The organism is Streptomyces pyxinicus (genome assembly GCF_024753135.1).
Classification (GTDB): Bacteria; Actinomycetota; Actinomycetes; order Streptomycetales; family Streptomycetaceae; genus Streptomyces; species Streptomyces pyxinicus.
Genome location: NZ_JANUGP010000014.1, coordinates 57106 through 114776 on the forward strand (window position 1 = coordinate 57106; position 57671 = coordinate 114776).

At 73.7% G+C, this 57671-nt stretch carries 41 protein-coding genes and 1 riboswitch (2 of these 42 only partly in view); of the genes, 26 read left to right on the top strand and 15 right to left on the bottom strand.

Translation table 11 applies throughout. The features are described 5' to 3' along the window. Positions 1–397, top strand: partial view of a precorrin-6y C5,15-methyltransferase (decarboxylating) subunit CbiE gene (gene cbiE / locus NX794_RS19550; protein WP_258779869.1) — the 3' end only. The gene continues 866 nt to the left of window position 1, outside the view; the window shows 397 of its 1263 coding nt (coding positions 867–1263); its start codon lies off the left edge, out of view; its stop codon occupies positions 395–397. Then, positions 394–1143, top strand: a complete 750-nt coding sequence (gene cobM, locus NX794_RS19555; RefSeq protein WP_258779870.1) for a precorrin-4 C(11)-methyltransferase — start codon at positions 394–396, stop codon at positions 1141–1143. The genes cbiE and cobM overlap by 4 nt, the downstream gene beginning before the upstream one ends. A 52-nt stretch (positions 1144–1195) precedes the next feature. On the opposite strand, the gene NX794_RS19560 is transcribed toward cobM, so the two are convergent. Further along, positions 1196–2371 (bottom strand): cobalt-precorrin-5B (C(1))-methyltransferase, encoded by a 1176-nt coding sequence (locus NX794_RS19560; RefSeq protein WP_258779871.1) that lies wholly within the window; start codon positions 2369–2371, stop codon positions 1196–1198. A 39-nt stretch (positions 2372–2410) separates the two neighbouring features. Here NX794_RS19560 and NX794_RS19565 point away from each other — a divergent pair, with 39 nt between their 5' ends. Further along, positions 2411–3172: a cobalt-precorrin-6A reductase gene (locus NX794_RS19565; protein ID WP_258779872.1), complete on the top strand. Its 762-nt coding sequence runs from the start codon at positions 2411–2413 to the stop codon at positions 3170–3172. A gap of 58 nt (positions 3173–3230) precedes the next feature. Here the strand turns inward: NX794_RS19565 and NX794_RS19570 are convergent, their stop codons facing one another. The 3 genes from NX794_RS19570 to NX794_RS19580 are packed head-to-tail and all read right to left on the bottom strand — an operon-like array spanning position 3231 to position 6657. Then, positions 3231–4721 carry a precorrin-2 C(20)-methyltransferase gene (locus NX794_RS19570; protein ID WP_258779873.1) on the bottom strand — a complete coding sequence of 497 codons (1491 nt, stop codon included), beginning with the start codon at positions 4719–4721 and terminating at the stop codon, positions 3231–3233. Beyond that, positions 4718–5389 (bottom strand): precorrin-8X methylmutase, encoded by a 672-nt coding sequence (locus NX794_RS19575; RefSeq protein ID WP_258779874.1) that lies wholly within the window; start codon positions 5387–5389, stop codon positions 4718–4720. The genes NX794_RS19570 and NX794_RS19575 overlap by 4 nt, the downstream gene beginning before the upstream one ends. Further along, the gene (locus NX794_RS19580) at positions 5386–6657 is read right to left on the bottom strand and encodes a cobalamin biosynthesis protein CobG (RefSeq protein WP_428985932.1); all 1272 of its coding nucleotides are present in this window, start codon (positions 6655–6657) and stop codon (positions 5386–5388) included. The genes NX794_RS19575 and NX794_RS19580 overlap by 4 nt, the downstream gene beginning before the upstream one ends. A gap of 106 nt (positions 6658–6763) precedes the next feature. Next, positions 6764–6839, top strand: a riboswitch (cobalamin riboswitch). Between the two features lie 85 nt (positions 6840–6924). On the opposite strand from NX794_RS19580, the gene cobN reads away from it, so the two are divergent. Then, a complete protein-coding gene (cobN, locus tag NX794_RS19585) occupies positions 6925–10551 on the top strand; it encodes a cobaltochelatase subunit CobN (RefSeq protein WP_258779876.1) in 3627 nt (1208 codons plus the stop codon). A 68-nt stretch (positions 10552–10619) separates the two neighbouring features. Here cobN and NX794_RS19590 read toward each other — a convergent pair whose 3' ends face one another. After that, a complete protein-coding gene (locus NX794_RS19590) occupies positions 10620–11027 on the bottom strand; it encodes a thiol-disulfide oxidoreductase DCC family protein (protein WP_428985933.1) in 408 nt (135 codons plus the stop codon). A 163-nt stretch (positions 11028–11190) separates the two neighbouring features. On the opposite strand from NX794_RS19590, the gene NX794_RS19595 reads away from it, so the two are divergent. After that, complete coding sequence (locus tag NX794_RS19595) at positions 11191–11613, top strand: glycosyl hydrolase (protein WP_258779878.1); 423 nt, start codon at positions 11191–11193, stop codon at positions 11611–11613. Positions 11614–11777: 164 nt separating this feature from the next. Here the strand turns inward: NX794_RS19595 and NX794_RS19600 are convergent, their stop codons facing one another. Next, the gene (locus tag NX794_RS19600; RefSeq protein ID WP_258779879.1) at positions 11778–12515 is read right to left on the bottom strand and encodes an SDR family oxidoreductase; all 738 of its coding nucleotides are present in this window, start codon (positions 12513–12515) and stop codon (positions 11778–11780) included. Positions 12516–12647: 132 nt separating this feature from the next. Here NX794_RS19600 and NX794_RS19605 point away from each other — a divergent pair, with 132 nt between their 5' ends. From NX794_RS19605 to NX794_RS19640, 8 genes are all read left to right on the top strand, one after another. Then, on the top strand, positions 12648–12836 hold the full coding sequence (locus NX794_RS19605) for a hypothetical protein (RefSeq protein ID WP_258779880.1): 189 nt from the start codon (positions 12648–12650) through the stop codon (positions 12834–12836). A gap of 233 nt (positions 12837–13069) precedes the next feature. After that, positions 13070–14227 (top strand): FAD-dependent oxidoreductase, encoded by a 1158-nt coding sequence (locus NX794_RS19610; RefSeq protein ID WP_258779881.1) that lies wholly within the window; start codon positions 13070–13072, stop codon positions 14225–14227. 429 nt (positions 14228–14656) lie between these two features. Next, positions 14657–18619, top strand: coding sequence for a non-ribosomal peptide synthetase (locus tag NX794_RS19615; RefSeq protein ID WP_258779882.1), 3963 nt, complete (start codon positions 14657–14659; stop codon positions 18617–18619). Beyond that, positions 18619–27678, top strand: a complete 9060-nt coding sequence (locus NX794_RS19620; protein WP_258779883.1) for a non-ribosomal peptide synthetase — start codon at positions 18619–18621, stop codon at positions 27676–27678. The genes NX794_RS19615 and NX794_RS19620 overlap by 1 nt, the downstream gene beginning before the upstream one ends. A 17-nt stretch (positions 27679–27695) precedes the next feature. After that, on the top strand, positions 27696–28574 hold the full coding sequence (locus NX794_RS19625; protein ID WP_258779884.1) for a TauD/TfdA dioxygenase family protein: 879 nt from the start codon (positions 27696–27698) through the stop codon (positions 28572–28574). 104 nt (positions 28575–28678) lie between these two features. Further along, on the top strand, positions 28679–29218 hold the full coding sequence (locus NX794_RS19630; protein WP_258779885.1) for an ArsR/SmtB family transcription factor: 540 nt from the start codon (positions 28679–28681) through the stop codon (positions 29216–29218). Further along, entirely contained in the window at positions 29215–30468 is a 1254-nt protein-coding gene (locus tag NX794_RS19635; RefSeq protein WP_258779886.1) for an MFS transporter, read from the top strand. Before NX794_RS19630 ends, NX794_RS19635 begins: the two co-directional genes overlap by 4 nt. A 191-nt stretch (positions 30469–30659) precedes the next feature. Then, positions 30660–31946, top strand: coding sequence for a phosphatase PAP2 family protein (locus NX794_RS19640; RefSeq protein WP_258779968.1), 1287 nt, complete (start codon positions 30660–30662; stop codon positions 31944–31946). Positions 31947–31973: 27 nt separating this feature from the next. Here the strand turns inward: NX794_RS19640 and NX794_RS19645 are convergent, their stop codons facing one another. The 3 genes from NX794_RS19645 to NX794_RS19655 all read right to left on the bottom strand — a co-directional run bounded on the left by NX794_RS19645 (position 31974) and on the right by NX794_RS19655 (position 35436). Continuing rightward, positions 31974–32816, bottom strand: coding sequence for an oxygenase MpaB family protein (locus tag NX794_RS19645; protein ID WP_258779887.1), 843 nt, complete (start codon positions 32814–32816; stop codon positions 31974–31976). 198 nt (positions 32817–33014) lie between these two features. After that, positions 33015–34055, bottom strand: a complete 1041-nt coding sequence (locus tag NX794_RS19650) for an AraC family transcriptional regulator (RefSeq protein ID WP_258779888.1) — start codon at positions 34053–34055, stop codon at positions 33015–33017. 118 nt (positions 34056–34173) lie between these two features. After that, positions 34174–35436 (bottom strand): PAS and helix-turn-helix domain-containing protein, encoded by a 1263-nt coding sequence (locus NX794_RS19655; RefSeq protein WP_258779889.1) that lies wholly within the window; start codon positions 35434–35436, stop codon positions 34174–34176. Between the two features lie 251 nt (positions 35437–35687). Here NX794_RS19655 and NX794_RS19660 point away from each other — a divergent pair, with 251 nt between their 5' ends. Genes NX794_RS19660 through NX794_RS19670 form a run of 3 tightly spaced genes read left to right on the top strand, consistent with a single transcriptional unit; the run spans position 35688 to position 40383 of the window. Next, positions 35688–37061: an ATP-grasp domain-containing protein gene (locus NX794_RS19660; RefSeq protein ID WP_258779890.1), complete on the top strand. Its 1374-nt coding sequence runs from the start codon at positions 35688–35690 to the stop codon at positions 37059–37061. Further along, positions 37058–39067 (top strand): PEP/pyruvate-binding domain-containing protein, encoded by a 2010-nt coding sequence (locus NX794_RS19665; RefSeq protein ID WP_258779891.1) that lies wholly within the window; start codon positions 37058–37060, stop codon positions 39065–39067. Before NX794_RS19660 ends, NX794_RS19665 begins: the two co-directional genes overlap by 4 nt. Beyond that, on the top strand, positions 39064–40383 hold the full coding sequence (locus NX794_RS19670; RefSeq protein WP_258779892.1) for an MFS transporter: 1320 nt from the start codon (positions 39064–39066) through the stop codon (positions 40381–40383). Before NX794_RS19665 ends, NX794_RS19670 begins: the two co-directional genes overlap by 4 nt. A 457-nt stretch (positions 40384–40840) precedes the next feature. On the opposite strand, the gene NX794_RS19675 is transcribed toward NX794_RS19670, so the two are convergent. Beyond that, entirely contained in the window at positions 40841–41479 is a 639-nt protein-coding gene (locus NX794_RS19675; protein WP_258779893.1) for a TetR/AcrR family transcriptional regulator, read from the bottom strand. 263 nt (positions 41480–41742) lie between these two features. Here NX794_RS19675 and NX794_RS19680 point away from each other — a divergent pair, with 263 nt between their 5' ends. Together NX794_RS19680 and NX794_RS19685 are read left to right on the top strand one after the other, a co-directional pair. Next, on the top strand, positions 41743–43290 hold the full coding sequence (locus NX794_RS19680; RefSeq protein WP_258779894.1) for an MFS transporter: 1548 nt from the start codon (positions 41743–41745) through the stop codon (positions 43288–43290). Between the two features lie 366 nt (positions 43291–43656). Beyond that, the gene (locus tag NX794_RS19685) at positions 43657–44193 is read left to right on the top strand and encodes a hypothetical protein (RefSeq protein WP_258779895.1); all 537 of its coding nucleotides are present in this window, start codon (positions 43657–43659) and stop codon (positions 44191–44193) included. A 57-nt stretch (positions 44194–44250) separates the two neighbouring features. Here the strand turns inward: NX794_RS19685 and NX794_RS19690 are convergent, their stop codons facing one another. Continuing rightward, positions 44251–45198, bottom strand: coding sequence for an alpha/beta fold hydrolase (locus NX794_RS19690; RefSeq protein ID WP_258779896.1), 948 nt, complete (start codon positions 45196–45198; stop codon positions 44251–44253). Positions 45199–45313: 115 nt separating this feature from the next. On the opposite strand from NX794_RS19690, the gene NX794_RS19695 reads away from it, so the two are divergent. Together NX794_RS19695 and NX794_RS19700 are read left to right on the top strand one after the other, a co-directional pair. Then, positions 45314–45880 (top strand): CGNR zinc finger domain-containing protein, encoded by a 567-nt coding sequence (locus NX794_RS19695; protein WP_258779897.1) that lies wholly within the window; start codon positions 45314–45316, stop codon positions 45878–45880. Positions 45881–45910: 30 nt separating this feature from the next. Then, positions 45911–46558, top strand: coding sequence for a hypothetical protein (locus NX794_RS19700; RefSeq protein WP_258779898.1), 648 nt, complete (start codon positions 45911–45913; stop codon positions 46556–46558). A 128-nt stretch (positions 46559–46686) separates the two neighbouring features. Here the strand turns inward: NX794_RS19700 and NX794_RS19705 are convergent, their stop codons facing one another. Continuing rightward, a complete protein-coding gene (locus NX794_RS19705) occupies positions 46687–48402 on the bottom strand; it encodes an MFS transporter (protein WP_258779899.1) in 1716 nt (571 codons plus the stop codon). 215 nt (positions 48403–48617) lie between these two features. On the opposite strand from NX794_RS19705, the gene NX794_RS19710 reads away from it, so the two are divergent. The 3 genes from NX794_RS19710 to NX794_RS19720 all read left to right on the top strand — a co-directional run bounded on the left by NX794_RS19710 (position 48618) and on the right by NX794_RS19720 (position 50526). Further along, on the top strand, positions 48618–49403 hold the full coding sequence (locus NX794_RS19710) for a TetR/AcrR family transcriptional regulator (protein ID WP_258779900.1): 786 nt from the start codon (positions 48618–48620) through the stop codon (positions 49401–49403). A gap of 114 nt (positions 49404–49517) precedes the next feature. Next, positions 49518–49946: a hypothetical protein gene (locus NX794_RS19715; RefSeq protein WP_258779901.1), complete on the top strand. Its 429-nt coding sequence runs from the start codon at positions 49518–49520 to the stop codon at positions 49944–49946. Positions 49947–50157: 211 nt separating this feature from the next. Beyond that, complete coding sequence (locus NX794_RS19720; RefSeq protein ID WP_258779902.1) at positions 50158–50526, top strand: hypothetical protein; 369 nt, start codon at positions 50158–50160, stop codon at positions 50524–50526. Positions 50527–50633: 107 nt separating this feature from the next. Here the strand turns inward: NX794_RS19720 and NX794_RS19725 are convergent, their stop codons facing one another. Continuing rightward, on the bottom strand, positions 50634–53663 hold the full coding sequence (locus tag NX794_RS19725) for an AfsR/SARP family transcriptional regulator (protein ID WP_258779903.1): 3030 nt from the start codon (positions 53661–53663) through the stop codon (positions 50634–50636). Positions 53664–53844: 181 nt separating this feature from the next. Here NX794_RS19725 and NX794_RS19730 point away from each other — a divergent pair, with 181 nt between their 5' ends. Both NX794_RS19730 and NX794_RS19735 read left to right on the top strand, forming a co-directional pair. Continuing rightward, on the top strand, positions 53845–55209 hold the full coding sequence (locus tag NX794_RS19730) for a helix-turn-helix domain-containing protein (protein ID WP_258779904.1): 1365 nt from the start codon (positions 53845–53847) through the stop codon (positions 55207–55209). A gap of 82 nt (positions 55210–55291) precedes the next feature. Then, positions 55292–56218: an ornithine carbamoyltransferase gene (locus NX794_RS19735; RefSeq protein WP_258779905.1), complete on the top strand. Its 927-nt coding sequence runs from the start codon at positions 55292–55294 to the stop codon at positions 56216–56218. A gap of 105 nt (positions 56219–56323) precedes the next feature. Here NX794_RS19735 and NX794_RS19740 read toward each other — a convergent pair whose 3' ends face one another. Both NX794_RS19740 and NX794_RS19745 read right to left on the bottom strand, forming a co-directional pair. Beyond that, the gene (locus NX794_RS19740; protein ID WP_258779906.1) at positions 56324–56536 is read right to left on the bottom strand and encodes an MbtH family protein; all 213 of its coding nucleotides are present in this window, start codon (positions 56534–56536) and stop codon (positions 56324–56326) included. A 168-nt stretch (positions 56537–56704) separates the two neighbouring features. After that, positions 56705–56986: a hypothetical protein gene (locus NX794_RS19745; protein ID WP_258779907.1), complete on the bottom strand. Its 282-nt coding sequence runs from the start codon at positions 56984–56986 to the stop codon at positions 56705–56707. Positions 56987–57250: 264 nt separating this feature from the next. Here NX794_RS19745 and NX794_RS19750 point away from each other — a divergent pair, with 264 nt between their 5' ends. Further along, positions 57251–57671 carry the 5' portion of a cobalamin B12-binding domain-containing protein gene (locus NX794_RS19750; protein WP_258779908.1) on the top strand. It continues 77 nt past the right edge of the window, so the window shows 421 of its 498 coding nt (coding positions 1–421); the start codon lies at positions 57251–57253; its stop codon lies beyond the right edge, outside the window.

The following is a 57671-nucleotide window of genomic DNA, read 5'->3' on the forward strand; positions in this document are numbered from 1 at the left end:
CGAACGCGACCCGGTGCGCGCCGAACGCATCACCCGCAACGCCGACCGGCTCGGCGTGCCCGCCCTCCGCGTCGTCACCGGTGCCGCACCCGCCGCTCTCACCGAACTCCCCACCCCCGACGCCGTGTTCGTCGGCGGCGGGCTCACCGCGCCGGGCCTCCTCGACGCCTGCTGGGCGGCGCTCGGCATCGGCGGCCGGCTGGTCGCGAACACCGTCACGCTGGAATCCGAGGCGGTGCTCGCCACCGCCCACCGCCGGTACGGCGGCGAGCTGGTGCGGCTCGCGGTGGCGCACGCCGTACCCGTGGGCGGCTTCACCGGCTGGCGCCAGGCCATGCCGGTCACCCAGTGGGCCGTACAGAAGACCGACATCCCCCTCGCAGGAGCAGACAGATGACCGTGTACTTCATCGGTGCCGGCCCCGGCGCCGCCGACCTGATCACGGTGCGCGGCGCCCGGACCCTCGCCGCGTGCCGGGTCTGCCTGTACGCGGGCAGCCTGGTCCCGCGCGACCTGCTCGCCGAATGCCCGCCGGACGCACGCCTGGTGGACACCGCCCAGCTCGATCTGGACCAGATCACCGCCGAGTTGGTCCGCGCCCACCAGGAGGGTCACGACGTGGCCCGGCTGCACTCCGGGGACCCGTCCGTGTTCAGCGCGGTCGCCGAGCAGATGCGGCGCCTCGACGCGGCCGGGATCCCCTACGAAGTGGTGCCCGGCGTACCGGCGTTCGCCGCCGCGGCCGCCGCCCTCAAGCGGGAGCTGACCGTGCCGACCGTCGGCCAGACCGTCATCCTCACCCGCGTCGCCCAGCGCGCCACCGCCATGCCCGAGGGCGAGGACCTGGCCACCCTCGGCCGCAGCGGCGCCCTGCTCGTGCTGCACCTGGCCGCCGGCTACGTGGACCGGGTGGTGGCGGAACTCCTGCCGCACTACGGCGCCGACTGTCCCGCCGCCGTCGTCGCCTACGCCTCCCGCCCGGACGAGCTGGTCATCCGGGGCACCCTGGACGAGATCGCCCCGAAGGTGCGGGAGGCCGGTGTGCTACGCACCGCCGTGATCATGGTGGGACGGACGCTGGGCGCGGAGCAGTTCCGCGACAGCCACCTGTACTCGCCCGAGCGCGAGCGGCACGTCTGCTGACGGCGAGCGGACCGCCGCCCGGAGCCGGCGCCACGGACACCGGCAGACACGCCTACCGCGTGGAGCTGCGTCCGACGACCGTGCCGGCCCGGTCGACGCAGATGACGTCGACGGCCACCGGCGCACCCCGCAGCACGGCCAGCGCCTCGTCCCGGGCCCGCGCCGCCACCAGGTCGCCGAGCGGTGTCCCGGCGGCCTGGCAGAGCTGGAGCGCGGCCAGGCCCGTGTTGGCGTCGGCGACCGCAGCGGCCAGTGCCTCGTCCGCACCGCCGAGGCGGGCCAGCTCCGCGAGGAAGCCCTTGTCGACCTGCGAGCGTCCGGAGTGCAGGTCGAGGTGGCCGGCCGCGAGCTTGGAGAGCTTGGCGAAGCCCCCGCAGATCGTGAGGCGGTCCACCGGGTGCCGGCGGAGGTACTTCAGCACCGCGCCCGCGAAGTCGCCCATGTCGAGCAGCGCGTCCTCGGGCAGGCCGTACTCGGTGACGACCGTCTTCTCGGACGTCGAACCGGTGCACCCGGCGACATGCGTCCGCCCGGCCGCGCGGGCCACGTCCACACCGCGCCGGATGGAGTCGATCCAGGCCGAGCAGGAGTACGGCACGACGATGCCCGTGGTGCCGAGGATGGACAGCCCGCCGAGGATGCCGAGCCGCGGGTTCCAGGTGGAGCGGGCGATCTCCGCGCCGTGGTCGACGGAGAGGGTGATCTCCACGTCACCGGCGCCGCCGTGCCGCGCGGCGACCTCGGCGACGTGCTCGCGCATCATCCGGCGGGGGACCGGGTTCACGGCCGCCTCACCGACCGGCAGCGGCAGCCCCGGCCGGGTGACCGTCCCGACTCCCGGCCCGGCCGCGAACACCACACCGCTGCCCGCCGGCAGCCGTCGTACCGTGGCCCGGATCAGCGCGCCGTGCGTGACGTCCGGGTCGTCGCCCGCGTCCTTGACGACACCGGCCATGGCGCACTCGCCGGTCAGCTCCTCGGCGGCCAGCGCGAAGGACGGTGTCTGCCCCCGGGGCAGCGTGATCGTCACCGGGTCGGGGAACTCGCCGGTGAGCAGCGCGGTGTACGCGGCCGTCGTGGCCGCCGTCGCACAGGCGCCGGTGGTCCAGCCGTGCCGCAGCCCGGTGTGTTCGAGCTGCGCCCGGCGACCGCCCTTCGCCTGGCCGGAATCCCGCGTCCCGCCGGCATCGCTCGCCCCACCCACGTCCCGGTCCTCCCTGTTCCTCATCAGCGGAAGCCCCCGAATGAACGGAGACCCCCGACTCCCATGCACGTGCTGATCCTCGGCGGTACCACGGAGGCCCGCCGCCTCGCCGAACTCCTCGACGGCATCCCCGGGCTGACCCTGACCAGCTCCCTCGCCGGACGCGTCGCCAGCCCCCGGCTGCCTCCGGGCCGCACCCGCGTCGGCGGCTTCGGCGGACCGGAGGGGCTGGCCGCGTGGCTGCGGGAGCACGCGGTCGGCGCGCTCGTCGACGCCACCCACCCCTTCGCCGGGACGATCAGCTTCAACGCGGCGCGGGCCGCTGCCCTCGCCCATGTTCCCCTGCTCGCCCTGCGCCGCCCCGGCTGGGTCCCCGTCCCGGGCGACCGCTGGCACGAGGCACGCTCGCTGGCGGACGCGGCGCGCGCCCTGCCCGCGCTGGGCCGGCGGGTCTTCCTCACCACCGGCCGTATGGGCCTGGCCGCGTTCGCGGACCTGGACGACCTGTGGTTCCTGGTCCGTTCCGTGGACGCCCCCGAGCCCCCGCACCCCGCCCGTATGGAGGTGCTGCTGGACCGCGGCCCCTTCACCCTCGACGGGGAGCGCGAACTGCTGCGCCGCCACCGCGTCGACGTCGTCGTCACGAAGGACAGCGGGGGAGCGGCGACCGCGCCGAAGCTGACGGCCGCCCGGGAGGCCGGCCTTCCCGTGGTCGTGGTTCGCCGGCCACCGGCTCCCGAGGGCGTGCCCGTCGTCCCCGACCCCGACAGCGCGGCCGGGTGGGTGCGCGAGCACCTGGGACGGCCGCCTCTCGCGGGCCACTGACCGGGACCGGAGAGAAACGGGGCACTGACCAGAGCCGGAGAAGCAGCGGCGCGAACCCTCACGCCTCCGGATAGCGGCGCGGGGTCCAGACGATCTCCTCGCCGTCGCCACGCCGTACCACCCGGGTCTGCGAGGAGCCGACCAGCAGGATGGTGCGCATGTCGACCTCGGCCGGCTCCAGCTCGCCCAGCCGGACGATCCGGACGCTCTCCCCGGCACCGCCCACGTCCCGCGCGACCACCACCGGCGTCTGCGGCGACCGGAACTCCAGCAGCAGCTCCCGGGCCTTGCCCACCTGCCAGCCACGGCTGCGCGAACCGGGGTTGTACAGCGCCAGCACCAGGTCCGCCGAGGCCGCCGCGCGCAGCCGCCCGGCGATGACCTCCCACGGCTTGAGCCGGTCGGAGAGGGACACGGTGGCGTAGTCGTGACCGAGCGGGGCGCCGGCCCGGGCCGCGGCGGCGTTGGCCGCGGTCACCCCCGGCAGCACCCGCACCGGCACGTCCAGGTACTCCGGCTGGGAAGCCGCCTCCAGCACCGCCGTGGCCATCGCGAACACGCCCGGATCACCACCCGAGACGACGGCCACCCGCCGCCCCCGCCGGGCCAGTTCGAGCGCGAACTCGGCGCGCTCCGCCTCCACCCGGTTGTCCGAGCCGTGCCGGACCTGGCCCGGCCGCTCGGGCACCCGGTCCAGGTAGGTCGTGTAGCCGACCAGGTCGTCGGCGGCGGCCAGCACGCCCCGGGTCTCGGGCGTCAGCCACAGCGCACCGGCGGGACCCGTGCCGACCACGACCACCTCGCCCCGGCCCGGCACGGCGGGCCGTTCGGCGTCCACCCGGCTCGGCAGCACGGCCACCGAGAAGTACGGCACCGACTCCGGGTCCACGTCCGCGAGGTCGGCGACCCGCTCCTTGTCCATCGTGGCGCGCTCCACGTACCGCGCCTCCTCAAGCCGGCCGGCACGCGCCAGCGCCCGGCGGACGCTGGGGAAGGTGCGGCCGAGCTTCATCACGACCGCGGAGTCCGTCGCGGCGAGCCGTGCGGTCAGCTCGTCCTCGGGCAGGGTGCCCGGCAGGACGGTCAGCACCTCCTCGCCCTCGACGAGCGGCGCCCCCAGCCGGGCCGCAGCGGCCGACACGGAGGTGACACCGGGGATCACCTCGGTGTCGTAGCGGTCGGCGAGCCGCTTGTGCATGTGCATGTAGGAGCCGTAGAAGAGCGGATCGCCCTCGGCGAGCACCGCCACCGTCCGGCCGGCGTCGAGATGCGCCGCCAGCCGGGCCGCCGCCTCGGTGTAGAACTCCTCCATGGCGCCCCGGTAGCCGCCGGGATGGTCGGTGGTCTCGGTCGTCACCGGGTAGACCAGCGGTTCCTCGACATGGTCGGCGCGCAGGTGCCGGGCCGCGATCGAGCGGGCGATGGACCGCCCGTGCCGGGCGCTGTGGTACGCGATCACGTCCGCCTCGGCGATGGCCTCGACGGCGCGTACGGTCATCAGGGACGGGTCTCCGGGGCCGAGGCCCACCCCGTACAGCTTGCCGCTCACTCTTCCTCGCTCGCGATGGCGTTGAGCGCGGCGGCGGCGATGGCGCTGCCACCGCGACGGCCGCGCACGACCAGGTGCTCCAGGCCGGACGGATGGGCGGCCAGCGCGTCCTTGGACTCGGCGGCGCCGATGAAGCCCACCGGGACACCGATGACGGCGGCGGGCCGGGGCGCGCCCTCCTCGATCATCTCCAGCAGCCGGAACAGCGCGGTGGGCGCGTTGCCGACGGCCACGACCGCGCCGTCCAGCCGGTCGCGCCACAGCTCCAGCGCGGCGGCGCTGCGCGTGGTGCCCAGCCGCGCGGCGAGTCCGGCGACGGCCGGGTCGGAGAGGGTGCACAGCACGTCGTTGCCGGCGGGCAGCCGCTTGCGGGTGACACCGCTGGCCACCATCTGCACGTCGCAGAGGATCGGGGCGCCGGCCCGCAGCGCTTCGCGGGCCCGGGCCACCACCGCGGGCGTGTACGCGAGGTCCCGCACGAGGTCGACCATCCCGCAGGCGTGGATCATGCGCACGGCGACCTGGCTGACGTCGGCGGGCAGGCCCGCGAGGTCCGCCTCGGCGCGGATGGTGGCGAAGGACTGGCGATAGATCGCCGCGCCGTCCTTCTCGTAGACATGGCTGGTCACGGTGGTCTTCTCGCTGCTTCCGGTCGTCGTACGGCTCATGAGGTGATCGCCGCCAGCGCGGCGGGTATCCGGGTCGGGTCGGTGTGCGTCTCCCGGCCGGACGCGGGGTCCGACAGACGGTACCCACCCGCCGGTTCCGCGACCACGTCGAGGTGGCTGCCCCGGGGGTGTCCGCAACGCCGGTCGCATCCGGACCAGTAGAGGGGCGGTCCGGCACTGCCGATCGCGACGAGCGCCCGGGCCGCGTCCGCGCGCACGTCGGTGTGCGCCCGCGCGCACCCGGGCCGGCCGATGCAGGCGCCGACCCGGAGCCAGGGCGAGGCGGGGTCGGTGACCAGGCCGGCGGCGCCGAGCCGGGCGAGCGCCTCGGCCGCGCCCGCCGCCGCCCCGCCCGGCAGGGGAACGACGACGCCCCGCCAGGGGGTCAGCCGCAGCTCGGTCACGACGGTGGCGGTCAGCTCCGCCCACTGACCGGCGGAGATCCGGCCCAGCGGCACGTGCACGGACAGGGCCTCGCCCACGATCCCGGGCGCCGGTCCGGCCGCCCGGACCGGCGGCTCCGGGCGCTCCTGGTGGCCGATCCCCTCGGCCGTCAGGCGGTCCCGGACCAGGTGGGCCATCTCCTCGGCGGGCAGGCCGAGTTCGGCGACCCGCCAGACCTTCGCCCCGCGTGCCAGCGCCGCCGCGAGGAACGTCTCGGCGGCCAGCACGGCCGCGCGCGGCGCGTCCGCGGCGGCCACCCGCACCGAGCCCGGACCGAGCCAGGCGCCCCCGCCCGCGAGCGCGCGCACGGTGACGTCCGCGCCGAGCCCGGCCATGTCACCGCGCCCGTCGTCCAGCGCGAACAGGAACCGCCCCGACAGGTCCCGGGCGGCCTCGCTCGCGCACAGCGCCGCGTCCAGGGCCGGCACCCAGGGACGGACGTCCCGCACCCCGCCGCCGTCCAGACCGGACAGCGGAGACGCGGCGATGTTGCGCACCCGCTCGTGGGTGCGCGAGGGCAGCAGACCGGCCGCGCCGAGCGCTTCGGCCAGCTCCGCGCCGCACCCGTCCCGCAGCCCGCGCACCTGGACGTTGCCGCGCGAGGTGAGATGCACGTCACCGTCGCCCAGCCGCCGTGCCGCGTCCCCGAGCGCCCGCGCCTGAGCGGCGCTCAGCACCCCGCCGGGGAGCCGGACGCGGGCCAGCGCCCCGTCGTCCGCCGCGTGCAGGCGCAGCGTCCCGGGGCAGGCGTCACCGCGATCCCGGGCGACGGGCGTGGCCTGGGAGGATGGCGGAGGAACGGCCGTGGACATGGCGGTGAGCATACCTACCATCACACCGGACGTATGCCGCACGCTCGTGCTCAGGCCGCCCTTACTATGCTTGCCCAGTGGATCATCCGGTCCACGAACCGCCACCACGGCGACAGGGGAGGAAGCCGGTAGGAATCCGGCGCGGTCCCGCCACTGTGAACCCGGCCCCCAGGGACCGGGTGAGCCAGGAACTCCCTTCCCCCGCGACCGGCTTCGGCCGCGAGGGAGACCCATCCCACACCGCCCGGGGCGCGGACCCCGAGGAAGGCAAGGCGACGCATGCCCACTCCGTCCGGGGAGCGAGCCCCGCACACCAGCGAGATCCTGCTCCTGTCGACCTCCGACACCGACCTGCTCAGCGCACGCGCGGCCGGCGGCCCGGTCTCCTGGCGCTTCGCCAACCCCGCCCGGCTCGCCCTGGACGAGCTGCCGGCCCTGCTCGACGGCGCCGGCCTGGTCGTCGTACGCCTCCTCGGCGGCCTGCGCGCCTGGCAGGACGGCATCGACCTGCTGCTCGCGGACGGGCGCCCGGTGATCGTCCTCACCGGTGAACAGGCCCCCGACGCCCAGCTGATGGCCGCCTCCACCGTCCCCGTCGGCATCGCCGCCGAGGCGCACGCCTACCTCGCCCACGGCGGCCCCGCCAACCTGGACCAGCTCGCCCGGTTCCTCTCCGACACCGTCCTGCTCACCGGGCACGGCTTCGACGCGCCCGCGCCCGCGCCCACCTGGGGACCGCTCGACCGCCCCGCCCCGCGGACCGACGGCCCGACCGTCGCCGTGCTCTACTACCGCGCCCACCACATGAGCGGCAACACGGGCTTCGTGGACGCCCTGTGCGACGCCGTCGAGGACGCGGGCAGCCGGCCGCTGCCCCTGTACGTCGCCTCCCTGCGCACCCCCGAACCCGAACTGGTCGAGGAACTGCGGGCCGCCGACGTGATCGTCACCACGGTGCTGGCCGCCGGCGGCACCAAGCCCGCCGAGGCCTCCGCCGGCGGCGACGACGAGTCCTGGGACGCGGGCGCCCTGACCGCCCTCGACGTGCCCATCCTCCAGGCCCTGTGCCTGACCGGGTCCCGCACCACCTGGGAGGAGAACGACGAGGGCGTCTCCCCGCTGGACGCGGCCACCCAGATCGCCGTCCCCGAGTTCGACGGCCGCCTGATCACCGTGCCGTTCTCCTTCAAGGAGATCGACGCCGACGGCCTGCCCGCCTACGTCGCCGACCCCGAGCGCGCCGCCCGCGTCGCCGGCATCGCCGTACGCCACGCCCGGCTCCGCCACATCCCGGCCGCCGACAAGCGCCTCGCGCTCGTGCTGTCCGCCTACCCGACCAAGCACTCCCGCATCGGCAACGCCGTCGGCCTGGACACCCCGGCCAGCGCCGTCGCCCTGCTGCGGCGCCTGACGGCCGAGGGCTACGACTTCGGCGACACCGAGATCCCGGGCCTGGTCTCCGGCGACGGCGACGAACTGATCCGCGCCCTCATCGAGGCCGGCGGGCACGACCAGAACTGGCTCACCGAGGAGCAGCTCGCCCGCAACCCGGTGCGCATCCCGGCCGCCGACTACCGCCGCTGGTTCGCCACCCTCCCCGAGACGCTGCGCGGCGCGGTGGAGGAGCACTGGGGCCCGGCGCCCGGCGAGATGTTCGTCGACCGCAGCCGCAACCCCGAGGGCGACATCGTCCTCGCGGCCCTGCGCTTCGGCAACCTGCTCGTCCTGATCCAGCCCCCGCGCGGTTTCGGCGAGAACCCCATCGCCATCTACCACGACCCCGACCTGCCGCCGTCCCACCACTACCTGGCCGCCTACCGCTGGATCGCCGCGCCCCGCTCCGAGGGCGGCTTCGGCGCGGACGCCATGGTCCACCTGGGCAAGCACGGCAACCTCGAATGGCTGCCCGGCAAGAACGCCGGCCTGTCCGCCGCCTGCGGCCCCGACGCCGCCCTCGGCGACCTGCCGCTCGTCTACCCCTTCCTCGTCAACGACCCCGGCGAGGGCACCCAGGCCAAGCGCCGCGTCCACGCCACCCTGGTCGACCACCTCGTGCCGCCCATGGCCCGCGCCGACTCCTACGGCGACATCGCGCGCCTGGAGCAACTCCTCGACGAATACGCCCAAATCTCCGCGATGGACCCGGCCAAGCTCCCGGCCATCCGCGCCCAGATCTGGACCCTCATCCAGGCCGCCCGCCTCGACCACGACCTCGGCCTGGAGGACCGGCCCGACGACGACGGCTTCGACGACTTCCTCCTCCACGTCGACGGCTGGCTGTGCGAGGTCAAGGACGCCCAGATCCGCGACGGCCTGCACGTCCTCGGCAACCCGCCCACCGGCGCGGACCGCGTCAACCTCGTCCTCGCCATCCTGCGCGCCCGCCAGATCTGGGGCGGCGCCACGGCCCTGCCCGGGCTGCGCGAGGCCCTCGGCCTGGACGAGTCCGCCGCCACCCGCACCACCGCCGACCAGGCGGAGGAACAGGCCCGCGCCCTGGTCCAGGCGATGGAGGACGCCGGCTGGGACCCGGCCGCCGTACCCACCGAGCACGGCGAACAGGTCGCCGCCGTCCTGGAGTTCGCCGCCCGCGAGGTCGTCCCCCGGCTCGCCGGCACCACCGCCGAACTCGACCACGCGGTCCACGCCCTGGCCGGCGGCTTCGTCCCCGCCGGACCCTCGGGCTCCCCGCTGCGGGGCCTGGTCAACGTGCTGCCGACCGGACGCAACTTCTACTCCGTCGACCCCAAGGCCGTCCCCTCCCGGCTCGCCTGGGAGACCGGCCAGGCCCTCGCCGACTCCCTGCTGGAGCGCTACCGCACCGACAACGGCGAGTGGCCCACCTCCGTCGGCCTCTCGCTGTGGGGCACCAGCGCCATGCGCACCGCCGGCGACGACGTGGCCGAGGCCTTCGCCCTGCTCGGCATCCGCCCCGTCTGGGACGACGCCTCCCGCCGCGTCACCGGCCTCGAAGCCATCCCCCAGGAGGAGTTGGGCCGCCCGCGCATCGACGTCACCCTGCGCATCTCCGGCTTCTTCCGCGACGCCTTCCCGCACACCATCGGCCTGCTGGACGACGCCGTACGCCTCGCCGCCTCCCTGGACGAACCGGACGAGGCCAACCACGTCCGCGCCCATGTGCGCGAGGAGTTGGCGGCGCACGGGGACGAACGCCGCGCCACCACCCGCATCTTCGGCTCCCGCCCCGGCACCTACGGCGCCGGCCTGCTCCAGCTCATCGACTCCCGGGACTGGCGCACCGACGCCGACCTCGCCGAGGTCTACACCGTCTGGGGCGGCTACGCCTACGGCCGCGAACTCGACGGCCGCCCGGCCCGCGAGGAGATGGAGACCGCGTACAAGCGGATCGCGGTCGCGGCCAAGAACACCGACACCCGCGAACACGACATCGCCGACTCCGACGACTACTTCCAGTACCACGGCGGCATGGTGGCCACCGTGCGCGCCCTGCGCGGCACCGCTCCCGAGGCGTACATCGGCGACTCGACCCGCCCCGAGACGGTCCGCACCCGCACCCTGGTCGAGGAGACCTCCCGCGTCTTCCGCGCCCGGGTCGTCAACCCCAAGTGGATCGAGGCGATGCGCCGCCACGGCTACAAGGGCGCCTTCGAACTGGCCGCGACGGTGGACTACCTGTTCGGCTACGACGCCACGACCGGCGTGGTCGCCGACTGGATGTACGACAAGCTCACCGAGACCTACGTCCTGGACCCGGCCAACCGCGAGTTCCTCCAGCAGGCCAACCCCTGGGCGCTGCACGGCATCGCCGAGCGGCTGCTGGAGGCGGAGTCCCGGGGCATGTGGGCCAAGCCGGACCCGGCGGTGCTGGAGGAACTGCGCCGCGTGTACCTGGAGACGGAGGGCGACCTCGAAGGCGAGGACTGAGCGGCGGGGCCTGCCTCCCCTGCCATGGGGGGCGCCGAGTTCCGGCGCCCCCCGGTTCGGCAGTACTTCTACGTCCTCGAAGGCGAGCGCCCTCCCGGTCCACGGCCGGCCGGAAGCGCACAGGCCGGCGTGCCCCCGGGCAGCCGGTGCCGGTTGCGGGCGACGAGCCGGTACACCCCGTGGGCGGCCCAGCGCACCGGCGGCAGCCGCAGCACGGCGCCCGCGACGGGCCAGACGCCGCGCGCGCTCGACAACAACCCGGCGACCGCCTGGGCGCCGCCGCACACCCTGCCGTCGGGCGTCACCCACAGCGCCTCGTACTCGGCCCGCTCCGGTGCGACACCCAGGTCTTCCAGGTCCGCCCACTGGCGGGCCGCGATGTCGCAGCGCGGTCTGATCCACCGCCGCGCGAGGGCCACCGAGGCCGTGCAGAAGCCGCAGTCACCGTCGTAGACCAGCACAGGTCGGGTGCGCACGCCCTCCATGATGCGCGCCGTCCGCGGCCCCCGCGAAACCGACCGCCGACCGCCGCTCTCCTTGTCAACCTATGTTGTCCGGGGTGGGCGCCGGCCCCCCGCTTCCGCAGACTTCGATCACCGACTACGACGGCCGCTGGCCGTGAACGAGGGGAAACGAACGATGCGTACGAGTACGAGTAAGAAGACGGCGGCCGCTCTGTCGGCCGCGGCGCTGCTGTCCGGCCTGCTGAGCCTGGTCGGCGCCCCGGCGGCCAGCGCCGCCGACGGCTGCAACAACGACAACGGCAGGACGGTGCGCACCGCGTTCGGCGGCAGGGGCCAGGGCATCGAACTGCGCGCGAACGGCTCGGGAAACAGCACCTGCGCCTGGGGCCGCATCGTCGGAGGCGCGCCCGGCATGCACGTCTGGGTGGACCGCAGCAGCGACGGCGGCCGGACCTGGGAGCCCCAGCTGGGCTGGCGGGAGATCAGCAGCGGGGGCAGCGTCTGGACCGAGGCGTGGCGGGACAGCAACGGCAAGCTGATGCGCGCCTGCGGTGACTCGGGCTACAACACCGCGATCACCTGCACCAGCTGGTACTGAGCGGGACCGGTCAGGACATGAGGACGGGGCCTTCCGGACGACAGCTCTCGGCATCACACCCGCGGAGCACCGGACGGCCCCGTCCGCCGTCGGTTCGGCGATCACCCCGAGCGCACTGCCCTGATGCCGGTGGCCGCGATGTCGAGTGACCTGGCTCGCCGCGATCAGGCCTGCACGGTCGGGCGGACGACGATCTCGCTGACATCGACGCCGTCGGGCTGCTCGATGGCGTAGCCGATGGCGGAGGCCACCGCCGAGGGCGGCATGGCGATCTCGTCACGCTGCCGGATCATCGCGGCCGCGACGTCGGGGCCGGCTCCCTTGCCGACGCCCTCGGTATGGGTGAAGCCGGGTGAGACGAGGGTGACGCGCAGGTCGGGCCCCGACTCCTGGCGCAGGCCCTCGGTAAGCACCTTCACCGCCGTCTTGGTGGCCGCGTAGACCGCCTGGGGGGACTTGACGACGTAGGCCGCGGTGGAGCCCACGTTGACGAACTGCCCGAAGCGCTGCCGACGGAAGACGGGCAGAGCCGCCCCGATGCCGTTGAGCAGGCCGGTGATGTGGGTGGCGACCATGGCGTCCCAGTCGTCCTGACGCAGGTCGTCGAACGGCGAGACGGCCATCGTGCCCGCGTTGGAGACGAGGACGTCGAGCCGGCCGTAGCGGTCGAGGGCCGTGTCCGTCAGCCGCCGGAGGTCTTCGCGGCGCGTGACGTCGACCACGACCCCGGTGGCGGTGCCGCCCTTCGCCGTGATGCCGTCCACCACGGCGTTCAGCCGCTCCTCGCGCCGGGCTCCGAGCACGAGCCGGGCGCCCTTCTCGGCGAGGTGGACTGCGGTCGCCTCCCCGATGCCGCTGCTGGCACCTGTGATCGCGATGACTTTGCCCTGGATACCCGACATGACCGGCTCCCTTCTCCGGGTGCGCGCGGGTGAGTGCGGTGACCCGTGCGTAGCGCTTCCCGTCGCGGCGACGGCGCCGCAGGGGATCGATCATGCCAGGGCCGGGACCGCGCCCCCGCGCTGACCGAAGCCATGGCCGCTCTGCTGGACGACCCGGACCGCGAGGTACGGGTGTCCGCCGTGCACGGACTCGCCCGGCACGACGACGTACGCTGCGTGGAAGCCGCCCGCCGCCTCGGCGGCCCGTGGCGCCCGCACTCGGCCGAGGAGTACTGCCTGGACGCGGTGGGGGAGTACGAACGGCGCCGCGACGGCCGCTGACGCCCCGGCCGGGCCGATGGCCGGGTGGCGGGGGACTGCCGAGGACCGCGGCGCCCGACGGCCACCGACACGCCACCGACACGCCTCCGACGCGCTTCCGACAGACCCCGGCACCGCGCGCATCCCGCATGTCGCCCCCCTGTCGGCCTCTGTCGGTGAACTGTCGGTGCGCACCGGGATCTTCGAGGGGTACCGCCCGGCACCAGCTCGGCGGCATACCGCGAGGAGGAACCATGCGCCCCACCCCCGTCACGATCATCGGTGCCGGACTCGGCGGCCTCACCCTGGCCCGTGTCCTGCACGTCCACGGCATCGCGTCCACCGTCTACGAGGCGGAGGCCTCCCCGATGGCACGCGCACAGGGCGGAATGCTCGACATCCACGACTACAACGGCCAACTCGCCCTGGAAGCAGCCGGATTGTTGGAGGAGTTCCGGAGCATCGTCCTGGCGGGACGGCAGGCGATGCGGATCCTCGACCGGAGCGCGTCCGTGGTGTTCGAGAAGGGCGACGACGGCACGGGAGGCCGCCCCGAGGCCCAGCGCGGCGAGCTGCGGCAGATGCTGCTCGACTCCCTGCCGGCCGGCACCGTCCGGTGGGGTCACAAGGTGCACGAGGTCCGGTCCCTCGGCGGGGGCCGTCACGAGGTCACGTTCGCCGACGGGGCCACGGTCGTCACGGACCTGCTGGTCGGGGCGGACGGCGCGTGGTCGCGGGTCCGGCCGCTGCTCACCGACGCGCACCCCGAGTACCTCGGCACGGCGTTCGTGGAGGTCTACCTGTTCGACGCCGACACCCGGCACGCCGCCGCCGCGAAGGCCGTCGGCGGCGGGTCCATGATCGCCCCCGCCCGGGACAACGCGATCCACGCCCATCGCGAGAGCGGCGACACCCTGCACACGTACGTGCAGCTGACCAAGCCGCTGGAGTGGTTCGCCGCCATCGACTTCACGGACGCCCCCGCGGCCGTCCAGCGGATAGCGGAGGAGTTCGACGGCTGGGCGCCGGAGCTGACCGCGCTGATCACCGACGCCGACACCGCGCCGGTGCTGCGCCCGCACTACGCCCTCCCGGACGGCCACCGCTGGGACCGGGTGCCGGGGATCACCCTGATCGGCGACGCCGCACACCTGAGTGCCCCGAACGGTGAGGGCGCCAACCTGGCCATGCTCGACGGCGCCGAACTGGCCGGCGCCATCGCCGCCCAGCCCGGCGATGCCGAGGCCGCGTTGAGCATCTACGAGCAGGCCATGTTCACGCGCATGAGAGAGGCCGCCGACGAAGACCTGGCCGTCCTCATGGAGCCGGTGTTCGGCGACAACCCGCCGCAAGCTCTGGTCGACATGATCGTTGAACACCGAAGGAGCACTCGGGGCGGCACGCCGCAGTGATCTGACGTAGGGCCCGTCAGCATCCCGGGTGGCGGAAGAATGGACATCGGCAAGCCATTTCAGCCTGAATAAGTCAATTCGGGCTGGTATGGCTGCCAGGCGGGGCCTTACCCGCGACGGAGACGGCAACCGCCAGTCCACATCGGCGGATACGTGAACTGGGCCGCGAAAGTCAAGTGTTGACTTGTCCTTCGCCGGTAATTGAGGATCACAGCGTGTCACGGAACCCCCCAATGATTCGCTGGACCCACACGACGTCGTGACCAGCTGACCGACGTCCCTTTCCCGGAAGACCTCTCGAAAATCCCCGGCTCCCGAGCATCCCGGCCGGGAATTCCCTCCCCCTTCACGGAGTCGCGCGAGGTGCCGTCCTTCAGTGCGCCCAGTTCCTCCCCGGTCCCACCCCGACAGGAAGGTCAGGCCTTGCCGGTGCAGCCCGTCCCTCGTCCCGTCCGGCCCGCGCCCACGGTCCGCCCCGCCTCCTTCGCCCAGCAGCGCCTGTGGTTCCTGGCCCAGCTCCCCGGAGCGAGCGTCGCCTACAACGAGACCATCGCCTTCACGCTCACCGGCCCACTCGACCGGCACGCCCTGCGAGCGGCCTTCGACAGACTGACGGAACGCCATGAAACGCTGCGTACCCGCCTGGTGGCCGAGGCCGGCGGAGTCGTCCAGCACATCGACCCGCCGGGCAGCGGATTCGCCCTCGCCTGCGAGGACCTGACCGGTGAGGCCGACCCGGACGCCACCGTGACGCGACGCCAACAGCAAGAGGCCGCCCGGCCGTTCGACCTGGAGCACGGCCCGCTCGGACGGGGCAGCCTGCTGATCCTCGGCGCCGAACGCCACGTACTCCTCCTGACGTTCCATCACAGCGTCTACGACGGCGCGTCGATGAACGTGATGATGCGGGAGGCCGGCGAGCTCTACGCCGCCTCGCTCACCGGCGCCCCCGACCCCCTGCCCGCGCTTCCCGCCCAGTACGCCGACCACGCACACGCCCAGCGTGAGGCGGTTCTCGGCGGCGGCCTCGCGGCCCAGGAGCAGTACTGGAAGCAGGCCCTGCGGGACGCGCCCGTCGCGCTCGAACTGCCCACGGACAGACCCCGCCCGGCCGAGCAGGACTACACGGGCGGGCGCGTCGAGTTCACCCTCGACGCCGACACCACCACCGCCCTGCGCGGTCTGGCGCGCCGGCACGGCGCCACCCTGTTCGTGGCCCTGCTGACCGGCTGGTCGGTGCTGCTGTCCCGGCTGTCGGGCCAGGAGGACATCGTTGTCGGCAGCCCGGTCGCCGGCCGTCGCGGACCCGGCGCCGCCGCGCTCATCGGCTTCCTCGTCAACTCCCTGCCGTTGCGCGTCGACCTGTCCGGCGCGCCCACCGCGTCCGAGGCACTGACCCGCACCCGCACCGCCGTACGCGACGCCCTCGCCCACCAGGACCTGCCCTTCGAGCGCGTCGTCGAACTGGTCAACCCGCCGCGCAGCGCCTCCCGCACCCCCGTGTTCCAGACCATGCTGGCCTGGGTGCCCGACCGGCACGACCTGCTGCGGCTGCCCGGCGTCGAGGCCGCACCGCTCCCCATCGCCGACGCCCCGGCCAAGTTCGACCTCGCCCTGGCGGCGACCGAGTCACAGGGCGGGATCACCGGGCACCTCGACTACGCCTCGGCGCTCCTCGACCACACCACCGCCCAGCGCTGGGCCTCCCACCTGTGCCATCTGCTCACCGACCTGACCCGGCACCCCGAACGCGACGTCAGGGACCTGGAGCTGATGGGCCCGGACGAGCGGCTCCGACTGATCCGCGAGGGCGACGCCACGGCCCTCGCCCCCACCGACCCCGCGTCGGCCGCCCTGCGCACCGCCGACGGGATCGCCTCCCTCTTCGAGTCCCAGGCCCGCCGGCACCCCGACCGGACCGCCGTGGTGGACCGGGACGGCACCCTGGGGTACGCCGTACTCGACCGGCGCGCCAACCGGCTCGCCCACGCCCTCGCCGCCCGGGCGGTGCGCCCCGGGGACGTCGTGGGCCTGCACGCCCGCCGCACCCGCGACCTGGCCGTCGGCATCCTCGGCATCCTCAAGGCGGGCGCCGCCTACCTCCCGCTCGACCCCCAGCAGCCCCGCGAACGGCTCACCGGCATGGTCGCCGACGCGGCCTGCCCCGTCGTACTCAGCGACCACGCGCCCGGGGACCGCCCCGACGAATGGCTGGACCTCGCCGCCGTGGAATCCGAGGGCGCGACCGCGGAGATCCCGCCCGCCGGCACCGGGCGCGCTCCGGACCGCCTGGCCTACGTCATCTTCACCTCCGGGTCCACGGGCCGGCCCAAGGGCGTCGCCGTGGAACACCGCAGCGTCCTCAACCTGTTCGCGACCTGGCAGGACCGGATGGGCGCCGCGCCCGGCGAGGCCGGTTCGGCCTGGTCGAGCATCGGCTTCGACGCCTCGGTCCACGAACTGCTGCTGCCCCTGACCACGGGCGGGGCCGTGCACATCGTCCCCGAGGACGTGCGCGCCGACCCGGACGCCCTGATGGCATGGCTGCGCGAGCACCGGATAGTCCAGGCGTTCTTGCCGCCCGCCTACGTCAAGTGGATCGACGAGGACCCCGCCGGACGCCTGCGCGGCCTGTCGCTGCGCAAGCTGCTGACCGGTGTCGAGTCCCTGACCGAGGCCGCCCTGCACCGGATGACGCGGCACCTGCCCGGCCTGCGGATCTGCTTCGGCTACGGCCCCACCGAGGCGACCCTCTACAGCACCGCCCACTACGACCCGCGCCCGCTGGAGCGGCCGTGCCCCATCGGCCGCCCGCTGCCCGGAACCCGCTTCCACCTGCTCGACGGCCGGATGCGCCCGGTACCGCCCGGCGTGGTGGGGGAGGTGTACCTCGGCGGAGCGTCCCTGGCCCGCGGCTACCTCGGCCGCCCCGACCTCACCGACGAACGCTTCGTCCCGGACCCCTTCACCCCCGGTGAACGCCTCTACCGCACCGGCGACCTCGCCCGCCGGGACCACGACGGCCACGCCCACTACGCGGGGCGCGCCGACGACCAGGTCAAGCTGCGCGGCTTCCGTATCGAACCGGCGGAGGTCGAGGCCGCCCTCATGGCGCTGCCCGGGGTCCGCGAGGCCGTGGTCCTCGCCGACCGGGACGCGGCCGGACAGCCCCGCCTGGTCGCCGGAGTCGGTCGGGCCGCCCCGCGGGAGCACGGCGCCGACGACCCGCGCACCGCGCTCGCCCGCCGGCTGCCGGACTACATGATCCCCGCCGTCGTCCTCGAACTGGACTCCCTCCCGCTGAACCGCAGCGGCAAGGCCGACCGTGCGGAGCTGCTGCGGCTCGTGCACGAGCGCACCTCGGACCAGGTCAACACCGCGGCCCCCCGCGACCACGTCGAACACGCCCTGTACCGCATATGGCAGGACATCCTGGTCCACCCCGGCATCGGCGTCGGCGACAACTTCTTCGACATCGGGGGCACCTCGCTGTCGGCCATCAAGATGGCTCACCGGGTCACCGAGACGTTCGGCCGCCCGCTGCCCGTCGCGGAGGTCATGCTGCGGCCCACCATCGAATCGCTCGGCGCGCTGCTGCGCGAGGACGGCGACGACCGTGCTCCCGGCAGCCTCATCGAGTTCCGCCGCGGCACCGGCGCCCGGGTGGTGTGCGTCCACCCCGCCGGCGGCACCGCCTTCTGCTACCTGCCCCTGGCCGCCTCCCTGCCCCCGCGGGCCGGGCTCTACGGCATCCAGTCACCCGGGGTGAACCCGGGAGAGGACGTCCTGCCGACCGTCGAGGCGATGGCCGAGGCCTACCTGCGGCTGCTCGAACCCCTCGGCGACGGCCCCCTCGTCCTCACCGGACTGTCCTACGGCGGCCTCGTCGCCCACGAGATGGGACGCCTCCTCGGCCGGGCCGGGCGCCGGGACGTGAGCGTCGTGCTGCTCGACACGCAGGCCACCGACGACGCCGCCGCCCGCGCGGAGATCACGGCCGTCGACCCCGCCGAGTTCCGCGACAAGCTCGTCCGGTTCAACGGGATGTACCCCGGCATCGACGACGCGCAGGTCGAGCGGTACTACCGGATCTACAACCACAACCGGCTGACCGCCCGCGACCACCTGCCGGCCGCATCCCCGGCCCGCCTGGTCCTCGCCCAGGCCGTACCCGACGGCGCCGACACCCCCTTCCACGCGGAGGTACGGGAGTTCTGGCGGCGGCGGGCCGAGGGCGAGTTCCGCGTCGAGACGCTGGAATGCGACCACTGGGAAGTCCTCGAAGGCGACCAGGCCATCCGCGTCGGCGCACTGCTCACCGCCGAACTGGTCCACCACGGCACCGGCCGCGCCGACGCGCGAGCCCTGGCCACGTCCGCGCGGGAGGCGTGATGAACCAGCACACTCACCCCGGCCCGCTCGCCGGCGCCGTCCTCGCCCAGGCCCGCCGCACACCCCGCGCCGTGGCCGTCGAGGACGGCACCCGGCTGCTCGACTACGCCGAACTCGACCTGCTCAGCGGCCGGGTGGCCGCACGGCTGCACGCGCTGGGCGTTCGTCCCGGACAGGCCGTCGCCGTCGCCCTGCCCCGCTCCTGGCACCTGGTCTGCGTCCTGCTCGGCATCCGCCGGGCCGGCGCCACCGTCGTACCGCTGGACCGGCTCAGCCCGGCCGACCGGCAGCGCCACATCCTCCGGGACAGCGCCGCCGTGACGGTGATCCGCGAGGAGACGAGCGCGTCCGACGAGGTGTCCGCCGAAGCGCTCCTCACCCCGCTCGAACCGGCCCCGGAAGCACACCCGTTGGCGGACGGCGCCGCACCCGACGCCGCCGCCTTCGTCTTCTACACCTCCGGCAGCACCGGCCGTCCCAAGGGTGTCGAGGTCACCGACGACGGCGTCCTGCGGCTGGCTCAGCCCGGCTACATCGACCTGCCGCCGGGCGCCCGGTACGCCTGCCTGTCCAACCCCGCCTTCGACGCGCTCAGTTTCGAGGTCTGGACCCCGCTGCTGACCGGTGGCACCTGCGTCGTCCTCGACGACACCGAGGTGCACAGCCCGCACCGGTTCGCCGACGCCCTGCGCGCCCGCCGCGTCGACACGCTGTTCATCACCGTCGCCCTGTTCAACGCGGTCGTGGAGAAGGTGCCCGGCTGCTTCGCCGACACCGCCCGGGTGCTCGTCGGCGGTGAACGCCTCAACGCCCCCCTGATCCGCCGCTGGTACGAGGCCAACCCGACTGCGCGCACCGTCCTGCACAACGCGTACGGGCCGACGGAGGCCACGACCTTCGCCCTGTGCCACCCCATCCCGCGCGACTTCACCGGCGACGACGTCCCCATCGGCACCGCGCTGCCCGGCACCGGCGTCCTGCCGCGCACCGGCGACGGACGCCCCGCCGAGCCCGGCGAGGTGGCCGAACTCTGGCTGTCCGGCCCCGCCCTGGCCCGCGGCTACCGCAACCTGCCCGACCAGACCGAGCGCGCCTTCGTCCGGCTGCCGGACGGTGACGGGACCCCGGTCCGCTGGTACCGCACCGGCGACCTGGTCCGCCGGGACGCCGAGGGCCGGCTGACCTACGTCGGCCGGGCCGACCGGCAGGTCAAGGTGCGCGGCTTCCGCATCGAGCCCGGCGAGGTCGAACGGCGGCTGCTGGCGCACCCCGCGATCCGGCGGGCCCATGTGTGCACCCGGCGCGACGCGGCGGACCTGAACGAACTGATCGCCTTCCTCGTCCTCGGCGACGACCTCACCTTCGCCGCCTACCAGGACCACCTCGCCGCCTCCCTGCCGCCCTACATGCGCCCGCACCGCACCCATCCCGTGAACGAACTCCCGCTGACCGCCAACGGCAAGGTCGACGAGGCCGCCCTGCTGCGGGACGCCGGCACCCCCTGGCGCGGCAGCGACCCGGGCGAGGCGGACATCACCGACGCGCAGCGGCCCGTACTGGAGATCGCCGAGGACATCCTCGCCGTCACCGGACTGCGCCCCGGCGACCGCTGGATACCGAGCGGCGGCGACTCCCTGAAAGCACTCCGGTTCCGCTTCGAGATCCTCGGCCGCTTCGGCGCCGACCTCCCCCAGGACCTCGTGCTGCGCGCCGACTTCGCCACCCTGGCCGACGCCGTCCACGACCCCGGCGCGGCGGCGGGAACCTACCCGCCCGTCCCGGCCGGCAGCGGCGAGCCGGACGCGCCGGCCACCAGCGAGCAGGAACGCCTCTGGCTGCTGCACCAGCGCGACCCCGCCGACCGCTCCTACGACGTACCGCTCGCCTTCCGCACCCAAGGCCCCGTGGACCCCGCCGCCCTGCGCCGCGCGGCCCGTGCCCTGGTCGCACGGCACCCGGCGCTGCGCACCCGGCTCGTCCCCACCCCCGAAGGCCTGCGCCAGCGCACCGAGGCGCCCTACGACCCCTGGCAGTCACCGGACACCGACCCGGACGCCACCTGGCAGGAGACCGCCGACCGCTTCTTCGCCCACCGCTTCGACCTCGCCGACCCGCGCATGCTGCGGGTGGGCTGGATACGACGCGGCGACGGCGGACTCCTGCTGCTCCACCTGCACCACGTGGCCGTGGACGGCTGGTCCCTCAACCTCCTCTTCCACGACCTCAGCGAGCTGTACCGAGGCACGAGCCCCGGACCCGAACCCACCACCACCCCCCTCGACTTCGCCCGCTGGCAGGGCACCTGGCGCACCGCCCCCGCCTACGCGCAGCGCCGCACGGAACTGCTCGCCCACTACACCCGCACACCGGAGCCCTCGCCCGCCCTGCCCGCGCCCGAAGGACCCGGCCGGCCAGGGGCCGGACTGCTGCGCACCTCCCTCGACCTCGGCCACCGCACCGCGCTGGACCGGCAGGCAGCTCGGCTCGGCCTCACCCGATTCCAGCTCCTGGTGTCCGCGTTCACCGCGAGCGTGTACGGCGTCACCGGTCAGGACCGCCCCCTCGTCGCCGCACCGGTGGCGAACCGGCCGCGCCCCGAATTCGCCGACACCGTCGGCATGTTCGCCAACACCGTGCTCCTCGACCTGGCCGCCACACCGGACGACACCCTCGCCGGGCACCTCTCCGCCCACGCCGACGCCGTACGCGCCGTCCTCGCCGCCGACGACATCGCGCTCGCCGACGTCCTCACCGGCCCCGCCCTGCGCGCCCGCACCCCGCTGTTCGACTACCTCTTCGTCCTGGAGAACACCAGCTTCACCGCGCTCCGCCTCGACGGCTGCGAGACCCGGCCGCTGTGGCCCGAACCCCTGGGCGCCAAGTGCGCGCTGACCCTCTCCGTGGTCGAGCACGAAGCCGGCTTCGACTGCCTGTGGGAGTACCGCGACGACCTCGGCGCCGAGCGCGCCGAGGCGGCGGCACGGCTCTTCCGGCACGCCCTCGACCAGCTGACCTCGGACGCCGGCACGGGCACCACCCTGCGCGAACTCGTCGCCCCCTACCGGAACTCCCTGCCCGACCACGGCCGAGGCAGCACTCCGGAACCCGACTTCACCACCGTCGCAGAGGGCTTCGCCCGGCAGGTGGCCCGCACCCCCGACGCACCGGCCGTCCACGCAGGGGAGGTGAGCCTCACCTACGCCGAACTCGACGCGCAGACGAACGAGTTGGCCGCCGCCCTGCGCGCCCGCGTCCCCTCCGACCCCGCCGCCCCGGCGAGCATCGCGCTCTACCTCCAGCCGTCCGCCGAACACGTCGTCGCCCTGCTGGCCGCCGCCCGGCTCAACGTCACCGTCGTCCCCCTGGACCCCGCCTACCCGCCGGCCCTGCTGCGGCACGTACTCGACCAGGCCGACCCCCTCTGCGTCCTGGCCGCCCCCGGCGACCTGGCGGCGCTCGACGCCCTCGCGCCACCGGACCTGCCCAGACACCCGCTCACCCTGGCCGCCGACCCGCAGTCCGCCCCGGTACCTCACCAACACCCCGCCCTGCGACCCCTGTACACCCTCTTCACCTCCGGGTCCACCGGCACCCCCAAGGGCGTCCAGGTCCCGGATTCGACCCTGTGCAACCTGCTCACCTGGCAGCGCACCGAGGGCGGACTCGAACGGCTCGCCGTCACCCAGCAGTTCTCCATGCTCTCCTTCGACGTCTCCTTCCAGGAGATCCTCACCACCCTCTGCTCCGGTGGCCTGCTGCGGCTCGTACGGCCCGCCTGGCGGCAGGACGTCCCGGCGCTGCTGGAGCAGTTGGAGAGCGGGGGAGCGGAGCGGATCTTCCTGCCGTACGTGGCCCTGCAACTGCTCGCCGAACACGGCGTGCGCACCGGCCGCTTCCCCTCCAGGCTCCGCGAAGTCATCACGGCGGGCGAGCAGTTGGTGTGCACCGACGCGATCCGCCGCTGGTTCGCCGGCCTGCCCGGAGCGCGTCTGTTCAACCACTACGGCCCGACCGAGACCCACGTCGTCACCGGTCTGTGCCTCGACGGCGACCCGGCCCACTGGCCGGCCCGGCCCGCCATCGGCCGGCCCGTGTCGCACGCGGTGCTCCGCGTGGTGGACGAGCACGGGCTGCCCGTGCCGCCCGGCGTCACCGGCGAACTGCTCGTCGGCGGCCCGATGGCCGGACGCTGCTACCTGGGCGACGCCGCCGCCCACGAGGGCCGGTTCCTCGACGACCCGGACCTCGGCACCTTCTACCGCACCGGCGACCAGGCCCGCTTCGACGCGGAGGGCCTGCTGCACTACGCCGGCCGCGACGACGGCCAGGTCAAGCTCGGCGGGCACCGGCTGGAGCTGGGACAGGTGGAGGCCGCCCTGCTGCGGTTCCCCGGTGTGACCAACGCCCTCGCGGTGGTGGCGGACGGGCGGCTGGTGGCGGCGCTCCAGTGCCGGAGCGAGGACCCCGACCCCGCGGAACTCGCCGGGCACCTGGCGCGTCTGCTGCCCGCCCACATCCGGGTCGCCCGCTTCCGCCGGCTGTCCGAGCTGCCACGCACCCCCAGCGGCAAGGCGGACCGCCGGGCCGCGCTGACCGCCCCCGGCCACGACCTGCGCGGACCGGCCGGTACGACGGCGGCCCTCAGCCCGCTGGAACGGCGGCTCACCGAGCTGTTCGAGAGCGTCACGGGCCGGACGGTCGCCCCGGACCAGCGGTTCTTCGACGCGGGCGCGACCAGCCTCGACCTGATGCGCTTCCAGTTGCGATGCGCGGGGGAGGGCGACCTGCCGTTCACCGTGCCCGACCTGTTCGAACACGTCACCCCGCGCGCCCTGGCCCGGCTCCTCGACGGCCCCGACCATGCCGGAGAGGCGGCGCCGCTCACGCCGTACCACCGCGCCGACGAACCCGTGGCCGTCGTCGGCATGGCCGTCCGGCTGCCCGGCGCCCCCGACCTCGCCGCCTTCTGGGATCTGGTCGTCTCCGGGCGGCGCGGCATCGAGCACTTCGCGGCGGAGGACGGACGCGTGGGCGCCCGCAGCCAGGTGGCGGGGCTGCTCGCCTTCGACCCCGGCCGTTTCACGATCAGCCCGCAAGAAGCCCGGCTGATGGATCCCCAGCAGCGGCACCTGCTGATGAACTGCGTGGAAGCCCTCGCGCACGCCGGGCTCGGCGACCCGGGGGCGCAGCGGATCGGACTGGTCGCCTCCTGCGGGGAGAACACCTACTTCCAGCGGATGCTGCGCGAGGGCGACCCCGACGCGCTGCCCGACGGCTTCCGGCTGGCCCTGCACCACGAGAAGGACTTCCTCGCCACCAAGGCCGCCTACCACCTCGGCCTCACCGGGCCCGCGCTCACGGTCCAGTCCGCCTGCTCCAGCTCGCTCGTCGGCGTGCACGTCGCCACGGGGATGCTGCGGCAGGGCGACGCCGACGTGATGCTCGTCGGCGGGGTGCTGATCGACACCGAACTCACCGACGGCTACACCTACCGGCCCCAGCACATCTTCTCGCCCGACGGACACTGCCGGCCCTTCGACGCGGATGCCCAGGGCACCGTCGGGGGAAGCGGCGCCGCCACCGTCGTCCTCAAGCCGCTCTCCGCCGCCCGCCGCGACGGCGACACCGTATACGCCGTCGTCACCGGCTCCGGCGTCAACAACGACGGTGGCGACAAGCTCGGTTACAGCGCCCCCGCCCTGGCCGGACAGCGCGAGGCGATCCGGGCGGCGCTCGCCCGCAGCGGACGCCGGGGCACCGACCTGGGATACGTCGAGGCCCATGGCACCGGCACCCGGCTCGGGGACCCGGTGGAGGCCACCGCGCTCCGCCAGGCGTACGGCCTCACGGACGACGCGCGGGTGGCCCTGTCCTCCGTGAAGAGCCAGATCGGCCACCTGGGCGCGGCGGCGGGAGTCGTCGGCCTGGTCCGCGCGGTGCTCGCCGTCCACCACGGGACCGTCCCGCCCACGGCCGACTTCGGCCGGCTCAACCCCGAGATCGCCGACGGCCCGTTCCGCATCCCCGTCACGGCCGAACCCTGGCCGCGGGACGTGCCCCGAGTGGCCGCGGTGAGCAGCTTCGGCATCGGCGGCACCAACGCCCATGTGCTCCTGGAACACCCGGGCGACGGCACGGACACCTCCCCGGGCGAGCCGCTGCCCTGCCTGGTGCTGTCCGGCAGTTCCACGGCGGCGGTCCGCGAGGACGCCCGACGCGTCGCCGCCTACCTCGAAGCGCACCCGGCGGCCTACCCGCGTGTCCTGCGCCATCTCCAGACGGGCCGACCGGCGTTGAGCCGGCGCGCGGCGGCGGTCTGCCCGGAAGCGGCCTCCGCCGTCGCCTGGCTGACCTCCGACTTCGACATCACGACACCGCGCGACCCGCTTCCCGCCCGGGAACAGGAGAGGGACCCGCACGCGCTCGCCCGCGCCTGGACCGACGGCCACCTCCTCCCCCCGCCGGACGGCGGTCCCGCCCCCGCGCCCTGGGACTTCCCGCCACCCGCCTTCGACACCGCCGAGTACGACTTCCCCCGCGCACCCCGCACACCCCGCCCCGAGCAGGCCGAGCGACCGGCCGACGACACCCCGCGCCCGCGCCGGCTGCCCGCCGACCAGTGGCTGCACCAGCCCGTGTGGACCCGGCTGCGCCGCGCCCGCACCGGTGCCGCCGCCTCCCCGCGCACCGCCGTCGTGGTCGTGGCGGCCGAGGACGACGCCACGTCCTGGCGGTTCCTGGAGCGGCACTACGCCCGCGTGGTGACCGTCCGCGCCGGACAGGCCCTCACCGCCCTCACCGGGGACCACTGCACGGCCGACCCGGCCGACCCCGGCCACCTGGCCGCCCTGCTGGACCGCCTCGCCCCGACGGCCGCCGCCGGCATCGACTGGCTGCACGCGCTGCCCCTGTCCCTCGGCACCGGCCTGGACGAGGGAGCCGTGGAGACCGCCCAGTGGGCCTGCCTCGACACCGTCGCGGTCCTCGCCCGCGTCCTCGCCGACCGCCCGGACGCGCACCGGCCGCGCGTCTGGCTGCTGACCCACGGGGCCCAGCCGGCCGGCGGCACCGTCGACACCCCCACGGCCGCCCTGCTCGCCGCGGCCCTCGACGTCCCGCGCCAGGAACTCGGGGTGGCACCCCGCTGGGCCGACCTGCCCGCGCCGGACCCGGCCCGCTGGGCGGCCCACCTGCCCGACCTGCTGCTCGGCGCGACGCCCGGCGCGACGGCCACCGCCCTGCGCGACGGCTTCTGGTGGCACCGCACCGACCAGCCCGTCACCGTCCCCCCACCGGACCCGGCCGCCCTCCGTGCCGTAGCCACCGGCACGCACCTCATCCTCGGCGGCACCGGCGGCATCGGCGGCACCCTGGCCGCGCGACTGCTGGAGGACCCGGGCAATCGGGTCGTCCTGGTCGCGCGCGGGACCGGCATCCCGTCGGCGCTCCTCACCCACCGGGACCGCGTCACGCACGTAGCGGCGGACCTCGCCAGCGAGGATCTGCCGTCCCTCGCCGACCGGCTCGCCCCGCACCTGCGGAACCTCACCGGCATCGTGCACGCGGTCGGCACGCCCGACGGCCGCCTCCTCGCCCGCCGCGACCCCGCGACCGCCCGCCGCGCCACCACCGCCAAACTGCGCGGCGCCCTGCTCACCGAGCGGCTCATCGCCGCACACCGCCCCGACTACGCCGCCTACTGCTCCTCGATGGCCGCCCGGTACGGGGGAGTCGGACAGTTCGACTACGCGGCGGCCAACGCCTTCCTGGACGCCTGCGCCCACCACGCGCCCGCCGAAGGACCGGACACCACCGCGCGCCTGAGCATCGCGTGGGACGCCTGGCGCGAGGTGGGCATGGCCCAGCACACCGAGGCCGCCGACGCCCGCCACCGCGACCACCTCGCCGTGGCGCTCACCCCCGGCGACGGCGCGGCGGTCTTCGCGCAGGCCCTGCACCTGCGCCTGCCCCACCTGCTGGTCAGCACCACACCCCTGGACCAGGCACACCACTTCTACGAACCGGCCGCCGCACCGCGCACCACGTCCACCGCCCCGCACGGCGACCCCGCCGCCGACCTCGCCGAGATCCTGCTCGACCTGCTCGGCGTGGACACCCTCGACCCAGGCGCGGCTCTCTACGACCTCGGCGCCGACTCGCTCACCCTGATCGAACTGCTCGACGAGGTGAAACGCCGCTACGGCACCGACATCGAACTGTCCCGGCTCAGCCACCAAGTGAGCCTGGCCGAGATCCTCGGCCACCTGAGCGCGGGCACCCCGGCCGCCGCCGGCGTGGACGTCGAGGTCTGGCAGCACGGCACCGGCCGGGACGTGCTCTGCCTCGTCCATCCGATCGGCGGTGACATCCAGGCCTACCGCCCGCTCGTCGCCGCCCTCCCCGACGAGCCGACGGTCTGCCTGATCGCCGACCCGCGACTGCGCGACCCCGCCCTGCCCGCCCACTCCATCACCGACCGCGCCGCCCACTACCTGGAGGCCGTGCGCGCGGCCTTCCCCGAACCGGACCGCCGACTGCGGCTGGCCGGCTGGTCGTTCGGCGCCTGGACCGCCCTGTCCATGGCCGCGCTCGCCGAGGCCGACGGCCGGCCCGCCGACTCCGTGCACCTGCTGGACCCGCCGCCGCCGGACGCGGGCGACCGGCTCGCCGCCTACGACGATCAGCAGGTCGACGCCGTCTTCGCGCGCGAGCTGACGGGCAACGAGGGCGGCGCGCCGAGCCGTTCCGGCCGGGCCTACGCCGAACGCCTCGCCGACTGCTGCCGTGCCAACCTCGCGGTCATGGCCGGACACCACCCGCCCCGGCTCGAAAGAACTCCCGCCACCGTGTGGCTCGCCGGCCGTCCCGTCGAGGACGGCGTCCTCGCCCCCGAGCCGGCCGCCCCGGGCGCGTGGGACGCCCACCTGCCCGCGCCGTACGCGCTCCACCACGTCGACGCCACGCACTACGAACTCGTCGCCGAACCCCACGTGCGGGCCGTCGCCGCCACCCTCGCGGCCCACGCCGACGAAGCACCGACCCGCCCCGCCCACCCCTGAACCCACGGAGGCTGCTCATGGAGGACTACGCGCTGGAGGCCGTCGAACGGCTCACCACCCGCCCCGCCGAGCCGTACGACACCCTGACCGTCACCCCGATCACCCCCGTGCTGGGCGCGGAGGTCACGGGCCTCGACCTGTCCCGCGAGCTGACGCCCCAGCAGGAGAAGGAACTCAAGCACGCCTTCCGCACCCACCACGTCCTGGTCTTCCGCGACCAAGACCTCACCCCGGAACGGCACAAGCGGTTCGCGGAGGTCTTCGGAGCGCTGCACCCCGTCGCCCTCGCGCGCGAGGGGTCCGACCCGCACATCCTGGAGATCAAGGCCGACAAGGAGTCGAAGGCCGTCGCCGGCAACGGCTGGCACGCCGACGGCACCGCCGACCCCGAACCCTCCCTCGGCTCCATGCTCTACATCACCACCATGCCCGAGGGCGGCAGCGGCGGCGACACCCTGTTCGCCAACATGCACCTCGCCTATGAACTGCTCTCACCCGCCCTGCGCGGCTTCCTCGACAGCCTCACCGCCCTGCACGACGGTGCTCTGCCCTGGACCGCCGCCGGGCTGACCCCGCCGCCCGAGTACGACGTGCCGCGCACCGAACACCCCGTCGTCGTACGGCACCCCGAGAACGACCGCAAGCTGCTGTTCGTCAACGCCCCCTACACCTCGCACATCACCCAGCTCTCCCGCGGCGAGAGCGACGCCCTGCTGGACATGCTGTACGCCCACATCGCCCGCACCCCGCTGCTGCACTGCCGGGTGCGCTGGCAGGAGCGGACCCTTGTCTTCTGGGACAACCGCAGCGTCCAGCACCACGCCGTCTGGGACTACTTCCCGCTCACCCGCGAGGGCCGCCGCGTGGCCATCGACGGCTCCCCGCTCAAGGCCTGAACCGGCCGGCTCCGAGCGGCCCGCCGCCCCTGGCCGCACCAGGGGCGGCCCCGGAAACCGAAAACCCCTTGCGCAATGGTCAAGAAGTGTTGACCATTGCAGTCATGCCTACCGACGATCTCCCCGAGACGTTCCACGTCACCACTGACGAGCAGCTGCGCGCCGTTTCCAACCTCACGCGTCACCGGATCATGGCCGTGCTCCGCTTCGAGCCCGCGTCGATCACGCAGATCGCCGAGCGAGTGGGCCTGGCGAAGGGAAGTTCCAGCTATCACGTACGGCTGCTGGAGCGGGCCGGCCTGGTGAAGGTGGTACGAACCCGCAAGGTCCGGGGGGTCACCGAGCGGTACTACGCGATGGCCGCGCGAGCGATCGTGCTGCCTGATCCGGGCGAGGGGGGCCCGGATGTACTGATGCGGCACGCGGTGGCGGACCTGGAGGCTGCGCCGGTGGAGGGCGAGCGGCATGTGCGGATGGCGCATCTGCGGCTCACCCAGGAGCAGTTCGTGGAGCTGGGAGCCCGGCTTGAGGCACTGGCGGACGAGTACCGGGAGCTGTCCGATCCGTCCTTGCCGGACGCCTCACTCGTCTTCGCGCTGTTCCACCCGGCAGCGCGCGAGCAGGCCGAGGGGGAGGCCAAGTGACCTCGGTCCATGAGAAGTTGCCGACCGGGTTCGCGCGTCTGTGGACCGCGCAGACGGTGTCCTCACTCGGGGACGGGGTGACACATGCCGCACTGCCGTTGCTCGCGCTGACGTTGACACGAAACCCGATGGCGCTCGCCGTCGTCACGGCTGCCGGAACGCTGCCGTGGCTGCTCTTCGGGGTGATCGGCGGTGCGCTGGTGGACCGCTGGGACCGTCGGCGCACGATGTGGGCCACGGACGTGCTGCGCGCGGTGCTGCTCGCGATACCGGCAGTCGCCGCCGCGCTCGACGTGCTGAGCATCCCGCTGCTCGCGGCGGTCGCCTTCCTCCTCGGCCTCGGCGGACTCTTCTTCGACACGGCCGCCACGGCCTACCTGCCGGATCTGCTCGGCCGTGAACCCGCGCTCCTGCAGCGCGCCAACTCCCGTCTGCGGGGCGCCCAGACCGCCGCGTCCGGCTTCGCCGGGCCGCCCGCGGGCAGTGCCCTGCTCACGCTCGGACGGGCGGTCCCGCTGCTCGCCGACGCGGTCTCGTTCGCCCTCTCCGCACTGCTCGTACGGTCACTGCCGGCCGCACCCCGGCCCGTGCCGCGGGCCCGCGAGTCGCTGCTGCGGCAGGCGCGGGCAGGCGCCTCCTACGTGTTCCGGGATCAGTTGCTGCTCGGACTCGCGCTGCGTCCGGCGGTCGGGAACATCGCCTTCCTCGCCGTGGAGACCGTACTGGCCCTCTTCGCGCACGATCGTCTCGGCATCGGCACCTTCGGCTTCGGCCTGCTTCTCACGGCGGAAGCCACCGGCGGCCTGCTGGGCGCGGGCATCGCCTCCTTCCTCGGCCGACGACTCGGCACCGGCGCCGCGCTCACCTGCACGGCTGCAGTCGAGGGACTGGCCATCCTGGGCCTCGCCGCCGCCCCGAACCCGTACGTCGCCGGTCTCGCGCTCGCCGTGTGCGGCGCGGGCATGGGTGCCACGATGGTGCTCGGGCCCTCCCTGCGACAAGCGATCGTCCCCGCCCACCTCATGGGCCGGGTCGCTTCCACCTCCCGCATGCTCGCCATGTGCGCCGCCCCGTTCGGTGCCTTCCTCGGCGGCTGGCTGGCCACCACCTACGACGTACGCACCCCGCTCTGCGCCGCCGCCGGCCTCCTCCTCGCCATGACCGCGGTCACCGCGACCATGACCAGCAATCGCCGGGTCGAGGCGGCGCTGCGAGCCGCCGCGCTGCCCGCGACCGTCCTCGCTTCGTAGTGTGATGCGACCCCACTCCGATAACATGTTCGAGCTTTGCGATGATGTCCCTCGCCTCGCTCGTCCCTCACCCACCCATGTCAAGCAAACCGGCCGGACCATTGATATCCAGAACAGCGCGGGGCTCCTCCCGCTTCAGCGGGAAGTTCGTGTCGGCCGTGCGGCGGCAGCCGCGCGTCGCGCTCTGGGCCATGGCGGGGGTGGTGGCCCTCGGGTTTTTCGTCGCGCTGGAGATCGCCGCACGCCGCTACTGCGGCGTACCCGGGCCGCTGACGGTCCAGGCGCAAGAACTCGTCCTGCCTCCCAAACCGGGTCCGCTGTACGGCGGTCTCGCGCTGACGATGGTAGTGCTCACCTGGCGGCAGCGGTTCATCGCGGCCGGTGCGGCGATCGGCATCGACCTGGTCTTCGCACTGGCCCGGTGGGCGGCCGGCGTCGAGGTGACCGACGGCCGCTCCTTCGGCAACGGCGCGCTGTGGGTGATGCTCGGCTGCGCGGTCATCGCCGTCACGCGCCGCACCGGCACCGAACGCCTCCTGCTGCTCAAGGGGGTGGGTCTCGGCCTGCTGCTGGTGGCGGGGCGCAAGACCGGTGACACCTGGCTGCTCATCACGTCGAAGACCCGCCCGACGGTGCTCGACCCGTACGTGGCGACCGCCGACCACGCGCTCGGCAACCCGTCCTGGCTGGTGGGCCGGATCGTCCGGGCCACCGATCCGGTGGGTCCCCATCTCCTGGGGCTGATCTACGCCCAGCTCGCGGTGGCCGCGATCGTCGTCGCGGTGTACCAGCTGCGGAACGTGGCGGCCGAGCGGCGCTTCCCGAGCCACCACCTGGTGCGCACCTTCCTGGTGATCGGCCTGCTCGGACCGGCCGTCTACATGCTCTTCCCGGTGGTCGGACCGGTCTTCGCCTACGGCCCGGGCGCCTCCGGCACCGGCGGCCCGCACTGGGCGGTGGCCAACATCTGGCCGGACACCCTGCCGCCGGTCACCGCCCCGCACCCGGTGCTCTACGACGACATCACACCCCGCAACTGCATGCCCAGCCTGCACACCGCGTGGGCCACCGCGATCTTCGTACACACCCGCAAGGGCCCACGCGCCCTGCGCTTCGCGGGCACGTTCTGGCTGGTCGCCACGCTCACCGCGACCCTGGGCTTCGGCTACCACTACGGCGCGGACCTCATCGCCGGCGTCGTCTTCGCGCTCACCGTGGAAGCGGCCCTGCGCGCACTCGACCGGGGCTGGGACCGGGCGGGAATCCACCTGGTCGGCTACGGCACCGTGGTCTTCACCGCGCTCGTCGCGTCGTACCGCTATCTGCCCATGGAAATGGCCCGGCATCCCGCGGTATTCGGACCGCTCCTCGTCCTGGCGATGATCTCGGTGATCTACGGCTACCTCAGAACCACCAAGCTGTGGGAGCCGACTGCCGTGCCAGCCCCCCGGCCGGAACCGCAGCCCGAACCGGTCTGAGGGGCGAGGGCGCGTCGCTGTCCGACGTCACCGAGGTGACATGGCCCAGCGGATGGTCCTGGTCAGGAGTCGGCCGGCGGGGCGTACGGCGATGTCCTCGACGACGGGGACGGACGGCAGCCCGAGCATGCCGCGCGCCCACGGCGGCAGCGACGCGACGGCGTTCGCCGCGAGCCCGGCGTAGAACGGCCGTGCGATGAGCGGCAACGGGGGCTGGAGGAGGAGGAAGCGCGCGGTGGCGCGTGCCTCGGGGGTGGCGCGCAGTTCGGGCCGGTAGCCGGCGAGGCGTTCGCTCAGCTCACTCAGGTCACGGGGCGGGTCGGCCACGCCCAGTGCCCGGGCGATCCGCGCGGTGTCGGCCACGTAGGCGTCGCAGCCCGCGGTGTCGAGGGGCGTGGCCCCGTAGCGTTGATGGGCGCGCAGGAAACTGTCCGTCTCGGCGGCGTGCACCCAGCCGAGCAGGTGCGGGTCGGCCGCGTGGTAGGCCGCTCCCTCCGCCGTCGTGCCACGGACCCGTTCGTGGATGGCACGGACGTGGTCGACGGCCCGCTGGGCGTCGACCGCGGTGCCGTACGTCGTCACCGCGAGGAAGGTACTGGTGCGCTGGAGCCGGCCCCACGGATCGCCCCGGAAGCCGGAGTGGGCGGCGACGGCCGCCATGGCGAGCGGGTGCAGGGACTGGAGCAGCAGGGCGCTGATCCCGCCGATGAACATCGAGGCGTCGCCGTGGACCGTGCGGATGGGGCGGTCGGGTGCGAACCACCGGGGTCCGGGCGTGCCGTGGATCCGAGCCCGGTTGCCCGGCCCGTCCGGACCGGCCACCCGCCGGAACAGGGCCCTGCCCAGTTGTTCCCGTACGTCCGTCAGCATCACGGCCTCCCGTCCTGCCCCCCAGTGTCCCGCACGGAGCGACACGGTGCCGACGGGAGGACGGGGACGCCGTGGGCGGCGCCGGCGGAACCGGTCCGTGAGCGACCGGTACCGCCGGCACGAGTGCCGCGCCGGGTGTCAGGGCACCCCCGTGGCCCTGGCACGTCTTTCGGCACTGGCCCGGTGTGGGGGCCGTGGTCAATGGTGCGGGAGCGGGGCGGGGGGTGTCATGCGCGTGGTGTCCACTGTGCTGTGCACGGCGTCCACAGACAGCTGCTGGAGGGCCCGCAGCCGGCTCTCCCGGGGTGTGATGCCGTAGGCGGTGCGGAAGGCACGGGTGAAGTCGCCGGGGCGGGTGTAGCCCCAGCGGGCGGCGATGGCGTGGACGGGAAGGGTGTGCAGACGCGGATCGGTGAGTTCCGCATGGGCTCCGGCCAGGCGCTGGTCGCGTATGTACGCGGCGACCGTCTGCCCCTCCGCCTGGAAGAGGCGGTAGAGGTAGCTGCGGGAGATGTGGTGGGCGGCGGCGATCGAGGCGGGGGTGAGGTCCGGATCGCCCAGGTGCTGCCGGACGAAGGACTTGATGCGCAGGGTCAGAGTGCGCGTGTGCGTCTCGGGCGCCAGGAACTCCTCGGCATCCAGGGCATGGGCGAAGACGGCGGTCACCAGGTCCGTGACGACCGTGGCCAGCCTCGCGGCGTCGGCCGTCCGGTACGAGGAGGTGTCCGACGTCAGTTGGACCAGGAGGCCGGCCAGCAGCGCGCCCATTCCCTCACGACCGGACACCCTGCGCCCCACGACCTGTTCGGCCTGGCCGGCCCGCAGCCCCAGAGCGGTGCGCGGGATCTCCACGCCGATGATGCTGACCGGGTCGTGCCCGGTGGAGATCTCGTACGGCAGCGAGGAGGAGTTGACGTGGAAGTCGTCGATCCGGTAGCCGACCTGCTGCCTTCCCCAACTCGCCGCGCCGGCACCGCGTCGCAGCAGGGACAGGTGCAGCACCTCCGGGTCGGACTGGCGGACGAGCCGGGGCGTGCGGTGGAAGACGAGATGGTCGAAGGTGGCCGGCCACACCGTCACGTCGCCGAGCGCCAGCACCCGTTGGTGCCCCCGGTAGTCGGCGGTGCGCTCGCTGCTCAGATGCATCGGCGCGTGCGTGTTCCCGAGCCGTTGCGTCCATGCCTCGAAACGGTCGCTCGCCGGCAGGTCCTCGGTGCAGAAGGTGGATTCGGGCAACACAGACGGTAGTTAACCACGCGGCCACACCCGCATGACCGGTGCCCGGCGCCGCCGGGCCACTCCGTCGGGAAGGCGGAGAAGAATCCTTTCAGCAGGGGAGTGGGCCGCGTACGGAAGGTCAGGCCGGGCTCAGCGGGTGCGGTGCCGAGGCCGAGCGGGGCGGCCAGGCCTGCGGTGACAGGATGCCGAGCACGTAGGCGCGGGCGACCAGCGCCGGGCGGGTCGCCGCGCCCAGCAGGTCGCGCAGCCGGCTCAGGTGGTAGTCCACCGTCTGCCGGGACAGGTGCAGCACCTTCCCGATGTCCGCGTTGCTGCGCCCGGCGGCCAGCAGGGTGAGGATGCGCACCTGGGCGGCCGTGAGCGGCGGGTGCGCCTCGTGGCGCAGCCCGAGGTGCGTGACGACGGCCCACACGCCCGGCGCCGACCCGGCCGTGCGGCGCACCGTGCTCAGGTGCACCCGGGCCCGGCGCTGCCAGTGCTCCCCGTCGACCAGCACGGCGCAGGTGCGGGCGCTGCGGCGCCGCCCGCCGACGAGGTCGCCCCAGATCCGGTGCAGGGCGGTGCGCTCGGGAGTCTGCGCCAGCAGGGTGTCGACGGGCAGTCCGACGAGATCGGTCGGGCGCAGGCGCAGCAGCTCGGCGACGGTGGAACTGGCCTCGCCCACCAGGCCGTCGGCGGACAGCCGCAGGCAGGGCAGCCCGCTGTGGTCGCGCAGGGCGCGTAAGTCCTCCTCCACGCGGTGCCGTTGGTCCAGTGCGCGGGCGTGGTCGGTGACGTCGACGTAGATGCCCGCCACGCACCGCCGGCCGCCCCAGCGGACCGGGAACCGGTGGCCCGCCGCCTGCCCTGCGGTGCCGTCCGCGCGCCGGTAGGCGAGGGTGTGCCGCACGGAGGCGCCCGCCGAGAGGATCTCCTCGTCCAGCGCCAGGAACCGGGAGACGTCGTCGGGCTCGTCGACCTCGGTGAGATGCCGGCCGATCACCGCGTCCCGGGTCGTGCCGTACAGGTGGGCGTAGGCGTGGTTGGCCCACAGATAGCGGCCCCCGGCGTCCCGTACGAACGCGGCGGCGGGGGCCAGTTCGGCGAACGACGCGTAGGGTCCGGCGCCGTCGGGTCCGCCGCCGATCTCGACGGCCACGCCTCGGTCGCCGCACCGGTTGATGTCGAAGGCCCGGCCCTCGAAGCCCACCCGGTCGAAACCTTCGGCGGGTGCCGGAGTGCTCTCGCGGTCCTCGCGCAGCGCGTGGAGGAAACGGCGGACGGTGTGGTCGTCGGCCAGGGCACCGCCCCCGCTGGCCACCACCTCCTCCCGGGTGCCGTCGACCTCCCACCAGAGCACGGGCAGGGGCGCGAGCAGCGTCTTGAGATCGACCTCGTCCACGGCCCAACTCCTCAAGGATGCAACGACATGACGTGGAGTGACACCCCATGCGTATCCCGTGCGCGCGTCCCGCATGCCGGACACCCCGGGAGCGTCACGGCGGCACGCGGGAGATGCGCCCGATTCAGGCATTTGCCTGAGAGGTTCGTGCTTCCCGTGGCGGGCGCCGGGCATCCGGGCTGCTTCGCTGGAAACGGGCCCCCGGCGGACGTCCGCCGGAACGAGCCCCGAAGTCAGAGGAGTTGAGATCCGTGAGCAAGGTGCTGTACGTGCATGCCAAGGGTGGTCCGCCGGTGGGGCACACCCTGCCCCGGGTGGCCGCGCGGGCCTCCGTGCACCTGCTGGCGCTCAGCGAGCTGCCGCCCGCCGTGGCGGCGGACGCGGACCGGCTGTGCGCCTCGGTCGTCGCCCCCCGGCACGGGCACGGGCCCGACCTCGCGGAGCTGGTCGCCGAACGCGCCCGGGCCGTCGGCGCGGACGCCGTCCTCACCTTCTCCGAGTACGCGGTGGTCGCGGTCGCCGAGGCCTGCCGGCGGCTCGGGCTGCGCGGTGCCGGGCCCGCCGCCGCCCTCGCCCGCGACAAACGCCTGATGCGGACCGCCTGGGCGGGACACGGCATCCCCCAGCCGCGGTTCCGTGCCGTCACCACCGCCGACGAACTGCGGGATGCGGCGGCGGAGTTGTCGTACCCACTGCTGCTGAAGGCCGCCTGGAGCGCCGGTTCGACCGCGCACCAGGTCATCACCGAGCCCGGACGGCTGCTCCAGGCCTGGGCACGCTCGCGCGCGGTGATGGCGGAATCCGCCCGGCTGGGCTTCGCCGAGCTGCATGTCGCGGGTGCGGGCGAGGACTTCATCGTCGAGGAGATCGTCAGCGGCTGTGCCGAGGAGTGGTTCGACGGCGCCGGCTGGGGCGACTACGTCAGTGTCGAGGGCGTGGTCGCCGACGGCGTCTTCCACCCGGTGTGCCTGAGCGGGCGGATACCGACGGTCGCGCCCTTCACCGAACGTGCCGGCATCACCCCGGCCGCGGTCGGTACGGCGGCGCAGCACCGGATCGTGGAGCTGGCCCGGCGCTCGGTGGACGCCCTGGGGCTGGAGAACTGCGGTACGCACACGGAGATCAAGCTGGGCGCGGACGGCCGTATGTGGGTGATCGAGACGGCCGCCCGGTTCGGCGGCGCGATGACGGTGCCGCAGATCGAGGAGGTCTTCGGCCTCGACCTGGCCGGCCTGTTCACCGACCAGTTGCTGGGCCGGGCGCCCGCCTGGCCGGCACGCGCGCTGACACCCGCCGACGCCGAGGGCGCGGCCGGATCCCTGGTGGTGCTCGCCGTGGACGGCGACGGCGCGCCCTGGCGGCGACGCCACCTGTGGGACGCCCCGGCGGTCGTCCGCTCCGCGCCGGTCGGCGCGCGCAGCACCCTGACCGTCGTCGGCGAGAGCTCGCTGCCGGACGGCACCCCGGTACCGGTCTACGACCCGGCGGCCGGCGCCAACACCATGGCGGGGCTGTGCCTGCTCTCCGCCGACCGGCCCGAGACGGTGGTCCGCGACTTCGCCGCCCTGGTGGACGCCCTGCCGCGCATCCTGCCCGCGGCCGGCACCGAGGGGGTGCCGGCATGACGCTCGCACCCGAGACGGCGGGCGTCCCGGACGCCGCCGGCGACCGCACCGTGGTCGGCGCCAACCTGTCGCTGCCGCTGTTCCGCACCCTGTCCGGAGTGCTCGCCGGACACCCCTACCTGAAGGTCGTGGTGGACCGGGCCGAGGACACCTGGCACCTCCTGGACACCCAGGCGCACCCGTTCCACGTCGACTACATCGCCACCCGGGTGCTCGGCATGACCCGGGAGCAACTCGACGCCCGGCTGGACGCGTTCAACGCCTCCGTCTACACCGACCCCGAACGCCGCTTCCTCCTCGGGGTGTTGTCACTGCACGCCGAACGGGAAGCGGACGGCACCGAACGGCCCTTCCTGGTACTGGAGACCACCGAGGCGGACACCATGCACGGCGCCCTGCTGGAGGAGTTCTACCGCACGGTGCGCGGCCGGGTGGACGGCCGCCTCCCGCTGCTGCTGAAGCCCGCCAACCACGGACAGGAGCACGAACTCGCCTCGGTCAACGAGGCCCGCGTGCCGCGCATCCTCAGCCATGAGCTGTTCGGCAACCGCACCCGCACCTGCCTCAACCCCGGCGAGGCCGAGGGACGGCTGCGCCACTTCCGCACCCGGCAGGAGTACGACGCCGCCGCCGCGGACCTCGGCTGGGCGGACATCGTCGCGATGCCGTGCCTGCCCGACGACGTGCCCCGGGTCGCCGGCTTCGTCAACACCGCCCCCATCACACCCCTGTCGCACACCAACGTCCTCGCCTCGGGCTGGGGCATCCCCAACGCGATCGTCCGCGACCTGGACGACCTGGTACGGCAAGGCGACCTGGACGGCGCCTGGGTGCGCTACCGCGTCCGCGAGGACACCGTCACCCTGGAGCGGCTCTCCAACGCCCCCGACCTGCGACAGCCCGCCTGGCACCAGCAGCGCATCCGCATCGGGACACCCCTGCTGGCGGACATACCGGTCCTGGACCTGCACCGGCTGCGCCGCACCGACCGCGACAGCTACGGCACCAAGGCCGCCGGCCTCGGAGAACTGCACCACGTCCTGGACAGCCGCACGGCGGACCTGACGGCGTTCTACGCCCGCCCCCGTCCGCCACGCCCCGACCTGCTCGGCCATCTCGCCGCCCGGCTCGGCGAACCGGGAGCGGCACGGGAGCGGCTCCGGGCGGCGGCGGCCCGGCGCGTGGCCGACACCGTCCGCGCACCCGCCGGGGTGGCGCTGCCGTTCTGGCTGCACCACCTCTTCCTGACCTCCTCGCCCGCCCTCCAACAGGGCATCGGCAAGCTGAAGATGGCCCTGGAGCTGGAGGCCTACGACATGGTCGACCCGCTGTGCCTGAGCCTCCAGCACCTGGTGCGCACCACCGACCTGCCCGGCGAGGTGGCGCGTGCCGTCACCGGCTCGCTGCCCGGCCTGCCCGGCACCCGCCGGCTCGTGGTGCGCTCCTCCTCCAACGCCGAGGACCTGCCGGGCTTCTCCGCCGCCGGGATGTACGACTCGGTCACCACCGTGCACGGCCCCGGCCAACTCCTGGACGCCGTACGGCAGGTGTGGGCCTCCCTGCTGTCCCCGCGCAGCGTGCGGCTGCGGCACCAGGCCGGGATCTCGCTGGACGACACCTACATGGGCGTGATCGTCCAGGAGTACACGCCGGCCGTCCTCGGCGGGGTGCTGGTGACCTGCGACCCGACCAGGCGCGAGGACTTCCGCAACGTGTACCTTAACTGCACGCCCGGTTCCCCCGAGCGGGTGGTCGACGGCACGGTCCTGCCCCAGCAGTACCTCTACAACACCGTGGAGGGCGGCGGCCGTACGGTCGACGTCGGCTCCGAGGGCACCGACCTGCCCGCCGCGACACGCGCGAAACTGGCCGAACTGGCCCTGGTCGGGCGCCTGTTGCAGTCGCACTTCAGCGAGGACGACCCCGACGGCGCCCTCGACATCGAGTGGCTGATGACGGCCGAGGGTGACTTCCACATCGTCCAGATCCGCCCCTACGCCCGATGAGGGGCCGACCGCGCGGACCGCTCACCCGGTCCCCGGGGCCGGCGCCCTCACCCGCCGCCCGGCGCGTCATCCGACTCAACAACGGCTTCCAGCTCCTGTTCAACCTGCTGTGGTGGATGCCCGTCTTCTACGCCTACCAGCGTGACGCCGGCCTCTCCGACGTGCAGATCTTCGGCATCCAGAGCATCTACTACATCGCCTTCTGCCTCTTCGAGATACCGACGGGAGTGATCGCCGACCGTATCGGCACCCGCAACTGCCTGCGCGCGGGCGCCGTGGTGATGACGGCGGCGAACCTGCTCCCGGTGCTGTCACCGTCGTATCCGGGCTTCCTCGCGCACTTCCTCGCCATCGCCGCCGGCCGCTCGCTCACCTCCGGCGCGGCGAGCGCCTACCTGTACGACGGGTTGCACGCCGAGGGCGCCGGCACCCACTACCTGCGGGCCGAGGGCACGGCACGCGCGCTGGGACTGGCCGCCAAGGTGGTCTGCTGGCCGCTGGTCGGACCCCTGATGGCCCTGGCCCCCCAGACCCCCTACGTGCTCAGCGCGGCGAGCGCGGCCGGCTCCCTCGGCTGTGCGCTCGCCCTGCCACGACTCGCCCCCCAGGGGACGTCCGGGCGGCGCCGCGGCACACTGCTGCGCGACACGGGCGCCGCCCTGCGAGCGCTGCGGGCATCACCCTGGCTGGCGCTGCTCATGGCCCAGGGCGTCGCGGTCTTCACGCTGTCCCGGATCTGCCAGGTCAACCTGTTCCAGCCGATCCTGCTGGAGCACGGCATCAAGGAGGGCGCGCACGGGGGTGTGCTCGCGGCGATGACGGTCGCCGAGGCCGTCTCCTCGGCCCGCCCCCAGTGGCTGGGCCGCCGGCTGTCGCCGGCCGCCTGGGTGTCGCTGCTGAGCGTGGCGCTCGCCGCGGCCCTCGCCGCGACCGCCGTCGCCGCCCCCTGGACCGTGGTGGCCCTGCTGTGCGGGTTCGCCGCGCTCACCGGGTTCGTGTATCCGGTCCAGCGCAAGCTGGTCAACGACGCCATCCCGAAGGACGCCCCCCGCGCCACACTCCTGTCGGTGGAGAGCATCGTGGACCGCGGTGTCTGCGCGCTCGCCGCGGTGGCCGCGGGCGCGTACCTGGCGGCGGGCCACCTGGACGCGCTGCTGTGGCAGAGCGCCGCGGCCACCTGCGTCCTGACCCCGGCACTCCTCCTGGGACTGCGCCACACACGCCCGATCGGCACCGCACGCGCCACGCCCGACCCCGCCCGCCCACCGCACGAGCCGGTACCGCTCCCCGTGGACGAAGGCGCGGCACCCCGCTAGGTCCTGTCGTCAAACTCCCGCCGTTCGCCCGGAGGGCGGGCTTCGCGGCGTCAGGTGCGTGCTCTGGGGGTCCCCCCGGCCGGAGGCTGGGGGAGTGCCGGGCCCTGATCCTCGTACTGGACGTACTTGGGTCAGGGCCCGGTGCGGCGAGAGTGCGTGCATGGCGTCGCGGAGCAGGCGGGAGTTTGACGACAGGGCCTAGCGATACGGGAACCCCAGGGACTTTCCCCGATCCGCACGGAGCGCGCTCGGGCGAAGCTGTCGGTCGGCGCGTGGACGCCGGTGACGACCGCCGTCGCCGGCGCCTTGCCGGTACCGAGGCACCAAGAGGAGTGCGCGGCCAGATCAGGAGGGGAGTTCCGGAGTGTGCCTTCCATGCGGGACAGGCGTATCTCGGTCATCCGGACCCTGTTGTCGCGGCACGGTGCCGTGGAACGGCAGCTCATGCCACCGCCTGTCAGAGCTGGGCCGCCGACCCCGTGGGGCGGCGGAGGCGCGGTGGCATGCCGAGGGCCAGCCGGAGCTGCGGGGCGAAGAGGCGGATGACGTCCTGCCGGCTCATGGAGCCGACGGGCTCCAGACGCAGTACGTAGCGTGCCGTGATCAGCCCGGCCATGACGGTCGTGAAGGCGGCGGCGTGCCGGCGGGCGTCGCGTCCGCCGACGAGGTCGGCGAGCCGGTCGACGATCTCTCCCTCCAGGGCCTCCCTGATCAGGGCTCCGAGGGCGTCGTCGCCGACGGCGTTCTTGAACATGCCGACCAGGGCGGCGCCGGACTGCGGCCCCTCCCACGCGGCGAGGACCTGCTGGAGGACCTGTTCGGGGAAGGTGTCCAGGCCGTTGTCGTCGGCCAGCAACCGCGCCAGGACCTCGGCCGGGTTGACGGACAGCGCGAGGGCGGCTCCGAAGAGGCCCTTCTTGGAGCCGAAGTAGTAGCTGAGCAGGGCGAGGTCGACATCCGCCTCCGCCGCGATCGACCGCATGGTCACCGCGCGGTAGCCGTCCTGGACGAAGCGCCGCCGGGCGACGTCCAGGATCACCCGGCGGGTGTCCGGCCTGCCCGGCCTGCGCCCGCGTCTGGGCTCGGTGTCCGTCACCTCCGAGATGCTAATTCATCACCGGTCGCGAATCCCGCGTAATCCGTCGACGTCCGTGACCTGCCTGGGGGCCGGGCAGGCGTCGTCGTAGCAGGAAAGTAGCAGGTCAGCGTCCAGTCGCCGGAGCGCACCCGGCCTGGAGAGCGGCGCTGCCGCCCGGCCCGGTGAATTTCATCGGGCTGGTCGTCGGAGGCCAGGCGTGGCGAGTCTGGTCGCGGTCGCCCGCACTGACAGGTCCGGGCTACGACGAAGGAAGGCACCGCATGCCCTCGCTCACCGCCACCGCGGCCCCGCCGGCGTCACGCCACACCAGGGTCCTGATCGTCACCTGCCTCGCCCTGGGCACCGTGGTCGCGGCCATGGCCTCCCTGAACGTGGCGCTTCCCGACCTCGCGCGGGACACGCACGCCACGCAGACCGACCTGTCCTGGATCGTCGACGCCTACAGCCTGGTGTTCGCCTCGCTGCTGCTGCCGGCCGGCGCCCTCGGTGACCGGTTCGGCCGGCGCCGGGCCCTGCTGGTCGGGCTCACGGTCTTCGGCGCGGGCTCCCTGGCGGCCGTGCTCACCACCAGCCCCACCGCCCTGATCGCCCTGCGCGGCGTCCTCGGTGCCGGCGCCGCGCTGGTCATGCCGGCCACCCTGTCCACGATCACCAGCACCTTCCCGCGCGCCCAGCGAGCGCGCGCGGTGAGCGTGTGGGCGGCCGTCGCCGGTGCCGCGGCGCTGGTCGGCGTCTTCGCCACCGGCGCGCTGCTGGAGCAGTGGTCGTGGCGCTCGGCGTTCTGGCTGAACGTGACCCTGGCCGCCGTCGCCCTCGTGGGCACCCTCGTCTTCGTACCGGAGTCGGCCGAGGCGAACCGGCCCCGGCTGGACGTCACCGGTGCCCTCCTGTCGGTCGCCGGACTGGTCGCCCTGGTCTACTCGGTCATCGAGGCACCGACCCGCGGCTGGGCCGACCCGCTCACCCTGGGCGGTATCGGTCTGGGCCTGCTGGTACTCGCCGGGTACACCCGTTACGAACTGCGCCGCCCGCAACCGCTGCTGGACCCACGGCTGTTCCGCGACCGGCACTTCGCGGCGGGATCACTGTCGATCATGCTCCAGTTCTTCGTCTTCTTCGGCTTCGTCTTCGTGATGATGCAGTACTTGCAGCTGGTGCGCGGCGACAGCGCCCTGGTGGCGGCCGCGTCGATGTTCCCGATGGCCCTCGCCATGGTGCCGGTCTCCCGGCTCACCCCGCGCCTGGTGGCCCGGTTCGGCTTCCGCGCGCCCTGGACGCTTGGCCTGCTGGCCGTGGCGGCGGCCATGGGCGTGCTCTCCCGGGCCGACGCGGACAGCTCCTACTGGCTGATCGCCGCCGGCCTGGTCCCGCTGGGTGCCGGCATGGGTCTGGCCATGACCCCGGCCACCACGGCCATCACGGACGCGCTGCCGCGCTCCCTGCAGAGCGTCGGGTCGGCGATGAACGACCTCGCCCGGGAACTCGGCGGAGCCCTGGGCATCGCCGTCCTCGGCAGCCTGCTGAGCGCCTGGTACCGGGACCACCTCCACCCCGCCGGTGTGCCGGACCAGGTCGCCGAGGCCGCCCGGTCCTCGCCGGCCGCCGCGCACGCCGTCGGCGGCCCGGTCGCCGAGCAGGCGCGCGGCGCGTTCGTCGACGGCATGCACGTCGCCCTCCTCGGTGGCGGGGTGGCCGCTGCCCTGGCCGCCGTCGCCGTGGCCGTACTCCTGGCGCCCGCCCGTCGGGCGACACCCCCGCAGGACGCTCCTCGCGAAGGGGCCCGCCCGGCGGTCGGCAGCAGCCGCTGACCGCCCCCGCGCCGCCCGCCCCGGGGGGTACACCCGCGTGGCAACAGCCGTGGCCACGCGGGTGTACCGGATACACAGTCGGGCGCCCGCGTGTTCGACGCGGTCAAGGAACTCGCCGAGGCGGAGGGCGCCTGTGCCGCCGCCCTGCCGCGGTACTCGGCCGTACACCTCCTGAAGCCGCCCGGCCGGCGCCACCTCGTGCACGCGACCCCGACCGGCAGCTCCCGGCCTCCCTCGTGCGGGGACACTGCCGGAATTCGCCTGATCCCCGCCTGCCGGCCCCGCTACTGTGCGCAGACGTCCCTCTGTGCGCGGACGATTACCGCGCGCAGACGTCACGCCGCCACTGGCAGAGGAGGAAGGTCCGTGTCATCGCCCTGCGGTCCCGAACACGCCCCCGTCGGCGATGTGGGAGCGGCACTCCTGATGGTCGACTCCCGGCTCCAGGCCATCCGGGCCGGCAGTACCGGCAACGACCCCGAACAGCAGCTCCTGCTGGACCAGTTCATCTCGTCGCTGGGACCCGAGGGGGTCGACGACGTGCTGAACGGCACCTGCACGATCATCTACATGTTCATGCAGTGGCTCCGGATGGTCCACGACGATCAGGGCAAGGACGTCATCGAGTACGTGGTGCCCACCCTCGTCGCCTCGCTGCGCATGATGCCCAAGAGCATCCCTCCCGAGACCATCCCCACCATGGCGGGCCTCGCCATCGCCGGGGGCACCGGCCTGAGCCCCAGCCTGTGGCGCGAACAGTACGGGAGCTGGACCTACGACGAGATGAACCCCCTGGAGGCCACCGCCTTCCTGCTGGCGGAACACATCAACCGCGTCACCAGCGACCCGGACTTCGCCACGCGCCTGATCAGCAGCGCGCTGGCGGAGACGGACGAGGACTGAGGCCGACGGCCGCTGTCTGAGCAGGGCGGCCGCCCAAGGGGGAGCCGTCTAAGCCGTCTAAAGGGCAGTCGTCGCCGGGGCGGTGAAGAAGGACAGCATCGCCGAGGTCAGCGCGGCGGGCGTCTCCTCGGGCACGTAGTGTCCGCATCCCTCGACCACGAGCTCGGTCACGTCCGTCGCGACGCGCTCTACGTCCCGGGCGACACCGGCGCCCCGTGAGGCGGCGCCCCCGACGGCGAGCACGGGCATGGGCAGGGGTGTGCGGGCCCGCTCCGCGTTCTGGCTGATCGTCATGTCCAGGGCGCGGTAGTACTGGAAGCTGGCGCGCAGGGCGCCGGGCCGGCGAAGCGCGTCGACGTACACGTTAACGACGTCGGCCGGCATCGCGGTGGGCGTGGCGCCCTTCACGGCGAACTGGTCCCCGAAGTAGACGTCCTCGCGCCCCTCGACCAGCTTCTCGTTGACGGCGGACAGCCGGTTGAACATGAAGTGCCAGGTGGCCGCGACCGGGCGGTTGGCGGCCGGGAGGGCGCTGGGATCGTCGGAGATCCCCGGCAGGGCGGCCTCCGCCAGCACGAGTCGCGTGACCCGGCCGGGATGGTCGGCGGCGAGGGCGTAGGCCAGCATCATGCCGACGTCGTGGCCCGCCAGCAGGAAACGCTCGTGCCCCAACGTCGTCATGAGGCGGGCGAGATCCCGCGCCGCGGTGACGCTGTCGTAGCCCGTCTCCGGCAGGTCGGACCGTCCGACCCCGCGCGGGTCCACGACGGTCAGCGAGAAGTGCGCCGCCAGCTCCGGCATCACCTTGCGCCACTGCCACCAGAACTGCGGCCAGCCGCCCACCAGGAGCAGGGCCGGCCCCGAGCCGCCCGTGACGGCGTGCAGCGTGACGTCGCCGAGGTCGTAACGGTGGCTCCGGAACCGTTCACCGAAGCCGGCCGGCAGGTCGGGCACCGACGTGACCGTGCCGAATCCGCTCACCGGCACTGCTGGGTCGAGGGTCATCACTCACTCCTGTCCGAGGAACCGCCTTAGCTGGTTCATGAACGTAGCAGGGCCTACGGTGAACCGGCTAGTCTGGTTCTGCGGTCGAGCGTGTCGGCCGAGGAGGAGGTGCGCGGTGACGGACGGCGGCACGCACACGGGCGTCGAATCGCAGCCCCTGTGCCTTCGCTTCACGAAGACGTTGAGGAGCCGCTCCCTTCCGACGCCGAAGGAGTACCTGTGCCACCCCTCGGACCTCGCGGAGTGGCTGGTCACGGCCGGTCTGGGCCCGGAAGCGCCGGCGGTGGACGAGGAACTGCTGCGCGAGGCGCGGGAACTGCGGGAGTCGATCTACCGCGCGGCCCGGTCCGTCGCGAACGGGGAGCGACCCGCCGAGGCGGACCGCGCCCTCGTGAACGCGTGGTCCCGCCGCGGCGACGCGTACCGGGTGCTCGACGACGCGGGTGCCGGCTGGTGTTTCCCGGGCGCCTCGCCCGCCCGGTCCGCGCTGGCGGTCCTCGCCGGTGATGCCGTCGACACCCTCGGCGGCGTCAGGACCGGCACCGTCAAGGTCTGCGCCGGGACCGGCTGTGTCGCGGTGTTCCTCGACACCAGCCGTGGCCGCACGCGCCGCTGGTGCTCGATGGGAACCTGCGGCAACCGCGCCAAGAAGGACGCCATGCGCACCCGGCACGAACGGTGACTGTCACACCGCCCTGCCATGCTGTGCCCCATGACAGCAACCGAGAGTTCGCCGCCCGCTGCGACCGCCCAAGAGGCCGGTATGGACGCCCTGTTGTGGCGCTGGGCGGACCACGTCGACCGGCACGGCGGGCCGCGGCCGGAATGGTTCGCACGCGTGGGAGAACTGGAGCTGGCGGAGCAGGTCACGTGGTACGGAATGGCGGCCGTCGGCCGCTGGGTGCACGACGACCTGCCGCCCGGCCTCCGCAAGGCCCCGGTGTACGCGGGTTTCCACTGGCACCGGGCCGGCGACGGACCGGCGGTGGCCCGGGTCGGCGTGGTCGTCCTGCCCCTGGCGGACCCGGAGCGGATCGTCGCGGCCGACTGGGACGACGGGTACGGCGGCTATGAACCGGCGCCGCTGGACGGATACGCCGTACTGTGCGGCGAACCGTTCGACCCGGTGAACATCCCCGGACGGGACGCCGAGGCCGATGTCCGCGAGGCCGGACGGATCATCGCGGAGGGGGACGCGGAGGGCCGCCGGGCCAACTTCGCCGAGATCGTCACCGACCCGGACCGGGCCGGCAACGCCTTCTTCTTCCCCGTCACGGGAGAGGAACGGGACGGCTACGAAGCTCTGGAGGAGGACGGGACGATCGTCTGTCTCGCCTTCACCGCGTACGACTTCGCGTGAGACCCACGCGCCTTGTCGCGCGGACAGCTCGGTGAGGGCGCGGATCTCGTGACTCCTCCTTCAGATGCCGGACGGCCCGGCGGTCTCCTTCTCGGGAGTGCCGGGCCGGGCCGTTCGCCGCGGCGGGATCAGTGGCCGCCGGCTCCCTCGGGGCGGGCGTGGCGCGGGAGGAGGAACGCGAGGAGGAACGTCAGGGCGAGCATGCCGTCCACGATCCACAGCACGGTCTTCATGACCGAGCCGAAGCCGCCCTCGAAGGCCGACGACGCGGTGGACCGCAGGGCGCCGGATATCCGGACGCCGGCCTCGGGCGAGGTCACGGCCGAGCGGGTGTCCTTCTCCAGGCGCGCACAGGACGCCGGGGTCGCCTCCGAGTCCTTGGCCACGGCACGGTCGGAGGCGCAGGTGCGCAGGTCCGCCACGAGGCGGTCCTGAGTCGTACGCGGGACGTGCGCCGCGGCCAGCCGGCCCCGCAGGTCGTCCGCGCGGTGGTCGACCGCGGTGGCGATGCCGCCGCCCAGCAGGCCGAAGAAGACGGTGCCGAGGAGGGCCACGCCGAAGGCGCCGCCGAGCTGCTGCATCGCGGTCATCGTGCCGGACGCGGAGCCCGTCTCGTGCTGCTCGACACTGGCGAGCACGATGTCGAAGAACGGCGCCATGAGCAGGCCCATCCCGACGCCGGTGACGAGCAGGGACGGCAGCAGTTGCCACGGGCCGACGCCCGAACCGACCCTGTCGAGGGTCAGCCACACGCCGAACACACCGAGCGCCATGACCAGCGCGCCCGCCTGGAGCACGGCCCGGCCGAACCGGGTCACCGCCTGGGCGAGGCCGAAGCCGACGATCATGCCGCCGGACCAGGGGACCATCACCAGGCCGGCCTTCAGGGGCGAGTAGCCGAGGCCTATCTGGGTGTAGAGGTTGAAGACCAGCATGAAGCCCTGCATGGTCGAGAAGAAGACCAGGCCCAGCGCCATGCCGCCGCTGAAGCCGCGCTTGCGGAACAGGCTCGGGACGACCAGCGGGTCCCGGCCGGCCCTGCTGCGGCGCGACTCGTAGACGGCGAAGGCGACGAAGACGACGACCGAGGCGGCCATCATCGCGAACGTCCACCCGGGCCAGTCGTACTCCCGGCCCTGGACCAGCGGGAAGATGATCAGCAGAGCGGCCACCGAGACCAGCAGCATGCCGGGGATGTCGAGGCGCGGCCGGTCGGCGGACCGTCCCCTCGGCAGATAGCGCAGGGCGCCGAGGATGGCCGCGGCGCCCAGCGGCAGGTTGATCAGGAAGATCATCCGCCAGCCCGTGCCGAAGTAGTCGGCGTCGACCAGCCAGCCGGCCAGGATCGGCCCGCACACCGCCGACAGCCCCATGACCGGGCCGAACATGCCGAAGGCCTTCTGCGACTCCTTCGGCGGGAACATCTCCTTGATCATGCCGAGGCCCTGCGGCAGCATCACCGCGCCGAACAGACCTTGGACGACGCGTGCGCCGATCAGCGTCTCGGGCGACGTGGAGACCGCGCACAGCAGCGAGCCCGCGGTGAAGCCGGCCGCGCCCACCAGGAACATCCTGCGACGGCCGTAGATGTCCCCGAGCCGGCCGCCGGTGACGAGTCCGATGGCCATGGAGAGGGTGTACGCGGCGGCGAGCCACTGCAGGGTCGAGGCACCGCCGCCGAGGTCGGCCCGCATGGACGGACCGGCGACGTTCGTGACCACGGCGTCGAGGAGATCCATCACCTCGGCCGCGAGGATCACGAAGAGCGCGGCCCAGCGCCACCGGTACGGCGCCGGGGGATCGGTGGTCGCCTCGACGGACGCGACACCGGTGGTGGAGGACATCGGAACTCCTCGGAGAAGGGTGGTGGGAGTGACTGATGAACAGTGTTCACCGTAGCAGAACAGTGCTCGGCAACAGAACGGTGTTCATCAAGATATAGCGCATCCTCGCTCTCGACACAAGATATATCGCGTCTTGCCCGTGGAGGATGATCAACGGTGGCCGAACACCGCTCACCAGCGGAGAACGCTGTTCATCCGATGCCTAGACTGTTCCCATGGCCGCCGACGACACCACCGCACCCGTCCCGCCGTCCCCCTGGGAGCGGGAGCGGCCCGCACGCGACCGCGTCTCAACCGCCCGCGCCCCCCTGACCCGGGAACGCGTCGTCGAGGCGGCCTTCACCGTGCTCGACCGGCAGGGGCTCGACGGGCTGTCGATGCGTCAGGTGGCGGGCGAACTCGGGGTCACGGTCTCCGCCCTCTACGCCCACGTCAGTTCCAAGGACGACCTGCTGGAGCTGATGTACACCAGGCTCTTCGACGACTTCGCGATCCCGGAACCCGACCGGGAACGCTGGGAGGAGCAGCTGCGGGACTTCGCCCGCTCCGTACGGCGGCGTCTGCTGTCCCACCGGGACATGGCCAGGATCTCCATGGGGCATGTCCCCTTCACCGCCGAACTGCTCCCGCACGTCGAGTCGTTGCTCGCCCTGTTCCGCGCCGCCGGGTTGCCCGACCGCATCGCGGCGGAGGCCGGCGACCTCATCTCCACCTACGTCGACGGGTTCGTGCTGGAAGAGGGCATATGGCAGGACCGGGCCGCCCGGCAGGCCGGTGACGACGACCCCTCCCTCTCCCGTCCCGACTGGCGCGAGATGGCCGGCGAGATGCAGGACTACTTCGCCGCCCTGCCCGCGGCGGACTTCCCCCATCTGCGCGCCCTGTCCGGGCTGATGGTGATGGACTCCTCCGACGACAGGTTCGACATCGGCCTGGAGATCATCCTGCGGGGCCTGGCGAGCTATCTGCCCGACCAGGGGGCCGGGGCGCCGGACGCCTGAGCCGACACCGAGAGCCGCCGGCCCTCCCGGCCGGCGGGAGGGAGCGGGGCGGGACGCGGACGGGAACGTGAGGTCCCAGGGTGCTGGAGTAGTTCTCTGCAGGAGGAGTCTCCAATGAAGCATCCCCCGGACCGGATCGACGTCGCCGCGGGGCTACGCCGCATCCTTCAGGACCTGTCCGCGGTGGAGCGGTGGGCCGAGGGTGACCGGGCCGCGCCACCACTGCCGTACGCGGACGAAGAGCCGTGGGACGGGCCCGAGTTCAGCGTCGAGACGGTGAGCGACAGCGGCATGCACACCGTCGTGGACATCACCCCGCGCCGCCGGCCCGGCTCGGTGCGGCACGGCCGGGACCGGCCGAGCGACGACGAAGGCGCGGCACTGCGCTCCACCGTGCGGGCACTGCTCGATCTGGCGGACGTCGGTTCCGGGCGCGCCTGGACCACCGTGGTGCTGACGGACCGGGGGCCGCGCGTGGTCAGTTGTCGGCTCGGCGCCGGCGAGACGGTCTTCGCTCGGGAACCGGTGCCGGGGCGGGACTGAGGGCAAGTTCCGCACCGGGTGTGAGGCGGGCGTGGGCGGTCCGGCGAACCTCTGATACCCGCTCCCACCTGCGGATACCGCCTGCCTTCCCGGCTCCGCGCGGGAGGCGGTATCGGGGTGGGAACGGTCCGGGAACGGGCCCCGGGAGAGTTCGTGGTGTCGGGAAGAGGAACCGGGAAAAACCGGGGATACCACACAAAGGGGATACGCCATGGGGCGCAAGTCGGCCGGTCTCGTCGGAATCGTCACCGCTGTCCTCGCCCTCGGCCTGGGAGCCACGATCGAGACGGGACACCCGCAGGGCCACTCGGCCGGTGTGCGGGTCGTCGCCGACGACCGCGGCCCGACCGTGATCGCTACCGGTTCCGCCGCTGCCACGCCTGCCGACGACCGGGGCCCCACGCTGATCGGTACCGGTTCCCCGACCGTCACGCCTGCCGACGACCGGGGCCCGACCGTGATCCGTACCGGTTCCGCCACCGCCACGCCCGCCGATGACCGCGGCCCCACCGTGATCGGTACCGGTTCCCCGACCGCAACGCCCGCCGACGACCGCGGCCCGACCAGCATCGCCGTCTGAGACCGCCGGCAGCGACCACGCCCACGACCACGACCGCGCCCCGCACCAACCGGTCCTCCAGGACCCGGTGCGGGGCGCGGTCGTGCCGGCGAGCGGAGGGAACGGGTTCAGCGGCGCCGGTCCGCCGGCACCCCCATCGCGGTGAACAGCTCCTCCGCGGACCGCTCGTGCCGGGCCGCCTCCTCGGTGCGGCCGAGCGCCGCCTGCGCCCGGGAGATGCCGGAGTGCGCGTAGGCCATCTCGATCCGGAAGTCCAGCGAGCCCGCCAGCTCGTGCGCCCGCTCGTGCAGGGCCAGGGCGGCCGTGGCGTCACCCCGGCGGCACAGATAGCGGCCGACCGTGTTCTCCACCTTGGCGCGGCGCAGCGGAGAAACGTTTGAGCCGACGGTGCCCAGTGCGCGGTCCCCGTACTCGACGGCCTGCTCGGTACGGCCCAGCCGATGGCAGACCTCCGCCGACAGGGCGAGGGCCAGCGCCACCTGGCCGGGGTCGCGGTTCTCCTCGCACAGGGCGCGCGCCTGCTTCAGACTCACCTCGGCCGCCTCGTCGTCCCCGAGACAGGCCTGCGCGAACGCCAGGTCGGTGAGCGCGACCACCTTGTTCTCGTGCTGGCCGAGTTCGTCGCACAACGTGATCGCCCGCCGGGCCGCCGCCGCGGCCTCCTCGTGCCGGCCCCACTGCTCGTACAGCGTGCTGAGCAGGGTGAGGCTCTCCGCCTCCGCACGGCTCGCGCCCAGCTCCCGCTCGTGGCTGATCGACTTCTCCAGGTGGGACAGCGCCTGCGGGAAGTGCCCGAGCAGACTGTTGAGCTGCCCCAGCGTGCTCTCGCTGTGGGCCAGGGTCTGGAGGTCGCCGAGCTGCTCGGCGACGTCCCGGCCCTCGGTGGCGATCTCCACGGCCTCGGTGAACCGCCCGAGCTTCCAGCAGGCGACGCCCAGGTTGGACAGGCTGACCCCGAGAAGCGGCAGCTCGCCCAGCCGTCTCGCGGCGGACACCGCCTCCAGGCCCATGGAGCGGAACTCCTCCAACTGGCCCCGGGCACTGAGCTGGAAGGCCAGGTTGCGGGTCAGCAGCACGGTGTGCCGGTCGCACCCGAGCCGCCGCGCCACGCCCACCATGCCCAGCAACGCGCCCTGTTCGCGCGCGAACCAGTGCTCCGCCTGTCCGCGCCCCGCGAACCGCGGTGCCGGCACCGGCACTTCGTCGCCGCCGGTGGGAATCCGGCGGCGGCCCGGGAACATCACCTGGCACGCCGACTCCGTCGCCGTCAGGTAGTAGTCGAGGAGCCGGTGCACCGACGCGTCGTCGTCCCCCTCCGTCGCCTCGGACCGCAGACTGTGCGCGAAGCTGCGCACCAGGTCGTGGAAGGTGTAGAGGCCGATCTCCGGCTGCTGCAGCAGATGCACGTCCAGCAGTGTTTCGAGGATGTCCTCGGCGTCGCGCGCGTCCGTGCCCAGCAGCGCGGCGGCGGCGAGCACGTCGATGTCACCGCGCGGATGCAGTGCCAGGACGCGGAACGCGGCCCGGCACTCCTGGTCCAGGGCCTGGTACGACAGGCGCAGGGTGGCGGCGACACTGCGCTGCCCCGAACTCAGCTCGTCCAGCCGGCGCGCCTCGTCCCGCAGCCGGTCCGCCAGGTAACGCAGGGTCCAGCGGGGGCGGTTGCGCAGCCGGGCCGTGGCGATGCGCAGCGCCAGCGGCAGATGACCGCACAGCCGGGCCAGCTCGGCGGCGGCCTCCGGCTCGGCCGCGTACCGCTGCTCGCCCAGGGTCTCCGCGACCAGCTGGGCGCACTCCTGCGGCGACATCACGTCGACCGAGATCCACTGCGCGGAGTCCAGGTCCACCAGCCGGGCCCGGCTGGTGACCAGCACCAGGCATCCCGGCGCGGTCGGCATCAACGGCCGTACACCGTCCGCGTCGGCGGCGTTGTCCAGCAGGAGAAGCAGCCGCCGGCCCGTGATCGTCGCCCGCCACAGCGCCGTACGGCCCGCGAGGTCCTCCGGGATGCGCTCGCCCGGCACCCCCAGCGCGCGCAGCAGGCTGTCCAGCGCCCCGCCCGGTGTGACCGGCTCCTCACCGGGCGTGTAGCCGCGCAGGTCGATGTAGAGCTGGCCGTCGGGGAAGCCGGACGCGAGACTGTGCGCCGCGTGCACGGCGAGCGAAGTCTTGCCGCTGCCGCCCATGCCGTCCAGGGCCACGATCCGCGAGTGGCGCGCGTGGTCGCGCCCCGCGCAGTCCAGCAGCTCGGCCAGTTCCCGCTCCCGGCCGGTGAAGTCCGCCAGGTCGTACGGCAGGGTGCAGGGGGCGTCCGCCGGCGCGCTCGGCACCGGGGCGGGCGGGGCCACCGGCGCCGGCGGGGGAGCGGGCGCGGCCAGCTCCGGGCTCTCGCGCAGGATCCCCTCGTACACCCTGGTCAGACCGGGGCCGGGGTCCACGCCCAGTTCCTCCACGAGCAGTTCGCGGACCCGGCCGTACTCCTCCAGGGCCTCCGCCTGCCGGCCCGCGCGGTACAGCGCCAGCATCAACTGGGCGCGCAGCGTCTCGCGGAGCGGATGGCTCTGTACGAAGTCCCGTAGGTCCACGACGAGTTCGCCGCTCTCGCCGAAGCCGAGCCGCAGCTCGAAAAGATACTCGGCGGCGGCGAGCCGGCGCTCCTCGAACGCGGTGGCCGCCGCCTCGATCACGGGCCCGCCGGCCCCGGACAGGATCGGGCCGCGCCACAGCCCGAGCGCCCGGCGCAGCGCCTCGACCGCCTCGCGCGGCCGGCCCTGCCCCGCCGCGTCCCTGGCCGCCGCCACCAGCAGCCCGAACTCGGTCAGGTCGAGCTGCTCCTGACCGAGCACCACGCGGTAACCGGGGCCGTCGGTGACGATGACCGCACCGCCGTCCGGGATGCGCCGCCGCAGGTCGGCCACGGCCTTGCGCACCTGGTGCGAGGCCGTGGCGGGCGGGTTCTCCGCCCACGCGGACTCCACGAGCCGGCCGATGGGCAGCACCCGGCCGGTCTCCAGCAGCAGGGTGCCCAGCACCCGTTCCTGGATGAGTCCGCCCAGCCGGAGCCGGGAGCCGTCCGCCCAGCCCTCCAGCGGGCCGAGCACGTTGAAGCGCAGTGAACCCGCCTCGGCATCGCTCATGCCGGTGAGCCTCCCCCAGGTCCCGAATCCCCGCCGCGCCCGGATCATAGCCCGTTCCCTGGCCCTCGGTAACGAGTCGGTACGCGTTCGGTAAGCGCCACCGCCACCTTGGGGTTCACCAGGCGGTACCGGAGACAGGCCCTCGCCGACGGGCCCCACACGCAAGTCGAGGAGAGTGGTCATGACGGAGCAGGCAGCGACGGACGGGCTCGCGAGACAGCTGAGAGCGGCACGCCGGTGGGCGGGAATCACCCAGGAACAGCTCGCCGGCCTGTCCACCGTCAGCGTGCGGGCCATCCGTGACCTGGAGCAGGGGCGGGTACGGCACCCGCGCCGCGAGACGCTGCGGCTGCTCGCCGACGCCATGCGGCTGGGCGACGCCCGGCGCGCGGCGCTCGAACTCGCCGTCGAGGGCGCGCCCGCCGACACCGTGATGCGTGAGGCGTTCGGGGCCGAACTCGCGCCGCCCCCCGAGCCGTTGCGCCGCCTGGTCGGCCGGACCGAGGAACTGCGGGCCCTGACCGGGCTGCTCGCCACCGAGCACGAGCGGCTGCTGACCGTGGTCGGTGTCGCGGGCGTCGGCAAGACCCGGCTCGCCCAGGAGGCCGCGCTGCTGCTGCACACCCGCGACCGGATGCCCGTCCTGTGGGCCGACATGAGTACGGCGGCACCGGAGCCCGGCGCCGCCCGCAGCCCGCGCGCCGCGCTCACCGGCTGGGCGCGCTCGCTGGCCGCCGGCGGGCCGGGGCTCGAAGAGCTGGCCTCGGTCGTCCGGGACCGCGCCGCGCTGCTGGTCCTCGACGGACACGACGCCGTACCGCGCCTCGTCCCGCACCTGCTGGAGCTGCTGCACAGCTGCGAGCGCCTCAAGGTGCTGATCACCGCGCGGGAACCGCACCGCACCCCGGGCAACAGGCTGTTGCCGCTCGCCCCGCTGCCGCTGGCCGCCCCGGAGCCGTCCGCCGAAGCCGGCTCACCGCTGCCGGGGGCGTCCCTCACGGCCGGGGAACCCGCGGTGGAGCTGATGCTGTCCTACGTCGGCCACATGCGTCCCGACCTGCTGCCCACCGACTCCGTCGTGCGCACGGTGGCCCGGATCTGCCGGGCCCTGGACGGAGTCCCGAGAGCGATGGAGTCCGCCGCGTCCTGGCTGCTGCTGCACTCGCTGGAGGAACTGCTGCGGATCGCCCGGACGAGCCCGCTCGACCTCGTGGACGACGCGACCCTCTCCGATGTGAACGACGAGGGGCTGAGCGTGCTGCTGGCCGCGGCCGTGGAGCGGCTGGACGGCCCGCAGGCCACCCTTCTCGGCGACCTGGGCGCGCTGGCCGACGGCTGGACCGCCGAGCAGGCCTCCGCCGTACTGGCCGTCCCCACCACGACGGTGGCCCGCGAGGTGTACGCGCTGATGCTGCGCGGGCTGGTCCGCCGGCTGCCCGCCGAGGAGGGCGGCGCCAGCCGGTTCGGCGTCCTCAATCTGATCCGGGGCCTCGCGGCGGACCGCGCGGGGGCAGCCGCCCAGCGTTCCGGTGCCCTCGTCCACTGAACCTCACCGAGGCCGGACACCCGCCGCCCTCCCCGTCCTCTCCTCCTCACCCTTCCGTCCGTCACCGAAAGGCCACTCCGCCATGCGCAACCTGATCTCGCTCGCCGACCTCCGGCCCGAGCAGCTCGCCCGGATCGTCGCCCGTGCCGTCGAGTTCGGCCGCGGGGACGTCCAGGACCGTCCGCTGGCCGGACGGCAGGTGGGCGTCTACTTCCGCAAGTCCTCCACCCGGACGCGTACGTCGTTCTGGAGCGGGGCCACCCGGCTGGGTGCCGACGTCATCACCTTCGGGCCGGACGAACTCCAGCTCACCACCGGCGAGACGGTCGAGGACACCAGCCGCGTCCTCGGTCAGTACCTGGACGCGCTCGTCGTGCGCACCAACGGCGACGTCGAGGAGATGCGCCGGCTCGGCACCAGCCCGGACCTCGCGGTGGTCAACGCGCTGAGCCTGGACGAGCACCCCACCCAGGCCATCGCCGACCTGACCACGCTCACCGAGCACTTCGGGGAACTCGCCGGACGGCACCTGCTCGTCGTCGGTGAGGGCAACAGCTCCGGAGCGGCCCTCGCCCTGGCCGGGGCGCTCACCCCCGAGCTGCGCGTCACCCTGCTGTGCCCCGAAGGCTACGAGGTGCCCAAGACCACCCTCGACCTGGTCGACGAGCTGAGCGGCGGCCACCACCAGGTCGCCCGGATCACCGACCCGGCCGGTGTCCAGGGCCCGGTGGACGCGATCTACACCAGCCGCTGGCAGACCATGGGCGTGCCCAAGGCCGACCCGGACTGGCTCGCCGCGTTCGAGGGTTTCCGCATCGACCGGGACTTCTTCGACCGGCACGGCGGCCCGCACACCGTGTTCCTGCACGACCTGCCGGCCGTACGCGGCCAGGAGGTCACCGACGAGATCCTGGACGGCGAGCACAGCCTCGCGTGGCGGCAGGCGCACCACAAGATGACAGCCGCGATGGCGGTCCTGGAGTGGTGCGTGGTGGGCCTCCGGGACTGAGGACGCGCCCAAGGGACACGCCCACCGGGGCCACGCACACCGGGGCGGCGTCGGTACGGCTCGCGCAGAGCCGTACCGACGCCGCCCCGGTGTGGGCCGGACGGTTCAGCCGCCCATCGCGGCCACCACCGAACGCGGGCGCAGATCGGTCCAGTTGGTCTCGATGTACGCGGTGCACTCCTGCTTGCTGCCCTCCTCGCGTGCCTGCTGCCAGCCGTCCGGGCGACGGATGCGGGCGGGCCACAGCGAGTGCTGGCCCTCGTCGTTGACCAGGACGACGAAACGGCCGTCGGTGTCGTCGAACGGGTTGGTTGCCATGGAAGTCACCTCTGTCGGTCCGTGAAGATCCGTGAAAACAGTGCGGTACAGGGGGTCGCCACCGCATCGCTGCCTCGACACTAGGCGCCCCGCCCCGCGAAACCGGGCAGCATGGGCGGCAGTTGAGCGGCAAGACGGCAGCGCGGCCGGCCCGGGACGCCGTACCGGTCAGACCGGCACGCCCGTCACCTGGCGGGCGCGCGTGACGGCGACCCCCGCCGCGACCGCCGCGGCCCGCACCGAGCCGAGCGCCTCGCGTAGCAGCTCCGTACGCAGCTGGGGCTGGTCGGCCAGCTCGGGCCGGTCGGCGTCGAGCAGTTGCACCGCCGCCTCCAGCACCGCGAACTTCGCCTCGCCCACGGGCTCACGGCGATCGGCCTGGGACATGGCCTCGCGCAGCGCCGCGGCCAGCAAGTCGTCCGGGACGGCGACAGGGGCGATCTGGGACATGGGTCCACTCCTTCGCAAGGTTCGGATCACGCCGGAAAGCGACTGTACGTCGGGCCGCGAACCCCGCACCGACCCGGCGGCGGCAACTGCCGCCCGGCTGCCGCCCCGGGCGCCGGTGAGCCGCGTACCGCCTTCCTACGATCGATGGCGAAAGGACGTTCCGAGCCATCCGGGACTCCGGCGATCCGGGATCCGAGCCATCCGGCATCCGGGACCTCCTTCCTTCCTTGACTCCCAGTGACTTCCCATGATGTGGACGAAGTGATGACGCAGCCTGCGGAATTGGCGCCCCGAGACCCGTCCGGGCCGCTGGACGTCGTGGTCACCGGACTGCCGTCCGATGCACACACCTGGAATCTCGTGTTCATGCAACTGCTGCTCGAAGACCTCGGCCACCACGTCGTCAACCTGGGGCCGTGCATCGCGCAGGACGAGATCGTCGAGTCGTGCTGCAAGTACCAGCCCGACCTGCTCGTGGTGAGCAGTGTGAACGGCCACGGGTGCCACGACGCCGAGCACCTCGTCCGGGCGCTCCGGGCACGCTGGGAACTGGCCGGGCTGCCGGCCGTCGTCGGCGGCAAGCTCGGGGTCCGGGGCGCCGAGGGGCAGGACGGGCACCGCCGGCTGCTGCTGACCGCGGGCTTCGACGCGGTGTTCCACGACGAGCAGGGCCTCGCGCCCTTCG

Bases quoted from the DNA above. Each gene is read 5' to 3' on its own strand.
- cobM (WP_258779870.1), top strand. From the start codon at position 394: ATGACCGTGTACTTCATCGGTGCCGGCCCCGGCGCCGCCGACCTGATC.
- NX794_RS19560 (WP_258779871.1), bottom strand. From the start codon at position 2,371: ATGAGGAACAGGGAGGACCGGGACGTGGGTGGGGCGAGCGATGCCGGC.
- NX794_RS19565 (WP_258779872.1), top strand. From the start codon at position 2,411: ATGCACGTGCTGATCCTCGGCGGTACCACGGAGGCCCGCCGCCTCGCC.
- NX794_RS19575 (WP_258779874.1), bottom strand. From the start codon at position 5,389: ATGAGCCGTACGACGACCGGAAGCAGCGAGAAGACCACCGTGACCAGC.
- NX794_RS19580 (WP_428985932.1), bottom strand. From the start codon at position 6,657: ATGCTCACCGCCATGTCCACGGCCGTTCCTCCGCCATCCTCCCAGGCC.
- cobN (WP_258779876.1), top strand. From the start codon at position 6,925: ATGCCCACTCCGTCCGGGGAGCGAGCCCCGCACACCAGCGAGATCCTG.
- NX794_RS19595 (WP_258779878.1), top strand. From the start codon at position 11,191: ATGCGTACGAGTACGAGTAAGAAGACGGCGGCCGCTCTGTCGGCCGCG.
- NX794_RS19600 (WP_258779879.1), bottom strand. From the start codon at position 12,515: ATGTCGGGTATCCAGGGCAAAGTCATCGCGATCACAGGTGCCAGCAGC.
- NX794_RS19605 (WP_258779880.1), top strand. From the start codon at position 12,648: ATGGCCGCTCTGCTGGACGACCCGGACCGCGAGGTACGGGTGTCCGCC.
- NX794_RS19610 (WP_258779881.1), top strand. From the start codon at position 13,070: ATGCGCCCCACCCCCGTCACGATCATCGGTGCCGGACTCGGCGGCCTC.
- NX794_RS19620 (WP_258779883.1), top strand. From the start codon at position 18,619: ATGAACCAGCACACTCACCCCGGCCCGCTCGCCGGCGCCGTCCTCGCC.
- NX794_RS19625 (WP_258779884.1), top strand. From the start codon at position 27,696: ATGGAGGACTACGCGCTGGAGGCCGTCGAACGGCTCACCACCCGCCCC.
- NX794_RS19630 (WP_258779885.1), top strand. From the start codon at position 28,679: ATGCCTACCGACGATCTCCCCGAGACGTTCCACGTCACCACTGACGAG.
- NX794_RS19640 (WP_258779968.1), top strand. From the start codon at position 30,660: ATGGCGGGGGTGGTGGCCCTCGGGTTTTTCGTCGCGCTGGAGATCGCC.
- NX794_RS19645 (WP_258779887.1), bottom strand. From the start codon at position 32,816: ATGCTGACGGACGTACGGGAACAACTGGGCAGGGCCCTGTTCCGGCGG.
- NX794_RS19665 (WP_258779891.1), top strand. From the start codon at position 37,058: ATGACGCTCGCACCCGAGACGGCGGGCGTCCCGGACGCCGCCGGCGAC.
- NX794_RS19670 (WP_258779892.1), top strand. From the start codon at position 39,064: ATGAGGGGCCGACCGCGCGGACCGCTCACCCGGTCCCCGGGGCCGGCG.
- NX794_RS19680 (WP_258779894.1), top strand. From the start codon at position 41,743: ATGCCCTCGCTCACCGCCACCGCGGCCCCGCCGGCGTCACGCCACACC.
- NX794_RS19690 (WP_258779896.1), bottom strand. From the start codon at position 45,198: ATGACCCTCGACCCAGCAGTGCCGGTGAGCGGATTCGGCACGGTCACG.
- NX794_RS19700 (WP_258779898.1), top strand. From the start codon at position 45,911: ATGACAGCAACCGAGAGTTCGCCGCCCGCTGCGACCGCCCAAGAGGCC.
- NX794_RS19705 (WP_258779899.1), bottom strand. From the start codon at position 48,402: ATGTCCTCCACCACCGGTGTCGCGTCCGTCGAGGCGACCACCGATCCC.
- NX794_RS19710 (WP_258779900.1), top strand. From the start codon at position 48,618: ATGGCCGCCGACGACACCACCGCACCCGTCCCGCCGTCCCCCTGGGAG.
- NX794_RS19715 (WP_258779901.1), top strand. From the start codon at position 49,518: ATGAAGCATCCCCCGGACCGGATCGACGTCGCCGCGGGGCTACGCCGC.
- NX794_RS19720 (WP_258779902.1), top strand. From the start codon at position 50,158: ATGGGGCGCAAGTCGGCCGGTCTCGTCGGAATCGTCACCGCTGTCCTC.
- NX794_RS19725 (WP_258779903.1), bottom strand. From the start codon at position 53,663: ATGAGCGATGCCGAGGCGGGTTCACTGCGCTTCAACGTGCTCGGCCCG.
- NX794_RS19730 (WP_258779904.1), top strand. From the start codon at position 53,845: ATGACGGAGCAGGCAGCGACGGACGGGCTCGCGAGACAGCTGAGAGCG.
- NX794_RS19735 (WP_258779905.1), top strand. From the start codon at position 55,292: ATGCGCAACCTGATCTCGCTCGCCGACCTCCGGCCCGAGCAGCTCGCC.
- NX794_RS19740 (WP_258779906.1), bottom strand. From the start codon at position 56,536: ATGGCAACCAACCCGTTCGACGACACCGACGGCCGTTTCGTCGTCCTG.
- NX794_RS19745 (WP_258779907.1), bottom strand. From the start codon at position 56,986: ATGTCCCAGATCGCCCCTGTCGCCGTCCCGGACGACTTGCTGGCCGCG.